Below are 46,347 nucleotides of genomic sequence, written 5' to 3' on the forward strand. Positions count from 1 at the left end.
ACAATTTTTTCATGACTGTTAATAAGATCAATCATCTCTTCCACTTTTTCTCTGTCAAAATCGGCTATGAAATTCTGGATTCTTACCAGCTCCGAAGACTGATGAACATTGGTTAAATCCTTACCATACAAGAAATCCAGGTACTGCTTGAAATTTATGAAACCAAGTTTTTTTGCAAATTTGGAGATCTTTGATACAGAGCAGCCGCAGAACTCTGCTGCCTGTGTAATCCGTATGGTATCAACAGTTTTACTGTAGGTACTGAGAGTGTCATGTATCCTTTTCTCAAGTGGGTTTAATGTATTGAAATTAATATTAATCACTATAATATTACCTGCCCTAATTTATACAAATAAATTTAACACTCTTCTAGTCAATAGCACAAGCATAATAGAAAATTTTCCTATTAATACATCTATAAATATCTTTATTGGAATATTTTCCATACCATCCCTTGACGATTCACAAAAGTACCCATACAATTTTCTTAAAGTTAGAAAGTTTTCGAGATTAAATATTTTTTAATTTTCTTTAACAATTCAATCAGGAGGTAAAGTTGTTGAATTCTAAAACAATCTTAGATCAATTAACCGGAATCATTGCATCAGATCAGATAAACACAAATAAGGAAGATCTGTACGATGCTTCAGCTGACAGGTATAAAAAGTATGCGAAAGCAAGAAAGGTATTGGATGTTCCAGCACCCCTAGCCATTGTCTATCCCAAAAACAAAGAAGAAGTTAGTGAACTTCTGAAATATTGCAACAGCAATGACATCAATGTTATTCCCAGAGGTGGAAAAACAGCAACAGAAGGCGGTCTTGAAAACTGGAAAGAATCGACAATAGTCATTGATGCTCTGCATTTAGATAAGATTATGAAGATCGATCCCTATAATTCCCAGGCAACTGTACAGGCAGGTGTCGCCCTGCAGGATTTGGAAGACGAACTGAGAAAAATCGGCTGCACAACAGGGCACTCACCCCAGTCCAAGCCGGTGGCAAAATACGGCGGACTGGTAGCCACAAGAAGCATCGGTCAGTTTTCTACACTCTATGGCGGTATCGAAGATATGGTTGTCGGACTGGAGTGTGTTTTTCCTGATGGCACAATTTCAAAAATCAAAAATGTATCCCGACGTTCCGGTGGGCCTGATATCCGACACATAGCCATCGGTAATGAGGGAACCCTCTGCTATATCACAGAAGTTACAATCAAGATCTTTAGACACTATCCTGACAATAATAAGTTTTACGGCTATCTGATTAAAGATGTGGAAACCGGAATCAAGGTACTGCGCGAAGTCATGGTTAACGGATACAGACCGTCCGTTGCCAGAACCTACTCAGAAGAGGATGCGGCACAGCACTTCTACCATTTCCATGAAAATAAATGTGTTCTTCTGTTTATGGCCGAAGGTCCCAAAGGCATTGTTGAAGCCACAGGACATGGAATTGATGTAGCGGTTGAAAAATTCAATGAGGGAATCATCAAACAGGTGGACAGCCAGCTGATCGAAGACTGGTTCAATCACTTGAACTGGTCTCAGAAAGATATTGATGATGAATTCGACGGGATGATTAAAAATGATTCCCACTCCGGTTTTACGACTGAGATCTCCGCGGATTGGGAAACGATTCCCAAAATCTACAACTCTGTTCTTGCCAGAATCCGAAATGAATTTCATCGGGTTGATGATCTTACAATGTTGGGTGGTCACTCCTCCCACAGTTATCTGAATGGTACCAATATGTATTTTGTTTATAACTATAAAATACTCTGTGAACCTGAAGATGAACTGCTCATCTATCATCATCCCCTCCAGAAAATCATTGTGGAAGAGACTTTGAAAGCAGGCGGATCCATGTGTCATCACCACGGTATAGGAAAATACAGAAGTGAATGGACAAAGGATGAACACGGTTCAGCCTACTACATGCTTGAAAAACTAAAGAAAGCTTTTGATCCCAAGGGAGTTATGAATTTCGGTACTATTTTCCCGGAAAAAGAAGGATTGAAATATATCCAGTAAAACATATTGAAGCTAAGAGCTAACTGTATTAAACACGTTTTGTCTGCAGTGGATAGAAATTTAAGAAATTTTGTTTGCTGGTGATAAATAAATGAAATCAAATTAACTGGAGTAATTATGAAAAAGGAGAATCTTCGACGTTATTTTCAGTTCTTTTTAATTGTACTGGCTGACAAAAGTTCTGCCCTCATAGGTGCTTCAGTCCTTCTGGGCCTTGTATCAATCATGCCCGTGACATCTTCACCTGTTATGTTCTATGCAGTTATTGTGCTTCTGGGACTGGCAGGGGTAGTCATTGCAGTAATCTATAAAAGGATGAACAAGCCTGCTGAAGCAAAATTCAAAGCAGAAACGATTCAGGAAGCTTAATGAAAATCATCTGTGTTGTGAAGTTTGTGCCTGATGTGGATAACTTCAGCTATGATCATGAAAATCATATTCTGATTCGTGAAAACAGCAGGATGCTGATCAACCCGGATGATGCCTGTGCCATTGGATTCGCTCTTAAAATGAAGAAGAGAAACCCTGAAACTTTTATAGAAGTGCTGACAATGGCACCTCAGTCAATCCTTCCGCTTATTGAAGATATTCTGAGAGTAAATGTAGATATCGGAACGGTTATTTCTGACAAGCTCTATGCCGGCAGTGATACCTATGTGACGAGCAGAATTCTTAGTCGATATCTTTCCTCGGCGGAATATGACTGTATTCTGACCGGTAGTCATGCTATTGATGGCGATACGTCCCATGTCCCGTCACAGATTGCATCACTGCTGGGTTTGAATCAAATGTCCTGGATCTCCCAGATTGAAGAAGAGAGTTTTGATAATTCATACGCCTGTATAGAGGTAGAGAGTGAGAGTTCTGTAACAGCTTATGAAGTAGATCTACCGGCTGTTCTCAGTCTTACAAGGGAGAGCGGATACAGACTGCCTTATGTTAGGTATAAGAATCTAAACCTGGATGTTACAGACAGATTACACTGTTTAAGTAATGAGGATCTGGGTTTTAATGCAAGTGAAGTAGGCTTAAAAGGTTCACTGACAAAGGTAGTCCGAACTTATACGAAAAAATATCAGGAGAGGAAAAAGCTTGTGGTCGGTACCGATAAGAAAGGAATCGATACTGTTTTTAACTTCCTGAAAGAAAAGAGTTTCATCTGACATGAAGAGGACTTTGATTTATATAGAGCCTGAGTCTGTGCAGAATGCTGTGGATCTCCTGGGAACAGTCAGGCAGATCTATAGAGATGAACCTTATGAAACATTTGCTCTGGTGATAAACGGCGACTCTAGCAGCCTGTCTGGAAAATTCAATGTAATTCTTGAAGTTACGGATGAAAATATCAGTGATTTTGATCAGATCGCTGTTGCCGATATGCTTGTCCATATGCATCAGAAATATGGCTTCAGCAGCATTTTAATTCAGGCCACACAGTGGGGAAGAATGCTGGCACCGAGAGTGGCCATGATGCTGGATACGGGTATTGTTGCTGATGTGACTGAAATCTCCCATTCTGACGAAGGGCTTGAACTGGTAAGACCTGCCTACAGCGGCAGAATCATGGCGGGTATAAAAATAAAAGGCGATGGTCCTGTCATGATGACTGTACGTCCGGGCATCTTTTCTTATGCAGCAACAAATTCAGTAATGACAAGAGTCATTGAAGCTGAAAAACTGACATACAGAAACGGAGGAATCAGACAGCTTCAGAAGAAAAAGAAAACAATTGAATACGATATAAGTGACAGTAATATTCTTATTTCAGGTGGGGGTGGTATTTCAAATGATTTTGAAGCATTGGAACCACTGGCACAGGCTCTGGGAGGTCAGGTATCCGCCAGCAGAGCGATTGTAGATAAGGGCATTGTTTCCAGAAACTTTCAGGTTGGTCAGTCGGGGAAAACCGTCAGCCCCGGCCTCTATATTGCCCTGGGGATAAATGGAGCGATACAACATGTAGAAGGGCTTAAGAATGTAAACTACATCATTTCTGTCAACACAAATAAGGATGCACCGATTTGCAGTCTATCGGATATTGTGGTTGAAGGAGATGCAGTCACATTCATTAAAGAACTGATCAAAAAAATAAAAATGGAGAATGAATAGAATGAATGTAACAGATTTCAATATGGATTTCTTTTCACTCAAAGGTAAGAATGCCATTGTCACAGGGGGTAACGGAGGATTGGGACAGGCTTTTTGTACAGCCCTGGCCAAAGCTGGTGCCAATGTACTGGTTCCAAGTCTTGCCGATGATGATGGAACGACCCAATCCCTGGTAGAGAGCTGCGGAGTGAAGTACAGATTCCTGGAAGCCGATATCACGAAAGACGGCGAGTGTAAAAGAATCGTAGATGAATGTGTGAATACCTGGGGCAGCATTGATATTCTTGTAAACTGCGCTGGAATAAGTATTAATATTCAGGATGTCACTCAATATACCCGTAAGGAATGGGATAAAATGGTTTCTATCAACCTCACGGCAGCCTTTGAAATGATCCATGAGTCCTGTAAGTATATGATCAAGCAGGAAAGTGGTAAAATCATCAACATCGGGTCCCTTTTCTCGTTCCTCGGCGGCCAGTGGTCACCTGCTTATGCCGCGACGAAACACGGAATCATCGGTCTAACCAAAGCCATGTGTGATGAACTGGGACAATGGAACATACAGGTGAATGCCATTGCTCCCGGTTATTACGCCACTCCTTTGACAGAAATGACACGTAAAGACGAGAAGCGTAACGCTGAAATTCTTTCACATATCCCTGCCAACAGATGGGGTTATACAGCAGATTTAATGGGTGCAACCATCTTCCTGTCCAGTACAGCATCCAACTATGTCAATGGAACTGTTCTCACCGTCGACGGTGGATACATGATGCGATAATCAAAAATTAAGAATCAAAGAAGAGACTAAATATGAAAAACAAATACATCATTGCTATAGACGGAGGAACACAAAGTACCAAAGTAGCAATCTTTGATATCCTAGGAACAGAGATCTGTTCCCATACCGTGCAACTGAGACCAATGGACCTTTATGGTGACAGCCGGGCTGAACATCCAGATGACGACCTCTGGGACAGCCTGAAAGAGGCTTGCCAAAAAGCCTTTTCTAAGTTTCAGGGAGACAAAAATGACATTATAGGTGCCGGTCTCGGATCTATCAGATGCTGCCGTGCTCTGCTCAAAGAAGACGGAAATCTGGCAGCGCCTGTTCAAAGCTGGATGGATCTACGTCTGTCCAAACCTTATGAACATGAAGACGACAGAGTACGATTTGTGACGACGACAACCGGTTATCTGACACACAGGATGACCGGAGAAACCAAAGATACCAGATCAAACTATGTCGGCCCCTGGCCGATTGATTCCGCGACCCTGGATTGGTTTGAAGATCGAGAAACCTTTGACTCCTTTACGACACCGAGGGAGATGCTCTTTGACCTGGTGGATCCTTCAACGGTCCTTGGTAAAGTCAATGAGTCTGCCAGTGAAGCAACGGGAATACCCATGGGGACCCCGGTGGTGGCAACGGCTAATGACAAAGCGGTTGAAGGTCTGGGGGCCGGGCTTATTAATGACGGTACAGTCCTGGTTTCTCTTGGTACATACATCACTTCCATGATGGTTGGTGAGGAAAACAGGACTGACACAATTTCATACTGGAGCAACCCCGGAGCGACTCAGGGAGAATTCCTCTACGAAAGCAATGGTATTCGCAGGGGTATGGCAACAGTGACATGGATTAAAGATCTTCTGGGCAGCGACATTGTCAGAGAAGCAGAAATGAGAGGAAAGTCTCCTGAAGCATACCTGGAAGAACTGGCTACCGAAGTACCGGTAGGATGCGACGGTCTGTATACGGTTCTTCACTGGCTCGCTCGACCCGATCATCTTCATGAGAGAGGGATGATGATTGGGTTCAACGGAACCCACAAAGGGCCTCACATGTTCCGCTCCATTCTGGAGGGAATTGCCATGACGATGAAAAACAAGGCACAAGCCATGTGCGATGAACGTGGAATTGAGTTGACCAATATCGTTGTCAGTGGAGGTGGTTCCAAGGGAGATCTTTTTATGCAGATATTCGCAGATGTTTTCGGCGTACCTGCTCACAGAAATGCTGTCACCGGATCAGCCAGTTTGGGTGCAGCCATCTGCACGGCCCTGGCACTAGGCGTCTATAAAGATAGACAGGAAGCCATAGAGCATATGGTACGTCGGAGAGATACTTTTGATCCGATTCCTGAGAATGCAGTGCTTTATGAAAAAATAAACAAGATGGTATATAAGCACTTAGCCGATCAAAATAATGATCTATTAGAAAAGTCACACACAATTTTCAATAAGTAGTCCCATTTATACGTGAATAACGGCAACAGAACAGCATGTATTTCTGTTGCCGTTATTTATTCTCAGAATGACAGCCGATGAAAGAAGGATGTTGACTATTCTCTGAAGGACAACATTAAATTTCCAGATGACCGGAAAATTCGATAGGCACTGGAGAAAAGAGTCTTCAGGAACTGACTGAGCAATTCCATGTACCCTCCAGGTATCCCTCGGTAGGAGTTGTCATCTTATGAAATGCTGATATCCTCTTCCCGTTTCTTAAACTCTTCATGCTCCCTGCGTTCATCTTCATTCATATGGAATTTTTTATACTTCTTACCCGAACCGCAGGGGCACAGATCGTTCCGACCTGCACTTTTTAAACGATTGTGGAAATCTGATTCTTCCATTAGACACCTTCTTTTCAGGTAATTATCAATTAATTATACACTATCAGAGAATTATAGAGTGGTCATATAATATCTGCATTTCCCCCATTGAGTTTTGCAAGAGTCAATCTTGTTTTTCTCGGAACATCGATGTCATAGGGGCAGGAAACGGTGCCTGCTTCATCCTTCAGTTTCTGCTCATCCCATTTTTTTTCTTTAAAAATTGAAATGGCTTTCTCCTTTAATGAAAACCAGGGGGAGAGGCGCAGACGCAGAGCGTAATCTGCAGGATTATGTTCGAGGTAATCGATCATCTGTCGATCCACATATCCTTCAAGTCTGAAGAGTTCTTTTAGGGAAGGACTGCAATTCCCGCATTGACGGCAAACATATTTTCCAAGCTCGGGAGCCTCGGCTAAAAGAGTCTTCCCTTCGGCAGAAGTCATGGGACCCTGACATATGGCTTCAACCGCTTCATCAACATGCTGGACGGAGTTCATTCCGCATACTAACACATCCGGATTATTACTCATGGCATAGCGCATGGCCTGTGTCGGTGATCGATAAAGAAAACCGTCACCCAGTGGTTTCATGGCGGTAATGCCAATATTCTTTTCCCGGGCAAAAGGAAAGATATCTTCCTGTATTTCAGGCAGATACAAATCTTCGAGATAATTACACCAGATTAAAATCAGATCTATGGGCAGTTTTGTCATTCCCTCGATGTACATAGGAAGGTAATGGCTGCTGAGCCCGATGCCGCCGATCAAACCTTCATCCTTTGCCTTTAACATCCCTTCTAATGCACCTTTCGGGGCAAGGATTTTATTCAATTTTTCCTTGTCGGGTACTCCATGAAAATAGTAAAACTCGATGTGATCTGTTTTAAGATTGGTCAGAGTTGCGTCGATATCACGACGAATATCGTCGGCATTGTCTGCGCCGCTTTTACTGCAGAGGACAAATTGATCTCTTCGTCCTTCTAAAACTTTGCCAAGTTTTTTTTCAGAAGCACCATCTCCATAACTCCTGGCAGTTTCAATATAGTTTCCGCCATAATCCTGAAAACGATTCACAACATTCTCCACTATTTCTGAAGAGATCTCTACCTGATGAAATCCACCAAGAGCAAGCCTGCTGACATGATGACCCGTATTGCCAAGTTGTATTTTTGGTAAAATCAATTTCTGTTTTTCCATAAATCCTCCAAGATTTCATCAAATAATTATATATCATTTGAGCCATTCTGACATCTCTTAGCCCGGACTCACCATTTTTTTTCTTATCTTCTTATCATGCAAGGATGTAATAACATAGGGGGAACGTCTTCCAGCTAGACCTAAATCAGTAAGGCATCAGGAGCACAGAAGCTTAAAGGACTTGTCTGCGGGGAAATAGATCAGCTGAAATGGATAGTAATTCCGCTTATTCAAAGAGATAACTGGTCATAGAGAGTGTAATAGATCCCGACGGATTCTACTCAGAAAATCTGTATTTGGAAATCTGGTCCTCCTCCCCTGCATCATTGCCGATGATGTCAAGACTATGTAAAAAATTACTTCCCCGATTTCACCAGGAAAAAAGAATAATATAAATTTTTTATATATACCATTCATATTCTATTCATCCATTCAGGAAAAACTATATTACAATATCAATAACATGAAATCCTGTAGTTCATACCCTATGTCAAGAATCCGAAAGACCTGCAGGGAGACCGTTTATGAAGAGAAAACCACGTTTGAGGACTATCATCCAGGTCCTCTTCTTTGGCCTGATCGCCCTGATTGCTGTCAATCATACCCTGGTAGAATCAGGCGAAGGGATTCCCCTTATTGCGGGGGCCTCCCTTCATGCGGTCTGTCCCTTCGGTGGCGTTGTCAGCCTGTATCAGCTGGCAACAACAGGCACTTTTGTTAAAAAAATTCATGAATCCAGTCTGGTTCTGATGCTAATCGTCTTTGTTTCAACCCTATTGATGGGGCCTTTATTCTGTGGCTGGATCTGTCCCTTCGGGTCTTTTAAGGAAGGAATCAGGAGGCTGAGCAAGAAGATTTTCAAGAAAAAATATAACCACTTCATTCCCTACAAGTTTGACCGGATTCTCAGGTATTTACGCTATGTCCTTCTGACCATGATACTGGTCCAGACAGCATGCGTCTGTTTATAGCCCTGTATCTGGGCAGACCCTATACTTCCGAAGTTGACACGGCCCTGCCCCAGCCTGCATACAATATTCTCAAAAAAGAAGCAGGTCTGAATGAAGAGGAACTGAAAGCACTGGAAAAAGAGTTGTGGTTCTGGATTCAGTTCATGCTTCAGAAGCAGAAAATACCGATGATCATGATGAAGCGGTTCTTCAGGGAATGCTGGATCAGCTTTAATACGAATCATGCCCGTGACTAGTAACGGGCATGAATTCCATCATAGACCTTAGATTGCTCTTCAGGACTCTCGCAATAGGTTGTCACAATACATTTCAGTCCATCATGCCTGAGCCTGTCAAAGTAACCCAGTACGGTCTCCGGGTCTCCTACAATCCTTGTATGAAGAAGTATAGAGCTGTCTGCAAAAGCTTTACCCAGGACAGCCGGATCATTGGGTAGAGGATCTGTTTGATTTCCAACCGCTCCATCCGCCATGATCAGAGAAGGAATAGACTTTATCAGATCAGCTCTTCCTGACCAGTTTCCACAAGAATGGAATACTGGACCCTTGAAGCCCTCCGCGGCCCTCAGCATTGGCTTAATCGCAAAATCCTTATATGCCTCATCACTGAACATAAGAATGTTGTCATCGCTGAATCCCAGCCCTTCAAAACTGCGGCTGGAAGCAAAGCCGTGACCCGGACGAACAAGTGAATTCCCGATAAGATTCCGCTGCTTATCTATGAATTCTTTTTCCATCTGGCCTACAGTATTTAAAAGCTCTTTCAAATCATCGGGGTTATCAAACATTTCATACATAAAAGCCGTCGAATCCATGAGGTAGGAAGAAACGATATTCAGGGGTGACTGTGTATCTCCCAGGCTGATTGGAATTCTCCCTTTTGTCTGATCCAGGAAATATTCAATCATTTCAAGTACCTTTCTGCCCTCTTCACTCTCTGCCACAGTGCTGATACGGTGATCCAGAGCTTCCCGGGCTGTCATAAAGGGACCTTCTACGGCAGGGGCCTGTCCATCCTTCCAGAGATAAGGAACAGCAAAAGCACTGGAAACAACACCAATACCATACCAGGGCTCCAAAAAATTGGGGATATCCATTTTAAACGCCATGCTTTTTTTAAGAGCCGCCAGCTGCAGTTCCAAAGACAGAGTCCTGTCTGCACAGGCCCAGGAAAAAACATCGGGGACCCGGAAACGTCTATAGACAGCAACCCCTTCTGACTTCTCCCAGAATGCACGGCACCCCTCTAAGAGGGAAAATTCATAGTCAGAATATTCATCTATATCAAAATCCTGAGGTTTCATAGAGACGACCCTGGTTCCCTGTGAATCGGCAATGGACGTATTGAATTCATCTTTCATATAGTATTTGATCTTCCTCTTAATTCAATCTGCAGAGGGTATGCCCCCCGCAGATTATATAATTTACCTGGTCGGCATAATCAGATTTGGGATCGCCATGACCGCTTCTGGGACATAGGTTACGATAATCAGAACAAAAATCATAACAAGATAAAAAGGCAGCATTGTTTTTGCCAGGCGCTCTATTTTAACTCCGGAGATAGCACTACCTATAAACAAAGTACCACCCACGGGTGGAGTGATCAGGCCAATCCCAAGGTTGAATACAAGGAGAACACCGAAATGAACCGGGTCCATTCCAAGCTTCAGTACCACAGGAAGCAAAATCGGAGAGGCAATCAGAATAATGGACGACATATCCATGATCATTCCCAGGAGCAGAAGCATTATATTGAGCATCATTAAAATCAGGATTTTACTGGATGTAAGAGAGAGAATAAACTCAGCGACCAGTGCAGGGATTCTGAGATAACTCAGGACCCATCCAAAGGCTGTGGACAGTGCAATCAGAATCAAAACTATTGATAGAGTATTGATTGAGCGTTCCAGAATCTTCCAGAAGTTTTTAAGGGGTATTTCTTTATACACGAAGAAGGTGATAAAAAAAGCGTAAACAACAGCAATCGCTGCAGATTCTGTAGCCGTGAAGACACCACCGACAACACCGACAACGACAATGATGACCGTAAAGAGTCCTAGAATAGAATCTTTTGAAGCCACAAGAATATTGCGGACTGAAAAGGCATCCCCTTTGGGGTATTGTCTCTTTATGGAGATAAAAAAGCTGTAGATCATCAATGCCACACCCAGGAATATTCCTGGAATCATACCCGCGAGAAAGAGTCTTCCCACTGAAACACCACCAGCAACCATAGCAAATATAACCATGTTGTGACTTGGCGGAATTAAAAGTCCCTGAACAGAACTGGCCATCGTAACATTCGTTGAAAATTCCGCATCATATCCCTGCTTTTTCATCATGGGAATCATGATAGAGCCGATGGATGCAGTATCCGCTGTTGATGAACCGGAGATACCGCCAAAAAACATGGACGCAAGAATATTGACCATGGCCAATCCGCCGCGCAGCCAGCCAACCAGAGCATTGGAAAGTGTTATCAATCTGTTTGATATCCCCCCGGCTCCCATGATTTCACCAGCAATTATGAAAAACGGAACTGCCATAAGAGTAAACTTATTGACTCCTCCAACCATATTCTGTACCAGTTGCTCTAAAGGAAGCCCCAGATAGAAAATTGTACCTGCGGTGGATATCCCAATGGCAAAGGCAATGGGAAACCTGAAAAAGATCATGACAAGAAAAGACCCTACAAGAATAAGGGTGGCAATTGTTTGAGTATCCATTAGATCCGGGCTCCTTCTTCAAATACTTCAACTTCTTCAAGAACGGACAATTCCGTTTGAATTTTTTCTGTTTTCTCAAGGATACCGAAGAATTCCAGAACCTTTTCCAATGTCATTGAAAAGATAATAATTCCCGCAAGGGGAACAGAGAGATATTGCCAGCTTGTGGCTATCCGCAAACCAGTCAATCGACTCAGGCGCATAGCCCAGGTAAACTTAAAACCTACAATGATCATAATGAGCGAAAATGCCATGACAAATACAGTAGATATTAACTTCAGCCTGTTCACAGCCTTTTCCGAGAGGACCATATCCAAAGCGGTCATTTTCATATGTGCTTCTCTTCTGAGGGCAAGGCCGGAACTGATCAGGGCCATATAGGTAATACTTATTAAAACAACTTCTTCACCCCAGACAGGATGACTGTGAAGTACATACCTGCCGAAAACGACATAGGCCGTTATAACAATCGTTACAATAAAGAAGAATTTACAGGCGATCATTGAGATGTTATAGATTGAGTCAAAAAAACTCTTCAAAGCTCTTTTTCCACTACCCATTTAATCCTCCTAAAAAAAAAGAAAAGCAGAACAGATGTCCTGCTTTTCCATTTCATAATATTTTTAATTTGATATCACTTGGCTTTAATGGCAGCCATTTCGTCTTCAAGACCGACAATGTATTTGTTTACAACAGATTCTGTTGTAGCCTGCACTTCGGCGATATTTTTAACTTCAATGACAGTCGCTACTTCTCTGATTTTACTGATCAGCTCTTCGTCCACTCTGGCAGCATTCTTCTTACAGAAGGCCTGTGCAGCAGCGGCAGCTTCCATCAATACATCCTGCTGAGCCTTAGACATCTCATTCCATACGGCTTCAGACATAAGAACAACACCAGGGCTGTAGGTATGTCCATCCAGAATATAGTAAGGACTGACTTCATAGAATTTATTACTATAGTAACCTGCGAAGGGCTGTTCTGCTCCATCTACAACACCTGTAGACAGTGAAGAGTAGAGTTCACCCCAGTCAATGGGTGTGGGTTCGATTCCCAGAGCTTTAACAGTGTCAGTCATGACCTGTGTCTTGGGCACTCTCATTTTTCTTCCTTTAAGATCGGCCATACCAGTCATTGGATCAGAAGTAAAAAAGTTTCTGGCTCCTTCTTCTGTATAGAAAAGGGCAACCATTTTAGATCCGACTTCCTGTGGTTCTGATAAGTAAGACACTCCAATTTCACTCTCAAGAACAGACCAGAGGTGAGCTCTGTCCCGAAATGTATAGGGCATGCTGAAAAGGGTTAATTTATTGATATTATAATCGCTCAGTGAATTCGTGTTCCCTCTGAACATATCAATGGATCCACCACCAACCTGAAGAGCCTGCATAGATTCTTTTTCACTTCCAAGAATACCCGAGGTAAAAACCTGGATTTTCATGGCACCGCCGCTCAGTTCTGCGACTTTATCGGCAAAATAATAACCGACATCTGAAAGGGGATGTCCATCGGGGTTCAATTCTGCATAAGTTAATGATAACTCTGCAATTTCTCCCTCGGCAACTTCCTCGCTCTGTCCATTTGCCCACACCATCGTAGACATGATCATAAGAATAGCTGTGAATAATACAATTCCTTTTCTCATATAAGAATCCTCCATTTTAATTTATGTCCGAAGACCTTTAAATCCTATAATGGGAATTCCGTATCCACTCTATCGTTTGTCCTGAGATGCTATTGAATTGTATGAATCAGCTATGGAATTGTGCTTTAATACTATCCAATTGCACTAATTCCATTTTTTATGCTTTGTTTTTAGCGTTTTTATATTGGGTTGGTGTCATTCCTGTTTGCTTCTTAAAAAGAGTACTAAAGGAATTGGGTGTCTGGTATCCTACATCAAAGGCGATTTCCGTCACCGATTTATCCGTTGTATTGAGCAGGTTTTTTGCCTGATCCATGCGGATGGTTGTGAGGTATTCAGAATAGGAAGAACCGCTGCTTTTTTTAAAAACCGACTTAAAGTAAGATTCACTGATGCAGACAGCCTCCGCCACATCTTTGACAGAAATGGCTTCAGAGAAATGCAGATTGATGTATTCCTTTGCTTTTATTACCAGAGTTTGAGTTCTGTTTGAATGAGACCTGGAGACTATGTCAATCATTTCTGACGCTCTTGAAATTAACCACTCCTCCATCTGTGCCTGGCTTCGGATAATGGCCACTTCTGCAAATAGTCTTTTACTTAGAATCAACAGGGCATCCACCTCCCCTCCTCCGGAGATGGCTGATTCGATCATGGTACCCAGAAGTTCATAGACACGGACTCTTAGAAGATTCTCAGGTTCTCCTCCATATTGAAGGAGCTTGGAAATATATAACCTCAGCTGCTTCTCCAAATTGTCCTGGTCACCCATCCTGATAGTAGTCAGAAATGCATTTTTCTCTTTCATTGGATATTCATTTTGAATTTCATGATCCTGAATATCGGCAATATGTATAACCTGGCCACCCTTTATACCATAAGCAAATTCCACAGCATTAAGGGCTTCATGGTAGGAATTTTTAAGATCTGAAAGACCGCTATAGGAACGGCCAATTCCGATATTTATATAATTATTTGTTTTGATTGATGATTTGACGGTCTCACAGATTCTTATTGTTTCACTATGACTGTTCTCGGAAGATACATAGAGGCACAGTCCCAGCATGTCTGTTCCAATAGACATTAAAATAAAATTATTTTTACCGACAATGTTTTCAAGGAGTGAAGAGATTGCTTTGACAGAGGAATCATTGGTGAAGCGAAATATTGTCTGATGTTCATCCCTGTCCTGTTCTCTCATGACAATGAATGTATTGATATCACTGGGAATCTGTAGAAGCTCCAGCATTTCCGAAACCTGCTGATGCATATGAACATCGATAGAGAAATCCTGAATGAGATCCTCTCTGATATAGGAAACAACCTTCTGCATCCTCTTTCTGCTTTCTTTTATATCCAGGGCCACTCCTGATCCCAGAAAGGAAACACTTCCCAATGATCCAACGTAATAGATCCACCACTGCTGCAGCAAGGCTCCTAAAAAAAAGGAGAGACCAAAAATCAACTTACCCGTATTATACAAATATACTTTTTTCATACTGATCTTTTTGTTTTGACTATAAAGATTGACCCTGTGCATTTTATTCACAGAGTCGATTATCAGTACCAACGCCAGAATCATATAGACAATAATTGTGACCTCTCTTCCATAAAAGGGCGCGGTCATCTGGGGAGTGACGGTATCATAGGCATTAAAGCTGCCGATTGTAAAAATGGGAGCGGAGCCCACTGTAGTCAAAACATTGAAGATACAATAGACGGTACCCAGAAACGCTCCCATAACAAAGAGAATCCCAGACCGTTTCTTCTGTTCCTCCTCAGGGCGGGAAAAGTCTGCCAGAATGACCATGGGAATCGTAATTGTACTGAAAAGCAACGAGCGGATATTATTTATAATCAATGGAATGGGATGAGGACCGGATAATATCTGCAGGGGCCTGCCAAAGAGAAAGATACAAAATGAGATGAGAAAAATTGTAAAATGCTTCTTCGAACTGGATTGAGATTCTTCAATTAAAGCAAAGTAGAGGAAGTAGATAAAAAGAAAAAGACCCGAAACAAAGGGACTTATGATATTTCCAACGATTTTCAGTACAGGCATAGTGAGGATAATAATAGCATAACAATCTTCAAATTGTCATAAAGAACATGACACTAGGAAAAGCCTTTCGTATGAGCTAATAAAAAAAGAGCAGCCCTGGAGCTGCTCTTGATAAAAGTGAAAACAGATCAACCCCGGTTTCGTCCTCTCCCCTGGGATGTCCCAGCGGTGCTGGAAACCTGGCGCTGAAACGCCCGTAGGTGATTCTGGGATGCATTTTTCAACAGAGTAAAGACTTCGGCCACATCTTCAGGAAGATCCTGTTTCAGGAATTTCTCATACATGGCAATATTATTGATCTCTGCCTGAACGGCAATTTCTGCTGCTTCCCGGAGAGTCTCGGGCAGAACGATGTGGTCTGCTGTATTGATAATAGGAACACTGATTTGATAATCTTTGTACAGTCCCTCCAGCCAGGAGATATGTGTTTTCTCTGATTGGGCTATATTCGAATAGGGCCTGGTCAATCCGAACTCTTCCATGAGGGCCTCATATTCGGCCAGAGCCATATGTTCATCTTCCAATGCATATTGCAGCATCTCTTTCAGAGAATAATCAGACTGATTTTCTGCACCGGCTGATCCGAAATCACCGGCAAACACCATTCCATTTAAAATGACCAAACCAGCAAATGCTAATGATAAAAAATTCTTGTTCATATTGAACCTCCGTATCTTTGATATTGAAACAATACACAGTAAAAATAAATAAAATATAAACGATATATAGTTATTTATGAATATATTGAAAAATGGTCTTGCATCTTGTTTTAAAACATATTATTTTTCATATATATTAATTATGGAGATTTTTAATGATGAAAATTCTTTCTTTCCTGCAAAAGAATCTCAGTTGGACAGTACCTCTCTTTATGGCCGCCGGATTTTTAACAGGCATTGCTCTCGATGATCCTGATCCCTTAAAAAACATGATACTGCCCCTCACCTTCCTTATGGTATACCCCATGATGGTGACGATGCAGTTCAAAAAAATATTTGAGGGGGGAGATATAAAAGTACAGCTGGTCACACAGCTTATCAATTTTGGCCTCATCCCCTTTATTGCCTTCTTCATAGGAAAGGTATTCTTTGCAGACCAACCCTATTTTGCATTGGGATTTCTGCTTGTGTCTCTTTTACCGACCTCAGGTATGACCATTTCATGGACAGGAATGTCCAAGGGAAATATGGAAGCCGCTGTTAAGATGACAGTCTTTGGTTTATTGATCGGGTCTCTGCTGACACCCTTCTATATTCAAACCCTCATGGGAGCAACCATAACCATTCCTGTTGTGAAAATATTCACCCAGATTTTAGTGATTGTTCTATTGCCCATGCTCCTGGGGAGTCTGACTCAGACCCTTCTCATTAAAAGATATGGCACAGAAAAGTATCAAAAACAGATCAAAAAACGTTTCCCTCCGGTATCATCGCTAGGGGTTTTACTCATGGTCTTCGTTGCCATGGCTTTAAAGGCAAAATCCATCATGTCTGATCCTGTCTCATTTATATCCCTGATTCCACCGCTCCTTATCCTTTATATACTGAATATCCTGATCAGCACCATTATCGGAAAAACATTCTTCAACAGAAGAGACGGTCTTGCCCTGGTGTATGGAACCGTATTGAGGAATCTTTCCATCGCTCTGGCCATAGCTATGACATCCTTTGGAAAAGAGGGGTCCCGAATTGCCCTGGTGATTGCATTGGGTTACATCATTCAGATACAGATTTCAGCATGGTACGTAAAACTGTCTCCCAGGATCTTCGGTGATCCTGGAGATGAATCAAATGAAAAAAAGATTCTCCAGGAACAGAAAAACTGAGAATCAGGGCAGGTTTTTATCCAGCTCCGCCTTCAGTGATTCATAGGGATAAGCGCCTTGAAGGCGCATCAACTGTTTGCCTTTATGGAACAGCATGATGGTCGGAATGGACTGGATGGAGTATCCGGCAGCAAGGGACTGTTTTTTCTCTGTATCGATTTTAACGGCAACAATCCGGCCTTTGTACTCCTTCGCCAGTTGAGCAATGATTGGGCTTACCATTTTACAGGGACCGCACCAATCGGCATAAAAATCCACCAGAACAGGCAGGTCGCTTGTATTGATCAGATCCTCAAAATTGGGGGGGAAATCAGACATATGAACTCCTTATACCCGTAAAATAAGGGATGGAAAGGACGGGGGCAAGAAAAGAATATAGAAACTTTCCCGGATGGGGACAAATTGCTTATAATGAAGGCAGGATATTCTTGAATAAAGAGCAGACTGTTTGTGTACACTTGAGTTCTATTGTTCATGTCCCAAACAAACACGGCATCCTCTGGAATGAACAGGGAGACCTGTTGTAAACTGCCTCCTGTGTGAGGAACCCATGAAAGAAGAAGATTTAGAACGGGTCAGCGGCGTATCCCGCTACCATGAACGCATGTGGATAGAGAGGGATGATCAGGACAAAATCAAGCAGGTCTATGACGGCGAACTCAAACCCATTGAGACGATGATGCTTTACCGCTCTTTTGAATGTGAAACCCAGGAGAATGGCTTTCTTTACAAGGGAGAGTTTATCGAACTGGAAAATGCCCGGGAATACGCCCGAAAACGCTCCCAAGGGTATCAACGCCGGAATTACGGACATACCAGAGAGGAGGTACTGTAAAGACAGCCCCCCCCTCTTATAGAGGAAGGAAACTATCTTTTCACACGGCCTGTTATGCTTCCATTTTTCTGAGCCATCACTTCTTCATAACTGGAGTAATTAAAGTCCCCTTAGATGGAATGACAGAGACAGGACGAGGCCACTGCAAATTCCAATGCATCCCTGGGTGAATCTTTAAAATCCCCGCTGAGTCCGTAAATCAAAATGTCAGACCTGATCCATCCCAACCCCTCCTTCAGCTGGTTGAGAGAGATTGCTGATCCCTATATGAATGAGTTTCACAATCAGGTGAACGAGACCCTGCATCTGGCGGTGCTTAAGAATGACGAACTCTATTATCTGAATAAGTGGGATACCAGCCGCAGCCTCAGGGTTGTGATACAGTCCCGCACAGGAGGGCACGCTCCCCTGCACTGTACAGGCCTGGGAAAGATGCTTCTTGCGGGACAGGAACAAAGTTATCTGGATGAGGTGATTCCCAAACTCAAATTTGAAGGCTTCACAAAAAATCAAAAAGTCATTGCCGCGATCAGTATTACCGTGCCCCAGGTGCGCCTTACCCCGAAGAGGAAACCAGAATTGCTCAATGAAATAAAGGATATAGCCGGAAATATTTCAGATGAGATTCGAGGGAATGAGGGAAACCTGTATCAGAGATGATCTGAGTCTCTTTTCAGGCAGGGTTCCCCTATTTGTGTCTTCTGAGCCTTTGATGCAATATCTCATGAATGGCCTAGTTCAACTCATTTTTAAGGATTGGTTTTTGCACTATCTGTACTAGGACAGCAGAATGAAAATTTCAAAATTTAAAAAGAGATTTAAGACTCATTCTTCCGAAGAAACTCAATGATCCTGCAGGATAAACCTTGTTTTGACCTTACAGATACGGGGCAAATCCTTCACAGGCCACGGTCCAGCTCCCATCATCGGGGAATCCCGGAGCATGACCTTCACTGCCGTCCCAGCCGCCCGCCATCATTGCCGTTGCCAGAAGGAGCGCTCCATTGCCGGGAAGGTAAAGGGGCAGAGCATCATGTCCCTCCTGCCGGTTATGACCGTTGAAGAGATATAAATTTTTGGGACCGTCCATCAAAAGAGCATCCACAGCCTCTTTACGTCGGCCCAGTCTGGCCAGAGTCATGGCCATGGATGGGAAATCCCAGCCCCACATTGTTTCCATCTGCCAGTGGTCAATGACCGCATCATAACTGTTGGACATGATCTGAGGGTCCACCGTCTGAAGGGGTAGAAATCCGTAAGCCAGCAGCATGGAGGGGTGATCGGTTCCATAACGTCCAAAGCTGTCACTACACCGCTCATGGGCGGCATAGCGTTGGTGTTTACCATCCAGAGGACAGCTGCTGAGACCTGCAAGGACCTCTTCCCATCGGGAGGGAACCGCTTCTCCCAGGCGCGTCTTCCACTCGATGGCCGTTTTCAAACCCCAGCGCCAGTATTCCAGCTCAAAACAGGGATTCAGAGTCTCTTCGGGGTCATGATTTTCCTGAGCCGGAATAAGGGGAGGCCCCAGAACATACCGCCCTGTGTCTTCATCCCAGATCGCATAATCAGCCATAAAGGCAGCGGTTTCAAAGACTCTTTCCCCATAGTCTGAAAGTAGCTTTTCAGTAGGATTCAATCTATAAAGCAGCTCTGCAAAAAGAATCATATGGGGCTGCTGCCAGCAGAGCAGAGTTCCGATCTGAGAGGGGCTGTCCTTGCCAGAAGGATCAGTCATCTTCGGCCAGCGCCCCCCTTTATACCCCTGCTGCACCGCCCGATCCCGGGCACCCGGAAGTATGTCCTGATACCAGGAGAGGCTCTGCTCGACAAGGCTGGCTCTGTTCCAGAGAAGGCCGTGAAGGGCATGCCAGACATGCATTTCCAGATGAAATTTTCCGTACCAGCTGTTGCAGGTCAGCCCTGTTTCCGCCGGCGGCAGGGATCCCAAACTCTGAATGGCCAGCAGGTACTGAGACAGAATAATCCGCCGTTCCAGTTCAACCGCCCTCTTGTCCCGGCTTCCTTCAAAAGAAACAGCGGCTCCCACAAACCAGAACCGATTCCACCACAGGGCACTCGCATCAGCGGTATCCTGGAAGTCCTCTGAGCCCTTCAGAACCCCGGCTCCGGGAGATACAGGAGAGAAGCAGATGGTGAATTCCATGACAGTACGGTCTGTTGTAAAAACCCAGTGATGATCTGCTTTTTGTACCGGCTGAACATTCCCTTCAGGAGAAAAATCCAGGCTCACAGAATACCTGGATTCGTCCATGATTCTTTCAATCAGATAGGAAGAAGTTGACCGGCTGTTCAATGTGGAACTGTGGAGACTGTTTTTAGACCAGTCGGATCCCTCCATTTTATGCGAGGCATAGGGAAATCTGAGATCGAGACCGATTTCACCCTCTGCCAGAAGAGGACTTTCTATGCGTACAGCGATCATATCCTTGTCAGGGTGGCAGACCGTCTCGACCGACACGGACTGCCCATCATGATGAAAACGGCTGTGCAGCTGCCCTGTCCAGAGGTCAAGAGTCTGCTCCACCTCTGTAATATGGGACTCCAGAAGATCCTCAGACGAGGGGCCTCCCGGTGAGTCGGGATGGTCGGTAACAGAATCAAAATACAGACCGATCTTGCCCAGATGAAAACGGTGCGGGTTAACACGCAGACCATTGTAGAGTTCTTCCTGCCCCTCCGAATCGGACATGTAACCTACAGTCCTGCCGACGCATTGATACTCTTTAAGACGCAGATCATTATCATTTTCAGGGGCCTCCGGATAGGAGTGGAGCCCCCATTGGCTCATGGTACAGAGGGGGATTGATCCCGCGGGATGATCGCCGCAGGTCTGCAGGCCGGTAAAATCGGCTGTAAAGGCAAAATCTCCATTCCCCACGGAAAGGGGAGCCTGGGGATTCCAGCTCCGGCTGACGGGATTATGCCTGCGGACCAGGGCTTCTCTGTCTATTCTGCTCATACTTTCTCCCTGATGTGTACCGGAATGAGACCATCCGCCGACTCTTTCACTTCCTGAAAAACAAAACGTTCCAAAGGTGTTTTGTTGGGAGTATGATAGGTCAGCTGAAGCTTTCCTGAAAAATCTTTGAAGACCATTCCATGTCCTCCATCCAGAGAGATCAGAGGCGTATGATTCTGCCGCCAGGGCCCCGTAATGAGGCCGCTGTCAGATACAGCACAGCCCATGGCATAACCCTGCTGCCCCAGACTGGACCAGAGCATCACAAGTCTGCCGTCTGCCTGGAGATGCAGAAAAGGACCGTCTGTCACCCGGGCATCAGAGAGTCCCGAACCGTCACGCCGTTCCAGTGTTTTCGGCCAGAGAGCAGCAGATGCCTTGAAGAGAAGCTGGAGCTCCCCCGTGGCATGGCTTAGATCCGAACTCAAAGGCATTGCATAAATCCCACCGTCATGGGCCTGGACCCATTCATGACAAAAGACCATCCAGGGGAATCCCTGGAGATCGATAAAAAGGGTTCCGTCCAGACACTCCCATCCATCAGGAGTGACCGCGCCGTTTATCAGGGGTTCAAAAGGACCAAGAATTGAATCAGAGACCAGAATCTGAGTCCCTCTTCTGCAAGAATCGGATGTGAAGGTAGCAAAAAGGTAAAACCGCCCTTGGTAAATATGAAGTTCAGGAGCCCAGAAATCATGGGTACCCCAGAATCCACCGGATGGTGAAAAGACCTGATAAGGCCCTTCGAAATTCTCCAGATCTGTACTGGAATAAGCATTAAAACCTACCCCCGGCTGGTTCCATGGATTCTCGTCGGTGGTTCCGAATAAGTAATATCGATCTTCCGAAATGACTGGAACGATAAAGGGATCGCGTATCTGAAGATTTTTTCTATGGATCAATGGACCACCCCCTGCTTCCTTTTGAAAAAAAATCACCCTATAAAGGCCAATTAATATTAATTTTGAGCTTTTTAAGAATGCAGGAACAGTAAATGAATCCTGTTCCTGCTGAAGTCTTATTTGGAAATCAATCTGAGAAGAAGATCGTGAATTTGCTCACCACCTTCCTTCGGGCTGATCTGACCGAAAGCAACTCTCTGATAAATCAGATACAGAGTACTGTTGAACTCGGTATCATTGGGAACATGGTCTGTTTCCATAGAGGAGTGAGGTCCGGCCACGGACATATAATCAAGAATCTTCTGGTCTGCCTTGCTGGTGGACCCTGCCGCACGGGCGGTGGTAGATGCGGATGATCCTCTGTTGCTTCCCAGAATGAGGGCGGCATCAGGATCATTGACCAGAAAGTTGATGAATTTAGCCGTTTCCAGGGCATTCTTTGAATCTTTATTCACGGTGTAGAACTGACTGGGAGCCTGCCACAGGGACTTTGCAGCAGCGGCACCGGGAAACTCGATAAGATCCAGTTCATCCGTTGTCGCAGCCTGATATCCGCCGAGCTGGCTGGTAAAAAGATAGGCGATTGCCACTTTTCCTGCAATCAGTGATGAGGTGTCGGCATTGCTTTCGGCATATCCTGATGCAATATCTGCGGGGGGAATCAGACCGCTGTCTCTAAAATCCTTAAACAGCTCAAGGTATTTCTGCGCGGCTGCCGCTGTGACGCTTGTCGTTTTACTGTCAGCATTAAAAAGAGGAGTACCGTTGAAGCGGGTCCAGTATCCGAAGGGAGTGGAACTGCTGGACATGACTCCGATATCCTGCATGGGATAAGTACCGGCAGGCAGTTTGGACTTGAGCATAATCAGGTAATCCCGGAACTGGGCATATGTCATTGATGTTGCTGGAAGAGAAGCACCAGCTTTTTGGATCATTGTCTTGTTGTAAACCAATGAGGGCATGGTAACCCCGGTGGAAATACCGAGCAGTTTGCCGCGGATTGTTCCGGAGGCAACGGCACTGGGGTCAATAACAGCGACCTTGATGGCCGAACCGGCATACTGATCCAGGGGAAGAAGAACATCTGCATAGTCGTAAATATTACCTCCCATCTGAATGATATCGGGTCCGTTGCCACCGGCAAGCTGAGTATCAACTTTTACAAAGTGGTCCCCCGCTCCACCGGAGACCTCGGGGTTCACCCTGATTCCAGGATTTCGGGATTCATAAAGATCGATGGCTGCCTGGCTGATTGTGACTCTTTCACCGCTGCCCCAGTAGGCCCAGCGGATTACAGTTGTTCCATCATCCGCTTTGATACTATCAGATGAGCCTGTTGCGAAGACCATTGCCATTCCTGTTATAAACAGAAACATTGCCAATAAAAACTTTTTCATGATTTCCTCCATATATTCTTCAGGGACATTACTATCCCTTGATTCCAGTAGTGGCTATTCCTCTCACAAAATATTTCTGCAAAGAAAAGAATAGAATAAAAGCGGGAAAGAGAGAGAGAACCGACATGGCGAACATGGGTCCCCAGGAAGACATCCCCGATGCATCCAGAAAGAGCCTCAGTCCCATAGGTACGGTATATTTATCAGGTGATGTCAGGTAGAGCAGTTGATTAAAAAAATCATCCCAGGTCCATAGAAAAGAGAAGAGAATTGTTGAAATCAACGCCGGAGTCGTCAAAGGCAGAATGATCCTTGTATAGATTCCGAACTTGTTACATCCATCGATAGTAGCCGATTCATCAATATCCCTGGGAAGCCCGCGGATAAACTGCACCAGCAAAAAGATAAAGAAGGCATCCGTGGCAAAAAACTTGGGAACCACAATGGGCAGAAATGTATTAATCCAGCCGAAGGTGCGGAACATGATATAACGGGGTATTGTTGTGACATGAGCCGGGAGCATCAGGGTTGTCATCATGACCACAAACCACAGTTTTTTCCCGACAAAATTGAGCCTTGCAAATGCATAGGCCGTGAGAGAACAGAACATGACATTGGCCAGTGCACTGAGAAAACAAATGATAAAACTATTCAGAAAGAAAGTATCAAATCCGACAATTCCAATCCCCAGCCATCCTTTGGTATAGTTTTCCATGGTGAAGACCTGGGGCATTATTCCCGGATCTGAGAAAATCATATTACTGGGTTTGAAGGAGGCTCCGATGAGCCAGAGGATAGGATATAACATTCCCAATCCCAGTACGATTATGAATAAATTGGTAGAAAGTCTGTTGATCAGGCTTGGTTTTCTCATGCTGCTTATTCTCCGCTTCCGTAGGAAACCAGGGAACCTGATGCTTTAAAGGCCAGAGCAGTCAGAACTGCAATGAGTACAAGTAGGCTCCAGGCCATGGCCGCGGCATAGCCCATTTCTGAGAAACCGAAACCTTTAATATATAAATAAAGACTGTAGAACATCGTGGTATCCAGAGGACCACCGGAACCGCCCGAGACAATATAAGCCTGGGTAAAAGACTGGAAAGCACTGACCATCTGCATTACAAAGTTAAAGAAAATAATCGGAGAGAGTCCGGGCAGAGTGATCATAAGGAACTGCCGCACCTTACCGGCTCCGTCAACACTGGAGGCTTCATAGTATTCCTGAGGGATCTGCTGCAATCCTGCCAGAAAAATGATCATCGGTGATCCGAACTGCCAGATAGCCAGCATAATCAGTGTCATCAGTGAATATTTGGGATTGGATATCCAGGCCGGCAGATCTGTCAGGCCGAATACATTGGCTAAAATAAGGTTCAGAAGTCCGTCACCTGCAAAGATCCGTCTCCACAGTACGGCGATAGCGACAGACCCACCCAGAAGTGTCGGAATATAGTACAGGGTTCTGTATAAGGGAATAAGGCGCAGCTTCTTGTTCATCAGCATGGCCACGGCCAGAGCAAATATCAGCTTCAGAGGGACTGAAACAAATACATATTTTAAGGTGACAAAGACTGAATTCAGAAAACGTTCATCTCCGCGGATCTGATCATTTCCTCCAAACATAACAATAAAATTCTGCAGACCGACCCACTCTGGGGGCTGGCGCAGATTATATTTCGTAAATGAAAGGAAAAGAGAAAAGAACATGGGATACAGTGTCAGAGCAAAGAATCCAATCAGCCAGGGAGTCAGAAAGGCATAGGAAGTGAGGTTCTCGCGTAATTTCCTATTCATTCTTCAATATTTCTCCATATGACTGAATATGCATTTTTTAGATTTGGGCTGTATGGTTTGAAAGTAGACTGATACTTCTCTAATTTTAGAACCGGATATTGATAAGTCATAACTTAGGGTACTATGGAAAAAGGTATAAAAGGTTTGCATAAACAATCCATTTTTTTAGCATTTTCGCTCACGCGTAAAGTTTCCCGAATGATGAACCCTTTATTGTTTTTTTCTCTGAGGCTATAGTTCTTATAGAGAGAAAAATCAGAAACTATTCCTGTCCTTAAGGTGGAAAACGTGTCACTTGTGTATTGCAATTATGGTCTCAGAGATTACAAAACAAAACCTATCATAATAAATACAAGGGGATATTGGGAATTTCAGCTGACCCTCTCAGGAAACAACAAATTAACAAAGCTTGGGAATGAACCGAAAACCTGGAAAGACAATCATAATTTCTGGATTTCCACCCCGGATTCAACACACGGCTGGACATCTACCGATAGAGAGCCCTCTGAAATTACTGTTTTTCATTTTTCTGAAGTACCCGAATCACTGTCCAGGATTTTTCAGGGACGTAAAACCATTTCCGCTTCAGTCGATCTAAAATCTCTTGCTTCGATCCTGTTAATGGCAAATGAAATGGCTCCTCAGGTCTTGTCTCCTGGCTATTCCAGTATTCTGGAGTTTGAAATCTGCTGCCGTCAGCTCTGCATCCTCTTTCTCAGAAATTACGAGGACCGACTGGAAAGCATTCCCTGGAACCACCATATACAGGTCGTCAGTGCCTCCATCGCCTGGTACTGCGCCCATATGAATGAAGGAATCGGGATTCAGGAAACTGCTGAAAAGATGGGATACAGTGTCAGCCAGCTGAGAAAAATCTTTATTAAAACCAGAGGGATCGGACCTAATAAAATATTTGAAAACTGCAGGATGAACCGTGCGAAGGAGCTGATACAGCATGGTACCATGTCAATCATCGACATATCGATGGAATGCGGATACAGCAATCAGAGTTCCTTCTCCAGAGCATTCAAAAAATATTATGATCAGACACCGATCAATCTCAAAAAGAACACGATACCCATGTACTAAGAGGTTTTCATCGTTCTGTGAAATAGAAAAATGAGCGAAAATGCTAAAAATGGAACTTCCTGGACCTCTTCCAGACTGTAAAGAAACAGTTCAGAAAACAGATCTTCAATCTTTACTTCATTCCATGTAAATCGAAAAGCAGATTCCATACCCGAATAACGGTCAACTTCAGTGGTTTTTTTATAATTTTTGCTTATCAAGAACTTCATTAACAGCAGCAATCAATTTTTCTTTATTCAAAGGTTTTGCCAAAATTTTTTTAATTCCTATTTGCCGTATTCTTTCTTCTGATATTTCATTTATATATCCGGTGCAGAGGATTATCGGGGTGTTTTCCCTCAGCTCCAGAATTGATGCAGCAAGATTCTCTCCTGTAACGTCAGGCATCATCTGATCGGTGATTACAACGTCAAAGAAATCTGGTTTCTTTGAAAAAATATTTAACGCCTCAAGTGGGTCAGAAGTTCTTGTAACATGACATCCACGCCGTAGGAAAATATTTTCTACCATTTTCGCGATGGGTTCCTCATCGTCTACAAATAAAATATTTACCTCTCCGGAGGAGATCTCCGTAGATTCCGTACTTTTTTCCTTACTGTCAATATCGTCAGTTACATGAAAATATATATTGATGGTGACACCTTCTCCGGTATTACGTTCAAGAGTCAAACCACCTTTATATTTCGATATAATTCCGTGAACTACAGATAGACCCATTCCTGTTCCTTTCCCTTGAGCCTTTGTTGTGAAAAATGGATCAAAAATTAAATCAATTATATCATCAGGTATCCCTATACCATTGTCTTTTGTACTGAGTTTGATGTAATCACCAGGTTCTAATTCACCGGTAACAGTATTCAGAGGATTGCTCAGATGGATGTCTGAAAGGCCTATTTGTAAAGTTCCGCCATGTTCCTCCATGGCATGCCACGAATTTGTGCAAAGATTCATCATAATCTGATGTATTTGGGTCGGGTCGGCAAGAATATAAGAATCACTGTCAATGGATTGCTTTACCTTGATGTTAGATGGTAAAGACGCCCTGAGAAGTTTGATCGTCTCTTTTATCAGCACTTTGGGTTGAAGTGGTCTGATAATCTGCTCAGTTTCTCGACTGAAAGTAAGAATCTGTTGCACCAGACTTGTTGCTCGATCAGAAGCCCTCTGTACCTCTGTGAGATATTCTATAACTTCTGGAGATTTGGCATCAGCCTTGGCCAGCTCAGTATAGCCAATGATGGCAGACAGAATGTTGTTAAAATCGTGGGCTATTCCACCGGACAGAACTCCCAGAGCCTCCATCTTCTGCGTTTGTAACAGCTGCTTTTCGAGTTCTTTACGATTTGAAATATTAACAGCTATCGACCTGCTTTCAATAATATTACCGTCAAGATCCTTCACTGATTCAACAGAAAGACTTACCCAGATTGGTTTTCCATCTGAACTTATCATCTGCAGCTCTTCATCAACTATTGATTCTCCCTGTTTAAACCTTTCTGATATTTCCTTTGCTTTCTCTTTGCCATTGGGAGACTCCATATAAAGATCCAGAACATTCATTTTCTCTAATACTTCCGCTGTATAACCAAGCATTTTTTGCGCGCCCACATTACAACGTTTAACTCTTCCTTCCTTAGCATCAATTGTGAAATATGCAGATGGGGCATTATCAAAAAGTTCCCGGTACTGTTCCTCACTTACTCGTAATTTTTCAGTTATAGATAAAAGATCCGATGTTTTTTCCTTTATTCTCATTTTCAAAAATAGGGACAGACCAATAAATATAATAATGAAACTGGCCAATCCTCCGATAGTTTGTTTTAGCCAGGTCGGGGTTCCGTATGGAACTGGTTCTTCGGCAAACCATTTCGCCAAAGATCTATAATAAAAGGATTCGCGGTCGATTTTCATTTTTACTAGATGTTTATCAAGAGCACTAATAATCAATGGGTTGGAATTTTTTGAAGCAGCAAAATGTAACCGTGTTGGATGAAAAATAATACCTGTTTCCCTAATGTTAGACGACATATGAGCAGCTCCATAAAACCTGTTGACAACAGCCGCATCTACTTTTCCTTCTGCCAGTAATTGAAATACTTTGTGATAATCGGGGAGTAAAACCAGTTCACAATTTAACCCGAACTGCATCAAATGCCCTTTGAGGGCATCAGCCTGAACCGATTGGTTTAATACGGCAACCTTTTTACCAGTAAGATCAACTATGGAATTGATTTTTGATTCGTTTCCGGTATAGATCTGAAACCAGTCGGAGAGTACAGGCTCTTTGTTGAAATTCCAGCGATTCCTGCGCGCCTCGCTAAATGCCACATCAACCATGATGTCTATTTCTGAATTATCCAAGGCTGACAAGCACTCGTCCCAGGTACCCAATTTATATTTAATCTTCCAACCTTCTACCCGACCAATTTCTTCGATGAGCTCCACAAAAAAACCAGCTGGCTGATTGTCCTTATTCAAAAAAACCTTTGGCTCATTTTCATAGACCCCAACAGTAATCACAGCAGGTTCAGCGACTAGGGGAGAACAAACAAACATGAAAACCAGCAAGATGGCAGCCATCCACCCGGAATATACATTATTAGTTCGAAAACTCATTTTGTTATCTCCTTTGACATAACCTCATCTGACTATTTTCTTATCCAATGATCTTTGTCATCCTGTCTTCATGTCAAAGGACTTTCAATAGAGATAAAAAACGGTATACCCCATAGAAAAGATTCTTATCTTTCTGAAAAATTGGAGATAAGATTCAGGTTCCTGTTTTTTACTTCCCAGATCTCGGGTCCGGTAAAGGTCAATCAGAATACCAATTTAAACTTCAGGATTTTTGAAATTCATCATAGGCATTTTTTTCATAATTAAATTGTATGCAAATGAGAAGGATATTACAATCAGATATAAAAATCTTAATCACTTTGTATCCCAGAGATTGAGGCTTTGTAAGCTGTGAGAACTTCCGCTATAATTCTAAAAAAAGAACACTGATAATTGTCTTTATACAATCAGAGGTAAGAGAGTGTGTTCCATTTTTCCAATCGTATGGAACTCTCTGACTGATCTGGTGTTTGACAAAATCCCTACACTTCCTTCCTGGAAATAATCACCAATTGAAAATATCTGAGACTAAATCGTTTGGGTGCATCTGGGGGAGAGGTCAACTGAGGCACTAAAATTATTGAAACAGAAAAATCCAGTTCATAAAAAAGTTAAATATTCTGATTTTTAGAGCTTATATAAAACGCATTCATTTTGGTGAATTTAGAATTCATCCTTTACAATAATAAACTTGAAATAATTCAGTCATCATTTCTATCTATTGTTCGGGGGACTAATGAATAAAAGGTACTGTATACTCTTATTCTGTTTTGCTACTACCATAGGAAACCTTTTATCTGGCGAAACAATTTTAAATAATGACCATACAACATTATTACCTGTAGATAATGTAATTCCCGGAATAACTAAAGTTGAAGAAATTAATGAACTGGGTAAATATGTTCATTTTACAGATGGCAGTGGAAAACTTGTAGAAAGCTATAGACTTGCTGGCAGCACAGTTTATTACGAACAGGGCATTATTACAAAAATAAAGGGTAATAAAAGTTTTGCCCTTCCTCAACACTGGAGAACACTGGGTTTAAATTGGGATTTGGACACGGCCTCACCGAAGTCGATCTTTTTAGAATCAATATCCCCGCATTTCCTATCGATATTTCAATAACCCTATGGGGCCATTCTGATTCATTTGATTATGAATCTGGTATTTTGATGGAATTCGTCGGGCGGGACTCATCCGCTTGTGGATCCCGGCTGAAAGAAAAGACTCAGAATTAAACCTGATAGAAATCTAATATTTTCTTGTGTTTATGCTTTTCTTTATTGGAATAAACTATAATGAAAAAGGAATCCTTTAGAATCAAAATTGGAGAATAATCAGTTGAAGAAAGATTTTTCAGATCTTATTGCCCTTGGCTGGAGAGAGTGGATATCCTTTCCTGATTGGGAAGTCAGCAATATCAAAGTCAAAGTGGACACTGGTGCAAGAACATCTTCACTTCATGTGGGAGAACTGGAATATTTTGAAAAGGATTCTAAAAGCTGGGTCAGTTTTGATATCTATCCCTGGCAGAAGACCTCCAGGGAGAATATTCAGATATCGGCTCCTGTCACTTCGTTCAAATATGTTAAAAGTTCTTCTGGCTGCCAGGAGAAAAGACCGGTCATCATAGCCAGGCTGATTATTGCCGGGCAGGAAATTATGACAGAACTGACTCTGACCAACAGGTCGACAATGGGTTTTAGAATGCTTCTTGGCCGAGGGGCCATAAAAAAACACTTTATGGTCATTCCCGGGAAGTCTTATCTGGGTGGTAAACCCCCAATAGAAATCAGAAGAAAAAATAGAGGAAGAATCTAGACATGTCAGTCAGGATAAAAAACTCCAGCTTCGAAATTGCAAATATGATTGTAAAGGCTGGAACAAAAGCAACTGGAGAATTACCTCTGGTAAAGCTGGTGACAGGAAACCAGATATCCATCCCTCTCTATATATTCAATGGTTCTGAACCAGGGCCGGTACTATGGATTAGTGCGGCCATTCATGGAGATGAAGTGGCTGGTGTGGAAATAATCAGGCAAGTGATGGAGAAGATAAATCCCAAAAAGCTATGCGGTACATTGATCACAGTACCCATTGTCAATGTCCATGGCTTTCTGAACAAAGAAAGGTATCTTCCCGACCGGAGAGATCTCAACAGATCATTCCCGGGTTCACCGAAGGGTTCTCTTGCTGCAAGAATTGCCCATTTATTTATGACAGAGATCGTCAGCAGATGCGATATGGGTATTGATCTGCATACCGGCTCAAACAACAGATCAAATTACCCCCAGATACGTTCGGATCTTGATAATCCGGAGACCAGAAGATTATGTGAAGTATTCGGAGCTCCGGTCATGCTTCATTCAAAGATCCGTGATGGATCTCTCCGGGGTGCTGCCAGTGAGAAAGGTAAAAAAGTACTTCTTTATGAAGGCGGAGAAGCAAACCGCTTCAATTACGAAGCCATACGCTATGCTGTGAATGGTATCATGAGGATTCTGACAGACCAGGGAATGACAACTTATTTTACAGATCCTGTTGAGTCTCCCTGCCTGGAAAGCAGGAACAGTTCCTGGCTCAGAGCAAAGAAGAGCGGCATTGCTATTTTGGGCAGTGAGCTGGGAGAATCTGTCTATAAGGGACAGACACTGGGAATCATACATGACTCTCTTGGAAAGGGGCTGGGACGTATCATTGCTCACAGCACTGGTCTGATTATCGGAAGAAATATGCAGTCTCTGGTGAATCAAGGGGATGCAATTTATCACATAGCGGAGGTCTAAGACTGATGAAACTGGCAATATTATCCCGATCACCCCGGTGCTACAGTACTCAAAGATTAAAAATGGCAGCATTGGAACGGGGCCATCAGTGCAAAGTGCTGAACACCCTTAGGTTTGCTATAGATCTATCAGGAAACTCTCCTGATTTACAATTTCAGGGAAAACCACTTTCTGACTATGATGCCATAATCCCGAGAATTGGAGCATCCATAACATATTTCGGTACGGCTGTTGTGAGACAATTCGAACAGATGGATGTATATACTCCCAACACTTCCAACGGAATATCAAATTCCAGAGATAAGCTGAGGGCCACTCAAATTCTATCCCGCCACGACATAGGAATTCCTGCCACTACATTTGTCAGAGATCAGAAGGATGTCATTTCTGCCATAAAACGAGTGGGGGGTGCACCCGTTGTTATTAAATTGCTGGAAGGAACACAGGGCATCGGGGTGATTCTGGCCCCGGAACTAAAAGTGGCAGAGGCGATCATAGAAACCCTGCAAAGTACCCAGCAGAATGTTCTTATTCAGCAGTTTATTTCTGAAAGCCGTGGAAAAGACATAAGAGCTCTGGTTGTAGGAGACCGGGTTGTCGGTGCAATGAGAAGAAGTGCACAGGGAGATGAATTCAGATCCAATGTGCACAGAGGCGGCTCTGTTGAAGGCATTCAACTGGACCCTCTTTATGAGCAAACCGCCGTGAGAGCCGCTCAGATCATGGGTCTCAGGGTCGCAGGTGTTGATATGCTTGAAGGCAAGGATGGTCCACTCGTGATGGAAGTCAATTCTTCACCGGGACTGGAAGGGATTGAAAAAGCGACAGAATTGGATATTGCCGGATCAATCATTGACTATATTGCCAACCAAGTAGCCTTTCCTGAAATTGATGTAAGACAGCGCCTGACCATCAGTACAGGTTATGGTGTAGCTGAAATGCTTGTCAAGGAGGATAGTCATCTTGTTGGAAGCACAATTGCACAATCTGGTCTTCGGGATCTGGATATCACCGTTCTGACCCTCCACAGGGAAACTGAAGTCATTCCAAATCCGAGAGAAAGCCGTGTCCTTGAAGCCAATGACAAGCTTCTATGCTTTGGCCGGCTTGAGTCCATGCGCAGTATGATCCCGAAAAGGAAAAATCGGAGACAGAAGGTAAAAAAACTGCCTATAAGTTAATGAAAGCGGGTTTATACAGAAAATGATTGTCAATTCCAAAGTGTTTGGTTCTTATATTCAGGAGCCCCGTCTCGACTATGATGATCATTCTGGGAGGATAGATTTTATGAGTAACCCTTGCCTATTGATAATCGATGTACAACTAGGTTTTTCTGTACTGTAAAAACCACAAAAGAGATACTAGACGGTCTATCCTAAGACAGCTGATTGATTCCCACAGGCCCGGTCCCGATCCTTATTGAAATCCTTTAAGAACCTTTGCCTTCTGTTCCGCTTCTATCGCAATGCGGCTGACTTCAAAGACATGTTCCTGGGGAAGAGCCAGATCTGTTCCATCCAGGCAGTCTCTAATCAATTGAGCGAAATAGGGAAATCCTGTCTTCCCGGCGGCATTGATCATCTCCTGTCTGGTTCCATTGACCAGGTAAAGATTATCGCCGTCACTGCTTACACCGACATTGATATATTTTCTCAACTCGATATAACCCTTTGTACCGAGAATAAAGAGCCTGCCATCCCCCCAGGTACCCAGTCCCTCAGGTGTGAACCAGTCAAGACGAGTATATCCTGTGGCTCCAGACTCCAGTAGAAGAGTACAATCTCCAAAATCTTCCAGCTCTGGATAATCGGGATGTTTGTAATTTCCCACTTGACTATGAACAATTTCCGCTGTTTTTGATTTTGTATAGAAGAGCATCTGTTCAAATTGATGAGACCCGATATCACAGAGGATTCCGCCATACTGTTCCTTATTGAAAAACCAGTCAGGACGAGTCTCAGGAGCCAGGCGATGAGGGGCGATATTCATGATCTGAATAACATCACCAATCTCACCCTCCTCTATCAGCTGTCCCGCAAGGACGGCACTTTCCACCTGTAAACGTTCCGAGAAGCATATAGACCACTTCAGACCACTTTCAGCGACAGCGCTTCTGGCTTTTTCCAGTTTGTCGAGTTCCGTAAATCCTGTTTTGTCGGACATATAGTGTTTACCATGACTGAGAGCCTTCAGACCGACCTTCCAGCGCTCATTGGGAATGATGGATGAGAGGATCATCATGCTCTCTTTACTTGCATATACATCCTCCTCTGCTTTTGCCATCATCACTTTGGGGAATGATGCTTTAAAATTCTTCATCTTTTCCGGATCTTTATCCCAAACCATATCCAGAGTGGCACCAGCTTCAAGCATGTTCTGAACCATTCCGTTTATGTGTCCGTGATCGAGTCCAATGACTGATATGGGGAATTCCCCTTTTTCACAGGCTTTGGTCGCTGTTTTACAAACAGGTGAATATGTACTTCCATCTTTTGACATTCTATATCCTCTCTTTTTTTTCGGGTCTGCCCTGGTAGAATCAAAGGTAGAGTATAATTCCTAATATCGTGACAGAGCTAGAATTCTCCTGATTTTTACTGATTTTTCCCTCTGTTCATCAAAATCATGGTAGAAATTATACAATAACAGATGTAAATCTCTCATTTTGATTTTTCCAGATTCTGTTCATGTTTAAAAAAAGGGGTTCCTAATGAAATATAAAATAGATTTTGACCTTGAACTATACAAAGCCGGCTTGGGAAATGACTTCGTAAATACTTCAGTATCACTCGATGGTGATTAGATCTGTTACGCCTTTCATATTCCCATGGATAAATATTATATGGATTATTCATACCAGAGAAAAGTTCAGGCTGAAGCCAGAGACGTTGTGAACAGTCAGTTGAACCTTAATCTCATCAGAGACTTCGTCATCGATACGGGGGTTGTTCTGAATGCGTCTCTTTTTGGCGGGAAGCCAAACTATCACTCCAATTCAACACCCGTTCTGGTCCCTGTCATCAACGACCCATCAGACGTCGCTGCTCTTGCAAAAAGAATCGACTCCCTCTCGGATGAAGCTTTAATGCATGAAGGGATTCTGCAGAAGCATCACTGGGAAGCCGCTGAATTCTGGAAAAACAGCGAGGGAAGACCTCTTCAGGCACCGGCCAGTGAGGGAACAAAAGGAATCGCCACGGTATGCGGTCAGCTCTGTGGTGTAACCAACTTCCTGATGTGGCTAATATTGAATCCCGAAGAAATGAAAGAACTGACATCCCTGGTAGGAAGAACCTTTAAAAGATATATAGGAGCCTGCCGAGGATTTGAGGGTAAAGAAGATCTGAATCAACTATCTTTCGCATCAGATGTTTCCGGTCTTATGTCACCAGAGTTTTACGATGAGTTCTGTGCGCCCCATGAAAAAGATCTTTATGAGGAGTTTGCTCCTACGGGAATTCGCTATTATCACTCCGATTCCAATATGAAACAGCATGTGGGTATACTGGATAAAATAGGGGTTACCGACGTGAATATAGGCCCCATGATCTCGGTCGCAGAAATCATCTCCCAGGTTCCTGCCATGCGGATTCACGGACAGGTGCCCCCGGTACGAGTGCTCTGGCAGGGCTCCACTGATCTGGTTGTTGATTCTGTCAGGCAGGATATAAACGATATGACCAGTTCCGGAGCCGACCTCTCTCAGCTTGTAGTCTGTACAGCCGGATCGGTCAATCCGGGTACTCCCCTGGAAAATATAGAAGCCATGCTCTGGGCAGCGATGGAATTCGGGTTATTAAAAGGAAATGTCAAAGAGTCCTTGAGCTCCATACCTGTTGATTTTGACAGAAAAGAACATGTGAATCAAATTTCCTGATTCTCAGTCTCAAGATGGCAATTCAGCCGTTACGGATCACCCCTTGTTTTCTCCAGGGAGCCTCCCTACCACCGGAGGCATCATAATCTCATTTTTTAATGCAATAGCAGAGTTCCTGAACTGTATATTTAAATGTCTTATTGAACCTTGAACCAAAAAATCAAACACCGAGCTATCAATTTTGACCGACAAGATTCCTTTCCCGATCTAGAAAGCTGGGCTTTGATGAATACTCACTTTACATTCTGGAAGGGTTTAGAGCATCATGAGAAGAAATCTTTTTTATCCGGGTAGGAGATCAATAACATGACCGAAGAGTTTCAAATTGCCCTCATATTTCAAGACGGGATGGTTCTACAGAGAGATAAGAAGATCTCCCTATGGGGTTCCGGTCCTGATGATGAGGTGGTCACTGTCAGGATTCAGAACCGTCAAGCCCGGGCAGTCGTTCAAAAAAAGAAATGGATGGTCATTCTTCCTCCCCTGGAAACATCGGAATCAGAGACCCTGGAACTGTCCTGCGGGAACCGGAGGATTGTACTGCAGAATATTGCCGTCGGAGAGGTTTGGATAGCCGGAGGGCAGTCCAACATGGAGTTCTTTGTCCGGTATGATGAAGAGGCTGAAAATATCCTGCAAAGAGATGAAAACAGAAACATCCGTTTCTTTGACTATCCTGAGCTGGCCTACCCGGGGCAGAGAGAGGAACGGGACTACTCCAGGTACGGAGTCTGGAGGGTCTGTAATGCCTCTCATCTGGAATACTTCAGTGCGGTCGGTTACCACTTTGCAGACCGGCTTCATCGTGATCTGGGAGTCCCTGTAGGGATTGTCGGCTGCAACTGGGGCGGAACTCCCGCCTGTGCCTGGATGGATACTGACTACCTTGCAGACAATGACGGGAAAATATGGATTGAAGAGTTCAATAATGCCACCGCCGGTCTGGATAGGGAACTCTATCTGGAAAAATACAGATCCGATGCCGGTAATTTCAGAAACGATATCTTCTCCGATAAGAAAGGAGAGGCCTTGATGTTCGGGATGTCCCGGGAGGATCAACTGGCTTTTATGGAGTCACCTGACTTTTCCGAAGAGATAAATCCGGGACCCTTTGATAAATGCCGTCCTGGAGGGCTCTACGAGAGCATGGTCCGTGAAGTCGCACCCTACTCCGCCAGAGGAGTCCTGTGGTATCAGGGAGAGTCGGATGACAAGCATCCTGAGATTTACAGAACAGTACTGTCTTCGTTGATCCGATGCTGGAGGGACAGCTGGAATGAGGATCTGCCCTTTCTTTTTGTTCAGCTGGCGCCTTTTAAAGAGTGGCTGAAATGTTATGGCGAGACATATCCCATCCTCAGGGAGGAGCAGGAACAGGTCGCCGGTCATGTTCAGGATGTCTGGATGGCATCCATCATGGATGCCGGGGAAGAATGGGATATTCACCCGCGGAAGAAAAAACCAGTGGGAGAGAGGTTGGCTCTTCTGGCGGAGGGAAAGGTATACGGCAGGGACATTTTATGTGAATCACCTGTGTTTACGGATTATACCCTGGAACCGGGAAGACTGACATTGAGTTTCTGTCATGCCGAAGGTGGATTGTCAATAAAAGGAGAGAGCCGCCATATTTCTGCCCTGGAACTTCGTGTTCACGGCGCCGGTCTAGCTAATTTTGAGTCCCGAGTCGAGGGTGACAGCGTCGTCCTGACTCATAAAAGTCTGGTGCCGGAAAATCATGTGGAAGTCAGCTTTGCCGGGACTGATTATTGCGAGGTGAATCTTTTCAATGCGGCCGGACTCCCTGCCAGACCCTTCTCAATGACTGCGGGAAAAAGGGATTAGTATCATGGATAAGTTTGATATCGAACAGGTCCGGAGTAAACCTTTCCGGCACAACCGGATAGCCGTTCTAGGGGCCGAGATCAACGAGGCCTACCAGTCGGAGCTATGGCGGGGCATCGCGGAAGAGGCCGGTCGGTTTTCCAAGGATATCATCTGTTTTCTGGGGTCCCGGGGGAATACAGCCTTCAAGGATGAGGAGAAATCCACACCCTTCTACAGACTGGCCCATTCGGGAAATTTCGACGGTATCATCATTATCTCCTCCGCGGTTTCCACCTATCTCGGGCCGGAGCAGGTCCGTTCTCTCTTCGATTCCAGACCTCTGATTCCGAAAATATCCATAGGATTTCAGCTGGAAGGGGTGGGAAGCGTCTGCGTGGACGGGAGCGATGCCATGGGGCAGGTAACCGAACACCTGATCACCCGGCATCAGAGAAAGAATTTTGCGCTTATTGCCGGCCCCGAATGGCATCCGGAGTCGGAGCAGAGGCGTCTGGCTATTCTTCAGAAGCTGGATCAATACGGTTTAAACCTGGACCGGGACCTTCTCATTTTCGGAGGATTTGAAGTCAGTTCCGGGAGAAAATCCGTACGGGAACTTCTTGCCAGGGGGAAACCCATAGATACGGTGTTGTGTCTGAATGACCAGATGGCCATGGGGGCGGTTGCCGAACTGACCTCCCTGGGGATCTCCGTCCCCGATTCTATTGCGGTCTGCGGTTTTGACGGCATTGAAGAGTCTGAATACTGTTCTCCTCCGTTAACTACGGTTGCCCAGCCCCTGTACCAGGTGGGTGTTACAGCCGTCCAGGAGTTGTACCGCCTGATGGAGGGGCTCCCTCCCCGGGATGTGAAACTCAACTGCAGACCTGTTTACAGACAGTCCTGTTCCTGCGGATTTGATTCTTCAGGGATGGACATTAAGGACCATACCGAATCGCCGTCAATGGGGGACGACATCCTGGCAGAAACCTTCAATCAGGAGATTATTCACTCCTCCTTTACAGAGAAGGGGGGGGAACTGTTTCTTCAGAGCATCGACAGTATCGTCAAGTCTTCCATGTTCAATCACCATAATCTTCCCCTTCTGGAAGAAGCGATCGGCAGACTTGAAAATGATACTCCCCAGCCCTTTTCCGATTGGCTTCCTGTTTTAAGAACGGCCAGGAAAATCCTCTGGGAGGCTAAAAACAGATATCTTATCAGCAGACAGTTCAGAAAAAAATACAGAAGCGACATGTTGAGAAGTGTGAGTACGTCTCTTTCGGGAGTTTTTGAATTTCCAGAATTGTTTCTTAATCTGGCTGCCGGTTTGAAAAACCTGGGGTTCAATCACGGTTTTCTCGTTATGTATGATGACAGAACTGAGGATAAAAAGCTGAAGTTTCAGCTGGTGTTCTGTCTGAAAAATGGGGAATTTTGCCGGATGGAGCCCCGGACATTTGATAATTCCGAGGTTCTTCCCGATATCTCCCGGGACCTGGAAACGGATGACTGCAAACTCTGGATGTTTACCCCCCTGGTCTTTCAGAAAAAAGCCATCGGCCATATGCTTCTCCCCGGATCCTACCCGGATCCCGAAATTTATGAGACTCTGACAAAACAGATTGCCAGTTCTCTGCAGGGAGCCCTGCTTCTGGAACAGGTAAGGACCCATGAGCAGAGTCTTGTTCAGGAAGTACAGAAAAGGACCCAGGAACTGACCGAGGCGAACCGCAATCTGATTCAGGAAATCGGTACCAGAATTCGCCTTGAGCAGGAGGTTGTGGATATCTCCAAACACACCATGGAAAGGATCGGTCAGGATCTCCATGACGATCTTTGTCAGCATTTGGCGGGTGTCTCCCTCCATATCAGTGCTCTCAGGCACAGAGTGGAGAAAAAGTCTCCCGAAACGGTTCCGACCATCGACTCCATCAACAACCTGCTCAGTGATTCCATCAAACGGGCCAAAGGGATCGTCCGGGGGCTGCTTCCTATCGGAATCTCTGAAGAAGGGGGTTCCAGAGCCCTTGAGATCCTCTGCCTGGAGATGTCCAGGTCATCGGGTATGAAGATTATCTTTACAGGAAATGATGATTTCCGTCTCCTCCCGGCGAACAGGGCGATTGAACTCTACAGGATTGTACAGGAAGGGTTGAACAACTCTGTGAAACACTCCCGGGGCAGCATGATTGAGGTGACACTGAATTCGGAACAGGACGGGGAAGTCCTGAAATTCTCTGCTATAATACAGGACAACGGGATAGGGTTTACCCCTGAAGCCGATGCCGAGGGGATGGGTTTGAAGATTATGAAGTACAGGGGAGAACGGGCGGATATCGACCTGGAGATAGAGAGCACCGGGACGGGAACCAGGGTCGTCTGCCGGGGAATACAGAGGATAAGCGATGACTAAGAAATTTATCATAGTGGATGATCATCCCATTTTCAGACACGGTCTTGTCACTCTGATTCAAACCGATGAGAACTACCATGTTTCCGCCGAGGCCAGCAGTATAGAAGAAGTATTTGAACTGTTGAAGACATCCTCCCCGGACATCATTATTGTGGACATAACCCTCAACAATCAGAACGGTCTGGACCTGGTACAGAAACTGCAGCCTCATGAACCGAAGATCCCGATTCTCGTTGTCTCCATGCATGATGAAGAGGTGTATGCGGAACGGTCCATCCAGAGTGGAGCATTGGGGTATGTGATGAAGCACTCTCCGCCGGAAGTGATCATGGAAGCCATCGGCACCGTCCTGAAAGGGAAAATCTACCTGTCCGAATCCATACAGAAGAAAATCGTGGAAGCCCGATTCAGCCAGCCCCAGGGCGGACGTACTCCCATGATAGAAAGCCTCAGTCAGAGGGAAATGGAGATACTCCAGTACATCGGACAGGGCTTCGGGGCCAGTGAAATTGCCGGGATTCTAACACTGTCGGTCAAAACCATCCACACCTACCGAGATCATCTCAAACAGAAACTGCAGATTGACTCCTCCCAGGAATTGAGGAAATTTGCTATTAAATGGAATCAGTCCATGATTACCAATCCGGGCTCTAGGTAGAAATACCTACCCTAAGTTCATACTTTCTACCTCTATAGAAACCATCTTTGTTCATTTATAATTCATCCTTATATATTAAAACGGAGGATTTTAATGAAAAAAGCAATGCGTATTATGTATTTATCTGCTCTTTTCTTTTTGTCTGTGACACTGGTTTTTGCAGCCGGACAGCAGGACAAAAAGGCGGCAAGTGATGATGGTGTCACCTTCTCATGGTGGGCTCTCTCCGGAGGTGGCGGGGTTGATGATCCCCGTGAACTAGCCAGACAGGAAATGATTGATGAATATGAAGCATCCCACCCCGGTGTTCATATCGAACTGGTCATGCTGGAAAATGAAGCATTCAAACAGAAGATTCAGGTCGCCATTCAGGCAGGTAATCCGCCTGATATGTTCCATTCATGGGGCGGCGGTGTCATGATTGAATATGCCAAATCCGGAATGCTCAGAGACATTACTGATGCTGTAAATAACGATCTGAGCAAGAGAATCGGTATCGGTACACTGGGTGTTTACGGTGATGCCGGTAAATACTATGGCGGACCTTATGATATGGGTGCCGTTGGAATGTGGTACAACAAGGATATCTTCAAAGAAGTCGGTGTAGCCGTTCCCGAAACATGGGATGACCTACTGAAGATCGTTCCCAAAATTAAGGCTGCCGGATATGTTCCCATCGCCCTGGGCGGCGGCGACAAATGGCCTGCACACTTCTGGTGGGTTTACCTTGCCATGAGAGTCGGCGGAAAAGAAGCGTTTGATAAAGCCTATAACGGAACCGGTTCTTTTGCGGACGAGCCCTTTGTCAGGGCGGGAGAAAAACTTCTTGAGCTTGTAAAACTTGATCCCTTCCAGACAGGATACCTGGGGTCCAGCTATGATGATGAAGCGGCTCTGATGGGTAACAAAAAAGCGGCCATGGAGTTGATGGGGCAGTGGGCACCCGGTGTTCAGGTTGCCAACTCTGTCAATGGTGAAGGCCTTGGTTCTTCTCTTGGATGGTTCTCCTTCCCCGCAGTCGCCGGAGGTGCCGGGAAACTGACTGATGTCATGGGCGGTGGCGGAGGATATGTTCTGGGTAAGAATGCTCCTGACGAAGCCGTTGATTTCCTGAAATTCCTCCTGAACAAAGAAAATAACATAACTCTGTCCAAAGTAGAAGGTTCCATTCCCGTAGTAGCAGGAGCCGAAGTGGCTCTTGAAGGGAATGAAAATGCAGTCAAAATGGTCAAGGCCATTGCTTCTGCCGATTACTATCAGCTCTACTACGATCAGTTCCTTCCCCCCGCGGTCGGCGAAGCCGTTAAAGACGCTGTAGCCAATCTTTTTGCCGGCGTCAGCACTCCCAAAGAGAGTGCCGAAGCCATACAGTCATCATGGGAAGATAACAAATAATGAGAAGAGCAGACAGATCCGTCTGTCTGCTCTCTTTTTTTCCCCATATTTCACAGAACAGGAAAAAACATGTCCTCTAAACCCTTGAGTATTCAGGCGAATATCCGGAAAGCAGTTCTCATTGGAGCCCTTCTTGCTCCTGCTTTGATTCTATTCAATGTCTTTGTTGTCATCCCCGTCTTTCAGGCAGGGTTCTACTCACTTTTCAAATGGAATGGAATCGGTCCGCTTCAAGACTTTATTCTTTTTGACAATTTTAAAAAGATTCTGAATGACAGGATTTTCCATATTGCTCTGAAGAACAATTTTAAAGTCATTCTTATTTCACTTTTGATTCAGCTTCCGCTGGCATTCTGTGTGGCCCTGCTGCTGGGACGTAACAAATTCCGGGGAGAGGCTTTTCTGCGCAGTATTTTCTTTTTCCCCTACATCCTTGCAGAAATCGTTTCAGGTATTATCTGGAAATTTATATATAATCCCCAGTTCGGTGTTCCAACCATATTCTCACGCTACTTTCTGGACGGGCATGAAATCGGATTAATGGGAGATCCGGAAAAGGCGTTCAGTGCCATCCTTGTGGTCATTATCTGGAAGTATCTCGGATTCCACATGATTCTCTATATTGCAGGATTGCAGGGTGTTCCCACGTCCCTGGAAGAGGCCGCCACGATTGATGGAGCGAACAGACTGCAGGTCGTCCGCCATGTGATCATTCCCTGTATGAAAAATACCTTTGTCATATCCATATTCCTTTCAATCATCGGTGCCTTCAATATCTTTGATGTTGTCTGGGCCCTGGGACAGGGCGGGCCGGTTCACAGTTCCGAGACCCTTGTCACCTATCTTTACAATTTCGGATTTAAAAGAATGTCCTTCGGATACGGAAGTGCTGTTGCTGTAACACTGTTCTGCTTCTGCTTCGTATTTAATCTGGTATACCAGAGAATGGTACGGGAGGACTGAGGTCACAATGAAAAAAAACAAAAACAATACAGTTCAATTGATAATCAGCACCATTGGTGCCGTCATTTTTTTCTTCCCCGTTTATGCGGTTATTATCGGTAGTTTTAAAACAAACGGGCAGCTAATGAACGATCCCTTCGGCATTCCCAACCCCTTCATTCCGGATGCCTATCTCCTCATACTGCTCAAGAGCAGCCAGTTCTGGACGTTCCTGTTCAACTCGGTTTTTATCTCCAGCTCCGTGATTGTATTGACTCTGGCCTCTGCCATGCCTGCTTCTCTGGCCCTGTCCAGAATCAGATTTCGGGGACAGACATTCATCTATAATTTCTTCCTGATGGGCATGCTGTTTCCCATCACCGTCGCCATTCTTCCTCTGTATCTGCAGCTCCGCAATTTCGGTCTTCTGGGCACGAGGTTCGGGCTGGATCTGGCCCAGGCGGCATTCAGCCTTCCATTGAGTATTTTCATCTTCACGGGTTTCTTCCGGGAAGTTCCCAATGAGCTGCAGGATGCTGTTTTCATTGACGGAGGAGGACTGATTACCTTCGGTACCAAAGTGGTTCTGCCCCTTTCTACACCGGTTATTTCAACTGTTACGATCATTACACTCATTCAGAGCTGGAATCAGTTTCTCATGCCTCTGCTGGTCCTGGATAATCCGCAGAAATTCACCATTCCTCTGGGAGTCATGCAGTTCCAGGGGCAGTTCACAACCAACTGGAATCAAATCATGGCTTTTATATCCATATCTCTACTGCCCATGACCCTGTTCTATATCTTCTTACAGAAATACATCGTTGCCGGACTGACAGCAGGCGCGGTCAAAGGATAATTTATGCAGATGAGAGATCAAGCCAGAGAATTGGTTGGAAAAATGACCCTGGAAGAAAAGATTTCCCAGCTGCACAGTCTATGGCTGAATATCGGCGATGACGGCAAGCTGACCATGAAATCTCTGAATGGATATCATCCTGAAGTGGGATCTCAAGATCCTTTTGAGTTTATGAAGAACGGAATCGGACAGATTACCCGCCCCCTGGGCAGTCAGGATATAGATCCTGTCACGGCTGTGCGGGAGCTGAACCGTATCCAGCACTTCCTTGTGAACAACACACGGCTCGGGATTCCGGCCCTCCCCCATGAGGAGTGTCTGGCGGGGCTGATGGCCGGGGGGGCCACCATATTCCCCGCAGGAATCAACAACGGTTCCACCTGGGATGAGGATCTTATAGAGAGGGTGGGCAGCGCCATCGGAGAAGAGGTTTATTCTGTCGGTTCCCGTCAGGGACTCTCCCCTGTTCTGGATGTCTGCCGGGATGCCCGCTGGGGCAGGACAGAGGAGACTTTTGGCGAGGACCCCTATCTGGCAGCCATTCTGGGCAGTGCCTATGTGAGAGGTCTTCAGGATTCAAGGCATCCTGTCATTGCCACGCTCAAGCATTATGCCGGACACTCCTTCAGCGAGGGAGCCCGGAATCATGCACCTGTGAGAATCGGCCGGCGTGAGCTCAATGATCTGTTTCTCTTTCCCTTTGAGATGGCTGTGAAGTATGCCAGGGCAGGCTCCATCATGCCCGCATACCACGACATAGACGGCGAACCCCTCCATCAATCCAAAGAGCTTCTTGGTGATCTGCTGAGGGGAAGGTGGGGATTTGAAGGAATCCTGGTCTCCGACTACGGCGGGCTGGAGCAGCTTGTTACCGATCACCGGACACAACCGGATAAGGCCCATGCCGCCGCCGCATCTCTCCTGGCGGGGATGGATGTGGAGCTGCCGGCAAACACCCTCTATCCCGAGGGAATTCCGGAAGCATTGAAACAGGGTCTGATCTCCATAAGCGATGTGGATGAGGCCGTGACCCGGCATCTTATCCAGAAAATCAAGGCAGGCTTGTTCAGCAATCCCTATACTGACGAAGCCCTCGTTCTCTCCAGTGTGGCCGAGCATGAGCCTCTGGCTCTGGAAGCGGCGGAAAAGTCCATGGTTCTGATTAAGAATGACGGAATCCTTCCTCTCAAAGGAGCCGGTAAAATTGCACTGATAGGACCTTTGGCGGACGATACAATGGGTATGATGGGGGGGTATTCCTTTCCAATTCATCTCATCATTGCCCATAACAAGGATAAAACGTCACAGATCCAGACTCTGAAGGGAAGCCTGGAGGCCTCCTTTGACGGAGAGGTTTTGTACGCCAAGGGCTGCGATGTTCTGATAAGCAGACCGGATAAACCTGCCGTATTCCCGGGAGACATTGTGGCTGACGGCAGCATGCAGACTGATTTTGTCAGCCGGGATACCAGCCGGATCGCAGAAGCTGTTGCAACGGCCAAAAGGGCAGATACGGTTGTGCTGGCCGTGGGTGACCTGGCCGGTCTTTTTCTCAGCGGCACCGTGGGAGAAGGCTCTGATGTCAGCTCCCTGACCCTGCCGGGGGTTCAGCAGGAACTCATTGATGCCGTACTTGAACTGGGAAAACCCACCGTGATTGTCGTTTTCAGCGGACGGCCCTACCATCTGGGCAAAGGTTTCAGGAAAGCCGGAGCGGTTCTGCAGGCCTGGCTTCCCGGTCAGAAGGGGGCGGCTGCGGCTTCTAATGTTCTGCTGGGCAGGACAAATCCCGGCGGAAAACTCCCTGTCTCCATACCAAGATGCGCCGGTGCCATGCCCTATTTTTACAACCACAAGATGAAGTCGGCAGGAACTCCGATACAGAAAGATTTCGGTGCTGAATACCCCTTCGGCCACGGATGCTCTTATACGAACTTTCTGATCGAGTCCTGTGAGCTTACAGAGGACACGGTTCCTGTAGAGGGGAGCATACAAGTTTCTGCTCAAGTAAAAAATATCGGTGATGTCCAGGGGGACGAGGTGATTCAGGTTTACACCCGGGATCTTTATGCCCGGTATGTCAGGCCGATTCAGGAGTTGAAGGCATTCCAGCGGATTACACTGGCTCCCGGAGAATCCTGCCGTGTCAGCTTTAATATTCCTACAGATCTGGTCAGCTACACCATTGATTCCGGAAACCGTATTGTAGAACCGGGAGACCTGGAGATCATGGTGGGCACAAGCTCCAAGGATATCGTCAGTAAACTACGGGTGACTCTGACAGGTCAACCCAGAATCCTGGGAGAGGACTGGAGGATGAAGTCTCTGGTTACCATCTCAAAATAATATACAGGGAGGAGTGCTCCTTTAAACGATGATGAAATCTGTTTGAAGGCCCTCCTCTTTCAATGATCTGATACTGAGACGGGTATCAGAGCGAATCATCCTTATTGAAGGATTCCCCTTCCATCAATCCAAATGAAAAAGGGGTCTGACAATACCTATCAACTGATGAATATAACTTCTTTGTGAGCAGGGTTATGATATCAAATTCCTTTTCAATTTGAGCAATCTCATAATTTATTTTTTGTGTTGCAGATTTAGCAAGAGACACGTTTTAATACACCATTTTTTAATAGTTCGCGTGAAAAATCATCGTTATAGTCTAAACCTATCAAATCAAATGGATGAGTCAGTATTTTTAATAATTCACCATATACATGGAAAAACTTATTTTTATCTAAACCGTTAACAGCTAAATCAATATCAGATAAGAAATTATTATTATTT

41 protein-coding genes and 2 pseudogenes are annotated in these 46,347 nt (G+C 44.7%); 25 read left to right on the plus strand and 18 right to left on the minus strand.

Going from position 1 to position 46,347, the window contains the following annotated elements; genetic code table 11:
- Positions 1-323, minus strand: a 323-nt coding sequence (locus PF479_RS05845; protein ID WP_298003450.1) for a hypothetical protein, incomplete at its 3' end; no start/stop codon positions are given.
- Positions 324-559: 236 nt separating this feature from the next.
- Here PF479_RS05845 and PF479_RS05850 point away from each other — a divergent pair.
- The 6 genes from PF479_RS05850 to PF479_RS05875 all read left to right on the plus strand — a co-directional run bounded on the left by PF479_RS05850 (position 560) and on the right by PF479_RS05875 (position 6,391).
- A complete protein-coding gene (locus PF479_RS05850) occupies positions 560-2,032 on the plus strand; it encodes an FAD-binding oxidoreductase (RefSeq protein ID WP_298003453.1) in 1,473 nt (490 codons plus the stop codon).
- A gap of 117 nt (positions 2,033-2,149) precedes the next feature.
- A complete protein-coding gene (locus PF479_RS05855; RefSeq protein ID WP_298003457.1) occupies positions 2,150-2,401 on the plus strand; it encodes a hypothetical protein in 252 nt (83 codons plus the stop codon).
- Positions 2,401-3,195: an electron transfer flavoprotein subunit beta/FixA family protein gene (locus PF479_RS05860; RefSeq protein ID WP_298003460.1), complete on the plus strand. Its 795-nt coding sequence runs from the start codon at positions 2,401-2,403 to the stop codon at positions 3,193-3,195. Before PF479_RS05855 ends, PF479_RS05860 begins: the two co-directional genes overlap by 1 nt.
- Before the next feature lies 1 nt (position 3,196).
- Positions 3,197-4,141 (plus strand): electron transfer flavoprotein subunit alpha/FixB family protein, encoded by a 945-nt coding sequence (locus PF479_RS05865; RefSeq protein WP_298003462.1) that lies wholly within the window; start codon positions 3,197-3,199, stop codon positions 4,139-4,141.
- A 1-nt stretch (position 4,142) separates the two neighbouring features.
- Positions 4,143-4,922 carry an SDR family oxidoreductase gene (locus tag PF479_RS05870; protein WP_298003465.1) on the plus strand — a complete coding sequence of 260 codons (780 nt, stop codon included), beginning with the start codon at positions 4,143-4,145 and terminating at the stop codon, positions 4,920-4,922.
- A 32-nt stretch (positions 4,923-4,954) separates the two neighbouring features.
- Entirely contained in the window at positions 4,955-6,391 is a 1,437-nt protein-coding gene (locus PF479_RS05875; protein WP_298003467.1) for an FGGY-family carbohydrate kinase, read from the plus strand.
- Between the two features lie 227 nt (positions 6,392-6,618).
- Here the strand turns inward: PF479_RS05875 and PF479_RS05880 are convergent, their stop codons facing one another.
- Both PF479_RS05880 and PF479_RS05885 read right to left on the minus strand, forming a co-directional pair.
- Positions 6,619-6,780 carry an SEC-C metal-binding domain-containing protein gene (locus PF479_RS05880; RefSeq protein ID WP_298003470.1) on the minus strand — a complete coding sequence of 54 codons (162 nt, stop codon included), beginning with the start codon at positions 6,778-6,780 and terminating at the stop codon, positions 6,619-6,621.
- Positions 6,781-6,842: 62 nt separating this feature from the next.
- Positions 6,843-7,958, minus strand: a complete 1,116-nt coding sequence (locus PF479_RS05885; protein WP_298003472.1) for an aldo/keto reductase — start codon at positions 7,956-7,958, stop codon at positions 6,843-6,845.
- 524 nt (positions 7,959-8,482) lie between these two features.
- On the opposite strand from PF479_RS05885, the gene PF479_RS05890 reads away from it, so the two are divergent.
- Positions 8,483-8,929 (plus strand): 4Fe-4S binding protein, encoded by a 447-nt coding sequence (locus PF479_RS05890; protein ID WP_298003475.1) that lies wholly within the window; start codon positions 8,483-8,485, stop codon positions 8,927-8,929.
- Positions 8,914-9,165, plus strand: a complete 252-nt coding sequence (locus tag PF479_RS05895; RefSeq protein ID WP_298003477.1) for a hypothetical protein — start codon at positions 8,914-8,916, stop codon at positions 9,163-9,165. Before PF479_RS05890 ends, PF479_RS05895 begins: the two co-directional genes overlap by 16 nt.
- On the opposite strand, the gene PF479_RS05900 is transcribed toward PF479_RS05895, so the two are convergent.
- The 6 genes from PF479_RS05900 to PF479_RS05925 all read right to left on the minus strand — a co-directional run bounded on the left by PF479_RS05900 (position 9,162) and on the right by PF479_RS05925 (position 16,020).
- A complete protein-coding gene (locus tag PF479_RS05900) occupies positions 9,162-10,289 on the minus strand; it encodes a uroporphyrinogen decarboxylase family protein (RefSeq protein WP_298003480.1) in 1,128 nt (375 codons plus the stop codon). The two genes, PF479_RS05895 and PF479_RS05900, sit on opposite strands and share 4 nt — an antisense overlap.
- A gap of 63 nt (positions 10,290-10,352) precedes the next feature.
- On the minus strand, positions 10,353-11,654 hold the full coding sequence (locus PF479_RS05905) for a TRAP transporter large permease (protein WP_298003483.1): 1,302 nt from the start codon (positions 11,652-11,654) through the stop codon (positions 10,353-10,355).
- Positions 11,654-12,214, minus strand: coding sequence for a TRAP transporter small permease (locus PF479_RS05910; protein WP_298003486.1), 561 nt, complete (start codon positions 12,212-12,214; stop codon positions 11,654-11,656). The genes PF479_RS05905 and PF479_RS05910 overlap by 1 nt, the downstream gene beginning before the upstream one ends.
- A 74-nt stretch (positions 12,215-12,288) precedes the next feature.
- Positions 12,289-13,299: a TRAP transporter substrate-binding protein gene (locus tag PF479_RS05915; protein ID WP_298003489.1), complete on the minus strand. Its 1,011-nt coding sequence runs from the start codon at positions 13,297-13,299 to the stop codon at positions 12,289-12,291.
- A gap of 157 nt (positions 13,300-13,456) precedes the next feature.
- Positions 13,457-15,361 carry a helix-turn-helix domain-containing protein gene (locus tag PF479_RS05920; RefSeq protein WP_298003492.1) on the minus strand — a complete coding sequence of 635 codons (1,905 nt, stop codon included), beginning with the start codon at positions 15,359-15,361 and terminating at the stop codon, positions 13,457-13,459.
- A 128-nt stretch (positions 15,362-15,489) separates the two neighbouring features.
- Positions 15,490-16,020, minus strand: coding sequence for a DUF2202 domain-containing protein (locus PF479_RS05925; RefSeq protein ID WP_298003494.1), 531 nt, complete (start codon positions 16,018-16,020; stop codon positions 15,490-15,492).
- 155 nt (positions 16,021-16,175) lie between these two features.
- Here PF479_RS05925 and PF479_RS05930 point away from each other — a divergent pair, with 155 nt between their 5' ends.
- Positions 16,176-17,186, plus strand: a complete 1,011-nt coding sequence (locus PF479_RS05930; RefSeq protein ID WP_298003497.1) for a bile acid:sodium symporter — start codon at positions 16,176-16,178, stop codon at positions 17,184-17,186.
- Between the two features lie 3 nt (positions 17,187-17,189).
- Here PF479_RS05930 and trxA read toward each other — a convergent pair whose 3' ends face one another.
- Positions 17,190-17,504 (minus strand): thioredoxin, encoded by a 315-nt coding sequence (trxA, locus tag PF479_RS05935; RefSeq protein ID WP_298003500.1) that lies wholly within the window; start codon positions 17,502-17,504, stop codon positions 17,190-17,192.
- Between the two features lie 232 nt (positions 17,505-17,736).
- Between trxA and PF479_RS05940 the strand changes: the two genes are divergently transcribed.
- Both PF479_RS05940 and PF479_RS05945 read left to right on the plus strand, forming a co-directional pair.
- Positions 17,737-18,021: a hypothetical protein gene (locus PF479_RS05940; protein ID WP_298003502.1), complete on the plus strand. Its 285-nt coding sequence runs from the start codon at positions 17,737-17,739 to the stop codon at positions 18,019-18,021.
- 204 nt (positions 18,022-18,225) lie between these two features.
- The gene (locus PF479_RS05945; protein WP_298003504.1) at positions 18,226-18,681 is read left to right on the plus strand and encodes an IclR family transcriptional regulator C-terminal domain-containing protein; all 456 of its coding nucleotides are present in this window, start codon (positions 18,226-18,228) and stop codon (positions 18,679-18,681) included.
- Positions 18,682-18,898: 217 nt separating this feature from the next.
- On the opposite strand, the gene PF479_RS05950 is transcribed toward PF479_RS05945, so the two are convergent.
- The 5 genes from PF479_RS05950 to PF479_RS05970 all read right to left on the minus strand — a co-directional run bounded on the left by PF479_RS05950 (position 18,899) and on the right by PF479_RS05970 (position 25,097).
- The gene (locus tag PF479_RS05950) at positions 18,899-21,004 is read right to left on the minus strand and encodes a hypothetical protein (RefSeq protein WP_298003506.1); all 2,106 of its coding nucleotides are present in this window, start codon (positions 21,002-21,004) and stop codon (positions 18,899-18,901) included.
- Positions 21,001-21,906 carry a glycoside hydrolase family 43 protein gene (locus tag PF479_RS05955; protein ID WP_298003508.1) on the minus strand — a complete coding sequence of 302 codons (906 nt, stop codon included), beginning with the start codon at positions 21,904-21,906 and terminating at the stop codon, positions 21,001-21,003. Before PF479_RS05955 ends, PF479_RS05950 begins: the two co-directional genes overlap by 4 nt.
- 116 nt (positions 21,907-22,022) lie before the next feature.
- A complete protein-coding gene (locus PF479_RS05960) occupies positions 22,023-23,303 on the minus strand; it encodes an ABC transporter substrate-binding protein (protein WP_298003510.1) in 1,281 nt (426 codons plus the stop codon).
- A gap of 31 nt (positions 23,304-23,334) precedes the next feature.
- Positions 23,335-24,177: a carbohydrate ABC transporter permease gene (locus tag PF479_RS05965; RefSeq protein WP_298003513.1), complete on the minus strand. Its 843-nt coding sequence runs from the start codon at positions 24,175-24,177 to the stop codon at positions 23,335-23,337.
- A gap of 5 nt (positions 24,178-24,182) precedes the next feature.
- Positions 24,183-25,097, minus strand: coding sequence for a carbohydrate ABC transporter permease (locus PF479_RS05970; RefSeq protein ID WP_298003516.1), 915 nt, complete (start codon positions 25,095-25,097; stop codon positions 24,183-24,185).
- A gap of 288 nt (positions 25,098-25,385) precedes the next feature.
- On the opposite strand from PF479_RS05970, the gene PF479_RS05975 reads away from it, so the two are divergent.
- Entirely contained in the window at positions 25,386-26,186 is an 801-nt protein-coding gene (locus PF479_RS05975) for a helix-turn-helix domain-containing protein (RefSeq protein ID WP_298003519.1), read from the plus strand.
- Between the two features lie 180 nt (positions 26,187-26,366).
- Here PF479_RS05975 and PF479_RS05980 read toward each other — a convergent pair whose 3' ends face one another.
- Positions 26,367-28,802 carry a transporter substrate-binding domain-containing protein gene (locus PF479_RS05980; RefSeq protein WP_298003522.1) on the minus strand — a complete coding sequence of 812 codons (2,436 nt, stop codon included), beginning with the start codon at positions 28,800-28,802 and terminating at the stop codon, positions 26,367-26,369.
- 736 nt (positions 28,803-29,538) lie between these two features.
- Here PF479_RS05980 and PF479_RS05985 point away from each other — a divergent pair.
- From PF479_RS05985 to PF479_RS20740, 5 genes and pseudogenes are all read left to right on the plus strand, one after another.
- Positions 29,539-29,928 (plus strand): hypothetical protein, encoded by a 390-nt coding sequence (locus PF479_RS05985; protein WP_298003525.1) that lies wholly within the window; start codon positions 29,539-29,541, stop codon positions 29,926-29,928.
- A gap of 216 nt (positions 29,929-30,144) precedes the next feature.
- Entirely contained in the window at positions 30,145-30,624 is a 480-nt protein-coding gene (locus PF479_RS05990) for a RimK/LysX family protein (protein WP_298003527.1), read from the plus strand.
- A gap of 2 nt (positions 30,625-30,626) precedes the next feature.
- The gene (locus tag PF479_RS05995; RefSeq protein ID WP_298003530.1) at positions 30,627-31,589 is read left to right on the plus strand and encodes a succinylglutamate desuccinylase/aspartoacylase family protein; all 963 of its coding nucleotides are present in this window, start codon (positions 30,627-30,629) and stop codon (positions 31,587-31,589) included.
- Positions 31,590-31,594: 5 nt separating this feature from the next.
- Positions 31,595-32,452: pseudogene (locus PF479_RS06000) on the plus strand (RimK family alpha-L-glutamate ligase); the annotation flags it as partial.
- Between the two features lie 75 nt (positions 32,453-32,527).
- A complete protein-coding gene (locus PF479_RS20740; protein WP_367277206.1) occupies positions 32,528-32,770 on the plus strand; it encodes a cation:proton antiporter regulatory subunit in 243 nt (80 codons plus the stop codon).
- Positions 32,771-33,005: 235 nt separating this feature from the next.
- Here PF479_RS20740 and PF479_RS06005 read toward each other — a convergent pair whose 3' ends face one another.
- Positions 33,006-34,088: a Gfo/Idh/MocA family oxidoreductase gene (locus PF479_RS06005; RefSeq protein ID WP_298003535.1), complete on the minus strand. Its 1,083-nt coding sequence runs from the start codon at positions 34,086-34,088 to the stop codon at positions 33,006-33,008.
- 343 nt (positions 34,089-34,431) lie between these two features.
- On the opposite strand from PF479_RS06005, the gene PF479_RS06010 reads away from it, so the two are divergent.
- From PF479_RS06010 to PF479_RS06045, 8 genes are all read left to right on the plus strand, one after another.
- Positions 34,432-35,466, plus strand: a complete 1,035-nt coding sequence (locus tag PF479_RS06010; RefSeq protein WP_298003537.1) for a uroporphyrinogen decarboxylase family protein — start codon at positions 34,432-34,434, stop codon at positions 35,464-35,466.
- Between the two features lie 306 nt (positions 35,467-35,772).
- Positions 35,773-37,308 (plus strand): sialate O-acetylesterase, encoded by a 1,536-nt coding sequence (locus tag PF479_RS06015; protein ID WP_298003539.1) that lies wholly within the window; start codon positions 35,773-35,775, stop codon positions 37,306-37,308.
- A gap of 4 nt (positions 37,309-37,312) precedes the next feature.
- Positions 37,313-39,706 (plus strand): substrate-binding domain-containing protein, encoded by a 2,394-nt coding sequence (locus PF479_RS06020; RefSeq protein WP_298003541.1) that lies wholly within the window; start codon positions 37,313-37,315, stop codon positions 39,704-39,706.
- Entirely contained in the window at positions 39,699-40,364 is a 666-nt protein-coding gene (locus PF479_RS06025; RefSeq protein ID WP_298003543.1) for a response regulator transcription factor, read from the plus strand. Before PF479_RS06020 ends, PF479_RS06025 begins: the two co-directional genes overlap by 8 nt.
- 93 nt (positions 40,365-40,457) lie before the next feature.
- Positions 40,458-41,759 carry an extracellular solute-binding protein gene (locus tag PF479_RS06030; protein WP_298003545.1) on the plus strand — a complete coding sequence of 434 codons (1,302 nt, stop codon included), beginning with the start codon at positions 40,458-40,460 and terminating at the stop codon, positions 41,757-41,759.
- Between the two features lie 69 nt (positions 41,760-41,828).
- The gene (locus PF479_RS06035) at positions 41,829-42,722 is read left to right on the plus strand and encodes a carbohydrate ABC transporter permease (RefSeq protein ID WP_298003547.1); all 894 of its coding nucleotides are present in this window, start codon (positions 41,829-41,831) and stop codon (positions 42,720-42,722) included.
- 7 nt (positions 42,723-42,729) lie between these two features.
- Positions 42,730-43,557, plus strand: a complete 828-nt coding sequence (locus tag PF479_RS06040) for a carbohydrate ABC transporter permease (protein ID WP_298003549.1) — start codon at positions 42,730-42,732, stop codon at positions 43,555-43,557.
- A gap of 3 nt (positions 43,558-43,560) precedes the next feature.
- Positions 43,561-45,903: a glycoside hydrolase family 3 N-terminal domain-containing protein gene (locus tag PF479_RS06045; protein WP_298003551.1), complete on the plus strand. Its 2,343-nt coding sequence runs from the start codon at positions 43,561-43,563 to the stop codon at positions 45,901-45,903.
- A 254-nt stretch (positions 45,904-46,157) separates the two neighbouring features.
- On the opposite strand, the pseudogene PF479_RS06050 reads toward PF479_RS06045, so the two are convergent.
- A pseudogene (locus PF479_RS06050) lies at positions 46,158-46,347 on the minus strand (hypothetical protein); the annotation flags it as partial.

Source organism: Oceanispirochaeta sp., from assembly GCF_027859075.1.
Taxonomy (GTDB): Bacteria; Spirochaetota; Spirochaetia; order DSM-2461; family DSM-2461; genus Oceanispirochaeta.

What these genes read in the sequence shown, in the direction of transcription:
- PF479_RS05855 (WP_298003457.1), top strand. Translation starts at nt 2,150, where the DNA reads ATGAAAAAGGAGAATCTTCGACGTTATTTTCAGTTCTTTTTAATTGTA.
- PF479_RS05860 (WP_298003460.1), top strand. Translation starts at nt 2,401, where the DNA reads ATGAAAATCATCTGTGTTGTGAAGTTTGTGCCTGATGTGGATAACTTC.
- PF479_RS05865 (WP_298003462.1), top strand. Translation starts at nt 3,197, where the DNA reads ATGAAGAGGACTTTGATTTATATAGAGCCTGAGTCTGTGCAGAATGCT.
- PF479_RS05870 (WP_298003465.1), top strand. Translation starts at nt 4,143, where the DNA reads ATGAATGTAACAGATTTCAATATGGATTTCTTTTCACTCAAAGGTAAG.
- PF479_RS05875 (WP_298003467.1), top strand. Translation starts at nt 4,955, where the DNA reads ATGAAAAACAAATACATCATTGCTATAGACGGAGGAACACAAAGTACC.
- PF479_RS05880 (WP_298003470.1), bottom strand. Translation starts at nt 6,780, where the DNA reads ATGGAAGAATCAGATTTCCACAATCGTTTAAAAAGTGCAGGTCGGAAC.
- PF479_RS05885 (WP_298003472.1), bottom strand. Translation starts at nt 7,958, where the DNA reads ATGGAAAAACAGAAATTGATTTTACCAAAAATACAACTTGGCAATACG.
- PF479_RS05890 (WP_298003475.1), top strand. Translation starts at nt 8,483, where the DNA reads ATGAAGAGAAAACCACGTTTGAGGACTATCATCCAGGTCCTCTTCTTT.
- PF479_RS05895 (WP_298003477.1), top strand. Translation starts at nt 8,914, where the DNA reads ATGCGTCTGTTTATAGCCCTGTATCTGGGCAGACCCTATACTTCCGAA.
- PF479_RS05900 (WP_298003480.1), bottom strand. Translation starts at nt 10,289, where the DNA reads ATGAAAGATGAATTCAATACGTCCATTGCCGATTCACAGGGAACCAGG.
- PF479_RS05905 (WP_298003483.1), bottom strand. Translation starts at nt 11,654, where the DNA reads ATGGATACTCAAACAATTGCCACCCTTATTCTTGTAGGGTCTTTTCTT.
- PF479_RS05910 (WP_298003486.1), bottom strand. Translation starts at nt 12,214, where the DNA reads ATGGGTAGTGGAAAAAGAGCTTTGAAGAGTTTTTTTGACTCAATCTAT.
- PF479_RS05915 (WP_298003489.1), bottom strand. Translation starts at nt 13,299, where the DNA reads ATGAGAAAAGGAATTGTATTATTCACAGCTATTCTTATGATCATGTCT.
- PF479_RS05920 (WP_298003492.1), bottom strand. Translation starts at nt 15,361, where the DNA reads ATGCCTGTACTGAAAATCGTTGGAAATATCATAAGTCCCTTTGTTTCG.
- PF479_RS05925 (WP_298003494.1), bottom strand. Translation starts at nt 16,020, where the DNA reads ATGAACAAGAATTTTTTATCATTAGCATTTGCTGGTTTGGTCATTTTA.
- PF479_RS05930 (WP_298003497.1), top strand. Translation starts at nt 16,176, where the DNA reads ATGATGAAAATTCTTTCTTTCCTGCAAAAGAATCTCAGTTGGACAGTA.
- trxA (WP_298003500.1), bottom strand. Translation starts at nt 17,504, where the DNA reads ATGTCTGATTTCCCCCCCAATTTTGAGGATCTGATCAATACAAGCGAC.
- PF479_RS05940 (WP_298003502.1), top strand. Translation starts at nt 17,737, where the DNA reads ATGAAAGAAGAAGATTTAGAACGGGTCAGCGGCGTATCCCGCTACCAT.
- PF479_RS05945 (WP_298003504.1), top strand. Translation starts at nt 18,226, where the DNA reads ATGTCAGACCTGATCCATCCCAACCCCTCCTTCAGCTGGTTGAGAGAG.
- PF479_RS05950 (WP_298003506.1), bottom strand. Translation starts at nt 21,004, where the DNA reads ATGAGCAGAATAGACAGAGAAGCCCTGGTCCGCAGGCATAATCCCGTC.
- PF479_RS05960 (WP_298003510.1), bottom strand. Translation starts at nt 23,303, where the DNA reads ATGAAAAAGTTTTTATTGGCAATGTTTCTGTTTATAACAGGAATGGCA.
- PF479_RS05965 (WP_298003513.1), bottom strand. Translation starts at nt 24,177, where the DNA reads ATGAGAAAACCAAGCCTGATCAACAGACTTTCTACCAATTTATTCATA.
- PF479_RS05970 (WP_298003516.1), bottom strand. Translation starts at nt 25,097, where the DNA reads ATGAATAGGAAATTACGCGAGAACCTCACTTCCTATGCCTTTCTGACT.
- PF479_RS05980 (WP_298003522.1), bottom strand. Translation starts at nt 28,802, where the DNA reads ATGAGTTTTCGAACTAATAATGTATATTCCGGGTGGATGGCTGCCATC.
- PF479_RS05985 (WP_298003525.1), top strand. Translation starts at nt 29,539, where the DNA reads ATGAATAAAAGGTACTGTATACTCTTATTCTGTTTTGCTACTACCATA.
- PF479_RS05995 (WP_298003530.1), top strand. Translation starts at nt 30,627, where the DNA reads ATGTCAGTCAGGATAAAAAACTCCAGCTTCGAAATTGCAAATATGATT.
- PF479_RS20740 (WP_367277206.1), top strand. Translation starts at nt 32,528, where the DNA reads ATGCTTGTCAAGGAGGATAGTCATCTTGTTGGAAGCACAATTGCACAA.
- PF479_RS06005 (WP_298003535.1), bottom strand. Translation starts at nt 34,088, where the DNA reads ATGTCAAAAGATGGAAGTACATATTCACCTGTTTGTAAAACAGCGACC.
- PF479_RS06010 (WP_298003537.1), top strand. Translation starts at nt 34,432, where the DNA reads ATGGATTATTCATACCAGAGAAAAGTTCAGGCTGAAGCCAGAGACGTT.
- PF479_RS06015 (WP_298003539.1), top strand. Translation starts at nt 35,773, where the DNA reads ATGACCGAAGAGTTTCAAATTGCCCTCATATTTCAAGACGGGATGGTT.
- PF479_RS06020 (WP_298003541.1), top strand. Translation starts at nt 37,313, where the DNA reads ATGGATAAGTTTGATATCGAACAGGTCCGGAGTAAACCTTTCCGGCAC.
- PF479_RS06025 (WP_298003543.1), top strand. Translation starts at nt 39,699, where the DNA reads ATGACTAAGAAATTTATCATAGTGGATGATCATCCCATTTTCAGACAC.
- PF479_RS06030 (WP_298003545.1), top strand. Translation starts at nt 40,458, where the DNA reads ATGAAAAAAGCAATGCGTATTATGTATTTATCTGCTCTTTTCTTTTTG.
- PF479_RS06035 (WP_298003547.1), top strand. Translation starts at nt 41,829, where the DNA reads ATGTCCTCTAAACCCTTGAGTATTCAGGCGAATATCCGGAAAGCAGTT.
- PF479_RS06040 (WP_298003549.1), top strand. Translation starts at nt 42,730, where the DNA reads ATGAAAAAAAACAAAAACAATACAGTTCAATTGATAATCAGCACCATT.
- PF479_RS06045 (WP_298003551.1), top strand. Translation starts at nt 43,561, where the DNA reads ATGCAGATGAGAGATCAAGCCAGAGAATTGGTTGGAAAAATGACCCTG.